We start from the raw sequence: 57671 nt of genomic DNA, 5'->3' as shown, positions 1-57671 counted from the left end.
GCATCATCGTCTTCGGCTCGTTGATGGGCGTCATCTTCGTCGGGCAGCAGTTTCTGCAGAACGTCCTCGGTTACTCGACGTTGGCGGCGGGCGCGTCGACGCTTCCTGCGGCACTGGCGATGGTGGTGGTGGCACCGCAGTCGGCGAAGCTCGTCGAATCGAGGGGTTCGAGGTTCACGTTGCTGCTGGGCTACAGCTTCATCGTCGTCGGACTGGTCCTGGCGTGGCTGACGTGGACGGAGGGTGTGGCGTACTGGGTCGTCGCACTCAGCTACATCTTCCTGGGCGTCGGAGTGGGGTTCGCCGGTACTCCGGCATCGAGGTCGTTGACCGGTTCGGTGCCCGTCGACAGAGCTGGAATGGCTTCAGGGACGGCCGATCTGCAGCGTGACCTCGGTGGAGCGATCATGCAGTCGACTCTCGGCGCACTGTTGACGGCGGGGTACTCGGCATCGTTGACAGCGCAGATCGCGAGTTCTCCCGATGCGGCCGACATCAGCGAGGAAACTCAGTCGGTGTTGACCAAGTCGTTCTCGTCGGCGGCGGATTTGGCCGAGAGGTACCCGCAGTACTCGGATCAGATCGTCTCTGCCGCGAAGCAAGCGTTCGAGGACGGTGACCAGAAGTCCTATGTCGCAGCGATTCTCGTGGTGCTGGTCGGTGCGGTTCTGGTGTTCTTCGCGTTCCCCAAGCACGAGCGAGAGAAGAGCCTTCTAGCGCACTATCATTCACGCGATGCACAGCGAGCCGAGGCGGCCGGCGGTCGATCCGGTTAGCCTCCGGCCGATCCGGGCAACCTGCACACCACGGGTCGCCGATCGACGGCCCACAACGAGAGGAGTCCGAACGCAATGCCCACACGTACATCGCGCACTGCATGGAACGGCACGCTGGAAGACGGCTCCGGCCAGGTGGAACTCACGAGCTCGGGAGCAGCGACATTCGACGTGTCGTTCCCCAAGCGCGCCGCCGAGAACGCCGACGGCACGACAAGCCCCGAAGAATTGATCGCGGCAGCACACTCGTCCTGCTATGCGATGCAGCTGTCGGCGTTGATCGCCGAAGCAGGCGGGACGCCTCAGAGCCTCGAGGTGACCGCGGACGTCTCGCTCGGCCCGGACCAGCCGGGGTTCAAGCTCACCGGCATCAAGCTGACGGTTCGCGGTGAGGTCGACGGCCTCGATGCCGAGGGCTTCGCGAAGGCTGCACAGTCGGCGAAGGAGACATGTCCGGTCAGCAAAGCACTGACCGGTGTCGAGATCACGTTGGACGCATCGCTCGAATCCTGACCCCGGGAACACCCGGGTCGGCGTCGAGGTTGCGTCCGTTGTGACTTCAACTGAACTCGAAGCTCTTCAGGTAGAGATCTGGTCCGACATCGCCTGCCCGTGGTGCTTCATCGGCAAGGCGCGGTTCGCGGTGGCACTCGAACAATTCGACCGCCGCGACCGCGTCGAGGTGATCTGGCGTTCGTATCAGCTGTCCCCGGAGACGCCCGTCGGCGCCCGGGAACGCGAGCTGGACGCGCTCGTGCGTCTGAAGGGCATGTCACCGGACCAGGTCACGGGCATGTTCGAGCACGTCGCAGGCATCGCGGCCGCGGACGGTCTGAAGATCGACTTCGATACCGCCGTCGCCGCCAACACATTCGACGCCCATCGCCTCGTCCACGTCGCTCGGGAGCAGGGGCTCGCCGACGAGATGCTGGCCGCGCTGTTCGTCGCCCATTTCACCGAGGGCCGCGTCGTCGACGATCCCACTGTTCTGGCCGAGCTGGCCGACGCCGTAGGAATGGTCGGTGCTGCGGAAGCACTGGCGGGCGATACCGGCGCTGCAGAGGTACGCGCCGATCTCGCTGCCGCCCGAGAACTGCAGGTCACCGGTGTTCCATTCTTCGTGGCAGGCAGGCGCATCGCGGTCTCCGGCGCACAGCCCGTCGACGTCTTTCTTCAGCTCCTCGACCAAGGGTTCGCCGACGCCGAGTAGGCGGGAAGCAAGGCTTTCGCAGTACCCGAGCGTTACATCCATACACTGGTCTGTAATCCTTGAAAAACAAACCAGTCCGCTACGGTTTCGGATACGAATACCGATGGAACGACGGGTTTCGACGTTCGGCGGTGAAGACGACGGTTGGGGGACCAGGAAGGAACCACCAGAGACAATGGCCTGGTCGAGGTTCATGCTTGCGGGGCTTGCATGTGTGGCCGGGTATTCGTTGTTGCCTGACGGCGTCGGACGCGTCGTACTGTATGGGCTGGTCGCGATCGGGTCGGTCGCGGTGTTTCTCCTGCGTGGACGGGTACGACGACGCCACGACGGGGTCATGTGGGTATTCCTCGCCGTCGGGCTCATGGCCAATTGCGTCGGGGATGCCGTCGTCGAATTAGGTCATCACGGCGGCCGGAGCGCATCCGGCGTGAGCGTCGCCGACGCGTTGTACGTGGTCGGTCATGTGGCGTTCGTCGCGGCCGTCCTGACTGTGCGAGATCATCGCGGACGAGTGGTGAAGATCGAGGATGTCCTCGAAGGTCTCATCGTCGCCACCGGAGTCGGACTGGTGTCCTGGGTCTTCCTGGTAGGACACGACTCGGTCGGCAACCCCGGTCCCGACAGCGTCGCGACGCACTGGCCTGCAGTCCTGTACCCGACCACCGACGGATTCCTCGTCGCCACGGCACTGATCCTGCTGGTGTCCAAGCGGGCTCGGACCGGCCCGTTCGTGATCGTGACCCTTGCGATGTCGGTCTTCGCGGTGTCGAACTGGGTTGCCTACGGGGGATTCGACGGATCGGGTCAGGTGATGTCCGGCCTTCCCGTCTCGAACGTCGCCGCGACGCTGTCGCTTGTCGCTTATGTTCTGCTCGCGGCGTACTCGGCGAATCCGACGCCCCACGGGTCGCCGTCGACCGGCACCGAAAAGCGCCTGTTCGCCGATCGGACGCGGTTGCTCGGGCTCAGCGCGGCGAGTCTGATGGCTCCCGTCGTCATGGGAATCCAGCTCGCGGGGGGAGTCCCGGTGTCCAAGTGGGGCTGGGTCGTAGCCGGGTGTTCGATGCTCGTCGTCGCGCTCGTGGGTGCCAGGATGGCGTGTTTTCTGACAGTCATGAGACGTCAGGCTGCCGAGTTGACCGAGACGGCGATGTCGGATTCCGTCACCGGCCTACCCAACCGGCGACGCATCGGCGAGATGCTCGATCGAGCCGTCGACGAGGCAGGCGAGCAGGGAATCATCGTGCTCATCGTCGACATCGACAGGTTCGCACAGATCAACGAGACATTCGGATATCCCGTAGGCGACAGCGTCCTTCGGGAGATCGGCGAGAGGCTCGTCGGCGCGGCGGTCACCGATGCCGTCGTCGGGCGCCTCGGTGGAGATCAGTTCGTCGTCGCGATCCCTGCGCAGCGGATGCCGGTGACGGCCGCGGAATGTGCCGAGCATTTCCAGCGTGCGGTGAGCCGCACCATGTTCGTGCACGACATCAACGTCGCGCTGGAAGCGACGGTCGGGGTCGTGCATTCGGCGAAGGATCCCGGCGTCGGGGCCGAGACATTGCTGCAGCACGCACACGTCGCGCTGACTGCGGCGAAGGCGGGGCATATGCGTGTCTCGATCTACATGCCGACGATGGACTGCGATCGACGTCAGCAGATGAGGCTGCTCGGTGAGCTCGAAACCGCGCTTCTGCACCGGCAACTCAGGGTCTACTTCCAGCCGTGCCTCGATCTCGACACCAGGCGCGTGACCAGAATCGAAGCGTTGCTGCGGTGGCAGCATCCGCGTGAGGGCCTGATCGCACCGTCGTCGTTCCTGCCCGACGCGGAGCGCACGGGCATGCTTCCGGCAATCTCCGCCTATGTCCTCGAGGATTCCCTGGCGTGCTGTAGTGCGTTGAGACGCAAAGGCTTCCGCATCGGTATCGCTGTCAATCTCTCGGTGCGCAATCTCGTCGACCCGACGCTCGGCGATCAGGTCGCTGCCGCACTCGAACGACACGACGTGCCCGCATCGGCGGTGGAATTCGAGGTGACGGAGACTTCGGCCATGACCGATCCGAGGCGGTCTGTCGACGCGCTGGTGTCCCTGCGCGATCTGGGAGCCTCCATCGCGATCGACGACTACGGCACCGGCTACAGCTCACTGGCCTACCTCCGCTCGCTTCCGGTGCAGACCTTGAAGATCGACAGATCGTTCGTGACGGCGATGAACAGTCAACCGACCAATGCATCCATCGTGCGTTCGACGATCGAGCTGGGTCGAAGCCTCGGTATGACCGTCGTCGCGGAGGGTGTGGAGGACAAGAGCACACTCGACCGGCTCCACGTTCTGGGATGCGACGGTGCGCAGGGGTACCACATCGGGCGCGCCGTCCCCGCCGACGAACTGCAAGACCTCATCGAGCGAATCGAGGGTATCGAGGGTCGGTCGTCGTTGGCCCACGACGAGCTCCCCGCTGTTGCACTGGGATCGGTCGCCCAACGGAATTAGCACGCGACGCCGTACGGGCGGTGGAACAGTAGAGCGCACCACGAAGCATCGGGGGATTCGAGTGCTGTGGTCAGTGGGAGTGCAGGACAGTGGATCCGTATGTCGAGGAGTGGGTGGCCGAATTCGCCGCCACGGCCGACAGATCCCCCGACGCGATGTGTCTGCGGGGATCGGACGGCCATGTGGCGTACCTGAATTCGGCTGCCGTCGACCTCGTGGGTGCGACGATGGACGAGGCGGCACGCGCAGCGGATTGGATCTTCGGTTCGGTCCATCAGCGAACCGGCCCGGTGGCGCGTGCCCTCGCAGGCGGTGTGTGGACGGGAGACGTCGAGCTCACGCATTGTCGAACCCATGATGCGATTCCGGTGTGGGTATCGGCCTATGTCGTGACGGGCAGGCATGCAGCGATCGCGATGGTCGCGCTGGCGTACCGGGATCTGCGTGGCCGTTTCGACCACGAACGCCGGCTGGTCGAGGTCGCCGTCGCGGCGGATGCACACGCGCGCGAGCAGCGAGCAGTTGCCGACCTGAGCCGTATCGCGTTGACCGCCAGTCCTGCCGAGGTCATGAGGAGGGCGACGGCCGCCGCGTTGTCGTTGATGGGCATGAAGTGTGCTGTGATCCTCGAACCCGGATTCCCCGACCGTACCGAGCTGAGAGCGGTGGCCTATTCGGGTCCGGACAGCGCACCGGGGCCGATTCCGTTGTCGCGCAGCTCTCATGCGGCCGCGGCCCTCTTGTCCGGTGAGGCTGTGGTCTGCGCGGACAGAGACAGCGAGTTGCGGTTCCCGACCGATTTCATGCGCGATCGCGGAGTGCACAGTGGAGCCGCCGTCGTGATCGACGGGATGGGCGAACCGTGGGGTGTTCTCGCCGTGTACAGCACCGATCCCACGGACTTCGACGACGGTGAACTCGCATTCCTGCAGACCGTCGCGGGCGTCGTCTCCGCGGCTGTTCGGCGGCACGATCTGGAGAACGAGCTACGGCGCCGGACGCTGCACGATCCGCTGACGGGTTTGCCCAACCGAGTGCTCGTGCGCCAACGCATCCGTGACATCGCCGAGAACGGAAACCCGTATGCCATAGCGCTTCTCGTGATAGATCTCGACAACTTCAAGACGATCAACGACACCCTCGGACATGCCGTCGGAGACGCGACGCTGAGGCTCGTGGCCGAATTGCTCGCCGACGCAGCAGGTCCCGACGACACGGTGTCGAGATTCGGCGGCGACGAGTTCGTCGTGCTTCATCGCGGGCCCGACGCGGTGGCGGTGGCCAGGCGGATACTCGCCGATCTCGCCTTTCCGTTCGAGATCGACGGGTACGTCGTCACCGTCTCGGCGAGTATCGGAATCGCCGTGGACGAACGCTACGAGGCCGACGCGGACGACCTGCTGCGCAAAGCGGACTCGGCGATGTATGCCGCGAAGAACGCTGGTACGTCCGGCTTTTCGGTGTTCGACGCGCGCGCCGACCACGACTTTGCTCGGTAGGGGTCGTCAGCGACTCGCGGCGACGTCGAGCACGACCTCGAACTCGAGTAGCGAAGCACCGCTCGACACCGGCTTGGCGCGCTCGCCTGCGTGTGCGGCCTTGGCGGGTCCCGACGCCCATTCCTGAAACGCCTCTTCGGTTTCCCATTGCGTCACCACGAAGTAGCGATTCTCACCCTTGACCGGGCGCAGGAGCTGGAATCCGAGAAATCCGGGCGAGTTCTCGACGGCCCCGGCACGAGCGGCGAAGCGCTTCTCCAGTTCGGCGCCTGCGCCTTCGGGTACCTCGATTGCATTGATCTTCACGACAGCCATGGACGAAGGGTAGCCGTTAAAGTCGGCAAGGTGCTGTACGACGAAGGTGGAACGGGCAGGTCGATCCTTCTGCTGCACGGACTGATGGGCAGTGCCCGCACGTGGCGTCGCCAGGTTCCGTGGTTGCGGGAGTTCGGGCACGTCCACACCTACGATGCGCCGGGTCACCGCAGGCCACCGCCGTCGGAGCCGACCACCGAAGCGTTCGTGTCTGATCTGATCGGTCATGCCGAGCAGCTCGGGCCCTCGGTGGTGATCGGTCACTCGATGGGATCACTGCACGGAGTGTGTCTGGCGGCGGCGCGGCCGGATCTGGTGTCGGGTGTGGTCGTCGAGGACATCACGCCGGATTTCCGTGGCCGCACCGCCGACGCGTGGGCCGCGATGATTCGGCAGTGGCCGCAACCGTTCGAGAGCGACGACGCCGTCAGGGAATTCTTCGGAGATGTTGCGGGACAGTACTTTCTGGACTCGTTCGAGCGGCGTGACGACGGCTTGTATCTGCACGGCGACGTGTCGACGTTCGAGGCTATCTCGCAGGAATGGGGCACCCGTCATTTCTGGGACGAATGGGACGCCGTTCGTGCACCGAGCCTGCTGATCGAGGGTGAGTTCGGGATCACACCGGCAGGTCAGATGGCGGAGATGCATCGCCGAAACCCCATGTCGACCTACGTCCGTGTGGCCGGTGCGGCGCATCTGGTCCACGACGAACAGCCGGAGGCTTACCGGGGCGCGGTGGAGGAGTTTCTCGGCCGACTACAGTGACGCGAATGTCGCTGGCGAGGCTGAACGGTATCGATATCAACTACGACGTCACAGGCAGTGGCCCGCTCGTCGTGCTGGTCATGGGATCCGGCAGCCCAGGTCGTGTGTGGAAGACGCATCAGGTTCCTGCTCTGGTGAAGGCCGGGTACACCGTCGTCACGTTCGACAATCGTGGCATCGCGCCCTCGTCGGAATGCGGTGAGGGCTTCGCGCTCGACGACCTCGTCGCCGACACCGCCGCATTGATCGAACACCTCGGCGGCATGCGGGCACGCGTCGTCGGGACCTCGATGGGCGCGCGCGTGACGCAGGAACTCGCGCTCGCGCGTCCGGACCTCGTGTCGCACGCCGTCATGATGGCCACGTACGGGCGCGCGTCGACGATGCAGAAGGCGCTGTCGCAGGGCGAGCGAGATCTGTACGACGCCGGAATCACGCTGCCGGCGACATACCGTGCCGCGATCACCGCGATGAACAACTTCTCGCCCGCGACGCTGCGCGACGAGGCCGCGATCGGCGACTGGCTCGCCGTCATGGAGTACTCGGGTGGTTCGCGGACGGCGGGAACGCGAGCGCAGATCGGTCTCGACATGCGTTCGGGGTCGGAGCGTTTGACCGCCTACCGCAGGATCACCGCGAAGACGATGGTCGTCGGATTCGCCGACGACCGGCTCATTCCGGTCCACCTCAGTCGTGAAGTAGCGCAATCCATTCCGGGTGCTCGGTACGAAGAGGTCACGGACACAGGGCATTTCGGGTACCTGGAGCGTCCCGGCGTCGTCAACGCGCTGCTGGTCGACTTTCTCCGCTGAGCTGTGCTTCACCCGCCAGCGCGAACAGACCGGACTCCGTCTGCTCGATCAATCCGTCCACGAGCAGCGAGTCCAGAGCCCGGTCCCGCTGACCCGGATCGGTGAGCCACACGACGTCGAGTTCGGCGCGCTCGACGGGACCGTCGCTCTCGCGCAGCACCGACATCAGTTTGCCGCGCACCTGACGGTCCGTGCCTGCGAATTTCTGCACCTTCTTCGGTGGTCCGGAATATGCAGGTCTGCCCGCCTCGATCCACGAGCACTTCGGAAGCGGGCACAGCAGGCACGCGGGATTCTTCGCCGTGCATATCAGCGCACCGAGTTCCATCAACGCCGCCGAATACCGCGCTGCCTTCTCGCGCCCTCGCGGGAGGATCGCTTCGACGTCGGCGAGATCCCGCGTCGTCGACGGGTTGCCCGGCTCGGCGGCACCATGGACAGCACGCGCGACGACGCGTCGAACATTGGTGTCGACGACGGGAACTCGCCTGCCGTAGGCGAAACACGCCACGGCCCGTGCGGTGTAGGCGCCGATTCCGGGAAGGTCGAGCAGCGTGTCGACGTCGTCGGGGACGACGTCACCGTGCTCTGACGCGAGCACCCCGGCGCACTCGTGCAACCGCAGCGCGCGACGGGGATAGCCGAGCTTGCCCCAGGCCCGCAGCACCTCGGCCTGGCTCGACGCCGCCATCTTCGACGGCACCGGCCAGCGCTCGACCCACTGTTGCCAGATCGGCGCGACGCGTGACACCGGCGTCTGCTGCAACATGATCTCGCTCATGAGGATCTGCCAGGCCGTGACGCCCGGGCGGCGCCACGGAAGGTCGCGTTCCTCGGTGTCGAACCATCCGAGCAGCGAGACCGTATCGATCGGCACATCTCTCCTAGAAGTCTCGGTGAACCCGACTCGCCAGTAGTACGGCGTCGGTGCACAATGAAAGACGTGCCTACGAATCCCGTATCAGCGTGGAAGTCTCTCAAAGAGGGTAACCAGAGGTTCGTCGCAGGCGAATCACAGCACCCCAGCCAGGGAATCGAGGATCGCGCTCGGCTCGCCGACGGTCAGCATCCCAGTGCAGTGCTGTTCGGTTGTGCCGACTCGCGCGTCGCCGCCGAGATCATCTTCGATCAGGGCCTCGGTGACATGTTCGTCGTCCGTACCGCGGGCCACGTCATCGACTCGTCCGTCCTCGGATCGATCGAATACGGCGTCGGAGTCCTCGGCGTTCCGCTCATCGCCATCCTCGGCCACGACAGCTGTGGCGCCGTCAAGGCGACGGTCGACGCACTCGAGTCGGGCGATCTCCCCGGTGGTTACATCCGTGATCTCGTCGAGCGTGTGACGCCGTCGGTGCTGTCCGCCCGACGCGACGGCTACACCGGCATCGACGATATCGAGGCTCGCCACGTCGAGGAGACCGGCCAGCAGCTGATGCAGCGGTCGCGCGTCGTCGCCGAGAAGGTCGAGGCCGGAGAGCTCGCGATCGTCGGACTGACGTACCACCTGTCCGACGGCAGTGCCATCCTGCGCGAGGTCATCGGCGACATCGGCGAGCAGCCGTAACCACGGTCGTCATCGGGCGCACGACACGCCGCGTGCGCTTCTTCGATACGTAGCTGCTGGCCATTACGGTTGGTCTGTGTTGGAACCAACCGGGCCCTTGCCTCCCGAAATCTATTGGCGTCGCCGTGCTCTCGCCATCGGCGCAGCGGTCGTCGTGCTCGGTTTGATCGTGTGGTTCATTTCGTCGCTCGGTGGCGGAAACGACGACCCTCCGCAAGCAGAGCCGGCCGGAGTCGTCGCGACGACACCGGCGCCCACGACACCGAGTGCATCGGCGACGCCGTCTCAGTCGGCCTCGTCGGGAGGCGGACCCGGGGGAGGTTCGGCAGGCGGATCCGGCGGTAGCGGATCGAGCGGTGGAACTTCGGCCGCGTCGAGTACGTCGTCGGCCGCTCCCGCGGGAGACGCGCCTGCTCCGGCGAACCAGTGCGCGGACCAGAGCCTCGCGATCAAGGCGACACCGGACAAGCCGTCGTACCGCGTGGGTGAGGAGCCGGGCTTCACGGTCGTCATCACCAACATCAGTTCCGCGGAATGCCAGCGCGACGTCGGGGCAGGCCTGCAGCAGGCACTCGTCTACACGCTCGACGATCAGCGCATCTGGTCCAACACCGATTGCTTCCCCGACGCACAGTCCGATCTGCGAACGTTCAAGCCGGGCGAGCAGGCAGGCTTCACGGTCAAGTGGTCGGGCACCAATTCGGTTCCCGGCTGCGGCGAAGAGCGCATTCCAGTGGGCGCCGGTTCGTACAAGGTGATCGCTCAGCTCGGCGAGCTCCGCAGCTCGCCGGAGCCGTTCAACATGACCTAGCCGTTCAACATGACCTTGTAGGTCTAGTCGTACGGACCCGCGATCGATGCCTCCGCGAGGCGCGACAGACCCTCGCGGATGTGCCGGGCCCAGAGACCGCCGATGCCGTCGACCGATTGCAGGTCGGCGGCAGTCGCGGCGAGCAGTCCCTGCAGGGTTCCGAACGATCCGACGAGTCGGTGGATCTGGCTGAACTGCAACCGCGGCACACGAGTGAGCACGCGATACCCGCGCGGGTTCATCGGGGTGTCGAGTGCCTCGATGGTTGCGGGGTAGCCGAAGGCGCGTGCCAGTGTCGTCAGATCCAGCAGGTCGACGTCGGTCAACTTATCGAGCGCGGCGAGTGCCTTCTCGACGGCCACCGTTTCCGACGGTTCCGTTCCGGCGAGGTAGTCGCGGACGATGAGCTGACGGTCGGCGTCGTTGTCGCCGAGCAGCTCTTCGAGCTGAAGAGCCAATTGCCTTCCGTCCGTGCCGAGTTCGAGGACGTTCTGCTCGATCTCGACGGATACGCGACGCACCATCTCGAGCCTCTGCGCGACGGTCAACGCGTCGCGCAATGTCACGAAGTCCTCGATCTCGACGACCGAGAGCTGACGGGTGTTCTCGTCGAGACGCGCCTTGTAGCGTTCGAGCGTCGCGACGGCCTGATTGGCGCGCGAGAGGATGGTCGCCGATCCCTCGACGACGTGACGCACCCCGGCGACGTAGACGCTCACGATGCTCATCGACTGACTCACCGATACGACGGGGTAGCCGGTCTGCATCGCGGTCCGCTCGGCGGCGCGATGCCGGGTGCCGGATTCGACGGTGGCGATCTTGTGATCGGGAACAAGTTGCACATTGGATCGGACGATTCGCTTTCCGTCCGTGGAGAGCACGACGGCTCCGTCCATCTTGGACAGCTCGCGCAGGCGCGTCGGCGAGAACTCGACGTCCAACTCGAATCCGCCGTCGCAGATCTCCTCGACTTCCTCGTCGTAACCGAGGACGATCAAGCCGCCCGTGCGGCCCCGCAGGATCCGCTCGAGGCCGTCTCGGAGTGCCGTTCCGGGTGCGAGACGCGCGATGGTGTCCCGAAGTGCCGGAGATGAAGAGGTTTCGCGCGCGGATACGTCCATGTTCATCCCCTCGTTATGTGTCACAGTCTCGCAGGTAGAGGGTACGCCGCCAGCGTCATACGGCCTGCATTCTTACGGACTTCGGTGCTTGTCGACGTGCTTCAGAGCTTCTCCGACATTGACGACAGTGGAGACCTTCATCCCCGCCGGCACCGTGTCGTCGTGTTCGGGGACGACGGCGCGTGTGAAGCCGAGGCGTGCGGCTTCGGCCAGGCGACGGCCGAGGCCGGACACGCGACGGACTTCGCCCGCGAGCCCGACTTCGCCGAGAAACACCACACCGTTCGGCAAAGGCCGGTCGTGTACCGCGCTCGCGACCGCCGCAGCGAGAGCCAGGTCGGCCGCGGGTTCGCTCGTCCGCATTCCACCGACGGTCGCGGCGTAGACCTCCTTCGTCGACACCTTGATGCCTGCCCTACGTTCGAGGACAGCGAGGATCATGGCGACACGCGCCGAGTCGAGGCCGCTGACCGCTCGTCGCGGCGACGCCATGTGTGTGTCGACGACGAGCGCCTGCAGTTCGGCCAGCAACGGACGTTTGCCGTCCATCGTGACCGTGACGGCGGTGCCGGGGACCGCCTCGGTGCGGTGGTGCAGAAACAGCCCGGACGGATCCGAGATGCCCTCGATACCGGTTTCGCGTAGCTCGAAGCAGCCGACCTCGTCGGATGCGCCGAAGCGGTTCTTGATGCCTCGGATCATGCGCAGACTGGAGTGCTTGTCGCCTTCGAAGTGGAGCACGACGTCGACGAGATGTTCGAGCGCACGAGGGCCTGCGACGGCGCCGTCCTTGGTGACGTGTCCGATCAGCAGGACCGCGACGCCCGTTGTCTTCGCGAGCGAGGTGAGCGCGCTGGTGATGGCCTTGACCTGGGTGACACCGCCGATGACGCCGTCGACGTCGGCAGCGAGCATCGTCTGGACGGAGTCGACGATCAGCAGACTGGGCTTGACCTGTTCGACGTGACCGAACACGGTCGCGAGGTCGGACTCGGCGGCGAGGAAGACGCGTTCGTGGACCGCGCCGGTGCGGTCGGCGCGCAGGCGAACCTGCCCGGCGGATTCCTCACCCGTGACGTAGAGAGCTCGGCGGTCTTCGCCGGTACGCGCCCAGCGATGCACGACCTCGAGAAGGAGGGTGGACTTCCCGACGCCCGGCTCACCTGCGAGCAGAACGACCGATCCGGGAACCAGGCCGCCGCCCAGAACACGATCGAACTCGTCGATTCCGGTGGAGTTGGCCTGGGAGGTGGAACTGCTGACCTGCGTGAGCGCGGTCGCGGGGAGAGTGGGCACCATCGCAGCCGTCGCGGATCTGGTGTTTCCTGCGCCGAGCCCCGACGCCCCGGGCCGGCTGGCGACCGGCGCGAGAATCGGGGCTTCGTCCATCGACCCCCAGGCTCCGCACTCGGGGCATCGACCGACCCACTTGGCAACGATGTGCTGGCAGGCCGAACAGCGGTAATTCGTCTTGAGCTTGGCCACGGGTGAGAAGGCTAGCCGCGGCTACCGACAGAAAGTCAGTTGTTGCCGTCAGCGCCTTCTTCGACCTCGGTCTCGACGACGCTCTGCTCGGCACTGTGTGCCTCGCCGTGAGCCTCGGCTTCGACAGGCGATTTGTCGGACACGTCGCGCTGGAGAACGGGGCCTGCGTCGACGGGCACGAGAACCTGGACGTCGCCTGCTTCTTCGAACGTGAAGGTGACGGGGACCGTCAGGCCGGGGCGCACGTCTTCACCGATGCCGTTGAGTTCGACGACGATGAGCTGCAGCGGGATCAGCGGGTCGTCGAGCTGCGTGTCGGCGGGAGCGCCCGCGCCGAGTGCGGTCAGCGGCGCGATCTCGGTTCCGCCGGGCTCTTCGCCGAGGGTGATCGACGACGCGGCCGTCGTCGAGATGCGGGTGAGAGTGTCCGGGTTCGCGGGGCTGTTGTTGACCGCGATGAATCCGAGTTCGACCTTGCCGCCGGGCTCGATCGAGTACTCCTCGGTCTGCGGGTAGACGACGTGGACGTTGCGCAACGAGATGTTTCCGACGTCCGCGAAGTTGCCGTTGACGGCAGCGACCTGATCGGCGGTCTGGGAAATCTGTCCCGCGCCGCAGGCGGTCAGCGTCAGTGCAGCACCGGCCGCAACAGCGACCGTCGTCACCAGTCGGTGGGTCTTTCGGCGCGCAGTCGCAGCTTCGATCGCAGTCACGGGTCGTCCTCCAGTTGTGCCGGTCCGGGCCAGCCGGTACGTCAGGTCCACTAGGCAGAGTAGTAGTCACCGTCCGGAGGTTCTTCCTCGGGCCTTCGAACGTGGGACCCGATCGGGCGCGGACCGGCGTGTTCACCGGCGTTTCGCCTCGGTGTCCTTGCACGGACACCATGCATTTCCGAATCGTCTGCGGGGGTGTCGGATACACGTTCCGGCGGTCCTGTCAACCCCTGCGGAAGTCGCGCTGTGCCCCTGACCTGCGCCGTTGATCGGGGCGCGTGGTAAACTGGGAAAATCGAAAGGGGCACGGGACACATGATTTTCAAGGTCGGAGACACCGTCGTTTACCCCCATCACGGAGCGGCGCTGATCGAAGCGATAGAAACCCGCACCATCAAGGGTGAACCGAAAGAGTACCTAGTTCTCAAGGTCGCCCAGGGCGATCTCACCGTTCGAGTTCCTGCAGACAACGCCGAATACGTAGGCGTACGCGATGTCGTCGGGCAGGAGGGCTTGGACAAGGTGTTCCAGGTGCTGCGTGCTCCGCACACGGAGGAGCCGACCAACTGGTCGCGCCGGTACAAGGCAAATCTCGAGAAGCTCGCGTCCGGTGACGTGAACAAGGTCGCCGAGGTCGTTCGTGACCTGTGGCGCCGTGAACAGGATCGCGGCTTGTCCGCAGGTGAGAAGCGCATGCTCGCCAAGGCGCGTCAGATTCTGGTCGGAGAGCTCGCGCTCGCCGAGGGAACGGACGAGGCCAAGGCCGACACCATCCTCGACGAGGTTCTCGCTGCAGCGTCCTGAGTGACGGCTGCTCAGGTGGCAAGTTTCATCCAAGGTCCCGTCGTCGCGTTCGTTCCGGCGGCGGGGCCGAGGTCTGCGGCTCGGACTCGGTGAGCCGAAAGTCTTCGTGACCGCGGGAGGGAAGACCCGTCTTTAGCGGTCGAACTCGGACACGGCTCGGTCACGACGCTGCCCGCGCCGCGCTTCTGTCGTCGTCGCTTTCGGTCGTCGTTGTTTTCTCGCGTCGGTCGACATCACGACGCCACACGATCTGCTGCTGGCCGAAGCGCTGGTCCGTCAGGAGAATTCATGAGAGTCGGTATCGGAACCGACGTCCATCCCATCGCGCCGGGCAGGCCCTGTTGGCTTGCGGGCCTTCTCTTCGAGGACGGCGACGGACTCGAAGGGCATTCCGACGGTGATGTCGCGTCGCACGCACTGTGCGACGCATTGTTGTCCGCGGCAGGCCTCGGTGACCTCGGTTCGGTCTTCGGCACCGGGCGACCGGAGTGGGACGGCGTCAGCGGCGCGGCCATGCTCACCGAGGTGCGACGCCTGCTGACCGACAACGGATTCACGATCGGCAACGCCGCCGTGCAGATCATCGGCAATCGTCCGAAGATCGGTCCACGCCGTGTGGAGGCACAGGAGACTTTGTCGGCGGTGCTCGGAGCGCCTGTGTCGGTGTCCGCGACGACGACCGACGGATTGGGATTGACCGGTCGCGGCGAAGGAATAGCCGCCGTGGCGACCGCACTTGTCATGACGGAGTAAAAGCACCGGTAGCATTGCTGGTCGTGACCCTTCACCTATACGACACCGAGACGAGGGCCCTGCGGGAATTCACCCCCTTGGTCCCTGGCCATGCATCGGTGTATCTGTGTGGGGCAACGGTGCAGGGTGAACCGCACATCGGGCACGTGCGCAGCGGAGTTGCGTTCGACGTGTTGCGGCGGTGGCTGCTCGCGCACGAGTACGACGTCGCGTTCATCCGCAACGTCACCGACATCGACGACAAGATCTTGAACAAGGCTCGCGACGCAGGCCGCCCGTGGTGGGAGTGGGCCGCGACGTACGAGCGGTCGTTCACGTGGGCCTACGACAAGCTCGGTGTGTTGCCGCCGTCGGCAGAGCCACGCGCGACCGGACACATCACGCAGATGGTCGAGCTGATCGAGCGTCTCATCGCGTCCGGGCACGCCTACGCGGCAGAAGGCGACGTCTACTTCGACGTCGTGAGTTTCCCCGATTACGGCGCCTTGTCCGGCCACAAGCTCGACGACGTCCACCAGGGTGAGAGTGCGGGTGCGGGCAAACGCGATCCGCGAGACTTCACGTTGTGGAAGGCTGCGAAGCCCGGTGAGCCGTCGTGGCCGACGCCGTGGGGCCGCGGTCGGCCCGGTTGGCATCTCGAGTGCTCGGCGATGTGCGAGGCATACCTCGGTCCCGATTTCGACATCCATTGCGGTGGTTTGGATCTGGTGTTTCCGCACCATGAGAACGAGCGCGCGCAGAGCAAGGCCGCAGGCGACGGATTCAGTCGGTACTGGCTGCACAACGGCTGGGTCACGATGGGCGGCGAGAAGATGTCGAAGTCGCTCGGCAATGTCCTGTCGGTGCCCAATGTTTTGAAAAACGTTCGGCCGCAGGAACTTCGGTACTACCTCGGCAGCGCGCACTACCGGTCCATGTTGGAGTACTCGGACAACGCACTGCAGACGGCTGCCGTCACCTATCGCGGCATCGAAGGGTTCGTGAAGCGTACCGTCGAACGTGCAGGAGAGGTTCCCCTCGGAACCTGGACAAACGATTTCGCCGACGCGCTGAACGACGACCTGGGTGTGCCGAAGGCCCTCGCTGCAGTCCACGCGACGGTGAAGTCAGGAAACAGCGCGCTCGAGAGCGGCGATCTCGGCGGTGCCGTCGAACATGCGTCGAAAGTCAGGGCAATGCTCTCGATCCTCGGCGTCGACCCGCTCGACCCGCACTGGGCCACCGGTGGCGGCGACAACGATGCCGTCGAGGGCGCGCTCGGAGTGCTCGTCGACGCACAACTTCAAGCTCGCGCACAGGCGAAGATCGACAAGGATTGGGCCACAGCGGACGCGATCAGAGATCGTCTCGCGAAGGCCGGAATCGACGTGACAGACACTCCCAACGGGCCCGAATGGTCCGTCGGGGCAACCAGTAGTACCGACGAAGCAGGGCAGTGATGGCAGGCAATTCCAGTAGGCGCGGCGCAGTTCGCAAGACGGGCACCAAGAAGGGGCAGGTCGCCGGTTCCGGCGGCAACCGTCGCCGCGGTCTCGAAGGACGCGGTGCGACGCCTCCCGCCGAGGCACGCACCAAGCATCCCGCGGCGCGTCGGGCCAAGCTCGCCGAGAAGTCGGCACAGTCTCAGGGCCGGCAGGGTGGCGGACGCGTCGCAAGCCGGAAGAACGACGACGGCCCCGAGGTCGTCCTCGGACGTAACCCGGTCGTCGAGTGCCTGCGTGCGGGTGTGCCCGCGACGGCTCTGTGGGTCGCCACCGGTACCGACAGCGACGACCGACTGAAGGAGAGCGTGCAGCGCGCGGCCGACGCCGGCATCTCCATTCTCGAGGTCCCGCGTTCCGATCTCGACCGGCTCAGCGCCAACGGCCTGCATCAGGGTCTCGCCCTGCAGGTGCCGCCGTACCGCTACGCGCATCCGGACGATCTGATCGGCGCGGCTCGGTCGCATCAGGAACCAGCTCTGCTCGTCGCGCTCGACAACATCACCGATCCCCGCAACCTGGGTGCCGTCGTGCGTTCGGTGGCGGCGTTCGGTGGACACGGAGTCGTCATTCCACAGCGGCGCAGCGCAAGCGTTTCCGCGGTCGCATGGCGAACCAGTGCCGGTGCAGCGGCACGACTTCCCGTCGCTCGCGCGACCAATCTGACTCGTACGCTGAAGGATTGGCAGACCAAGGGTGTCACCATCGTCGGCCTCGACGCGGGTGGCGACACCACGCTCGACGACTTCGACGGTAGCGGTCCCATCGCGATCGTCGTCGGTTCCGAGGGTAAGGGCCTCTCGCGTCTCGTGCGTGAGAACTGCGATCACATCCTGTCGATCCCGATGGCAGGGCCGGTCGAGTCCCTCAACGCATCGGTGGCCGCGGGCGTCGTGCTCGCCGACATCGCGCGTCAGCGGCGTCTCTGAGCGGCTTCGTCGGTCGTGATTCGGGTCCACGCGGCCGATAGCCGGAGCTGGTGATTTTCGGCACAGGCTCCGGATTTGATCATGGCTCAGTACATCGACGTCAGCCATGACGCCTACGACCGACTGAGCGAGATCGCACCGACCGTGACGACGTCACCCGATCATCCCGATTTCGGCATGCTGGATCTCGACGTCCTCGTGTGGAATACCGGCAGCAGCGAAGGTGCGAGCGACCGGATCCGAGTGATCCCCACGTACCAGGCTTTGAACGTGGCGAAGGATGGGCGCGATGTGTTCGTCGACGACCCCATCGTGTCCGGAGCGATGACCTGGGGAACGGTACTGAGCCTTCCGTTCGCGATAGACGCTCTGGTGCCTCGGCTGTCGGTGGCGGCGTCCAGGTAGCGGCCTTGTCGCCCGTGTAGTCGATCTCTGTACTGCTTTCCCGCATGGGTGGTAGTGCAGGTCATTCGGAATACGTTCCAGACATCGTATTCGAACGTATATTCGACAAATTGTAGTTCGTGGGCTAAGCTTGGCGCATGCTTTCGGGGGATAGCGTGCCAGGGGTGGACCCGTCGGTCGACGGTGAAGATGCGGCGAATGCTGCTCCGCTGCAGGATGAATCGGCAACGCTGAGTTCGGTGTTGCCGATCGAGGCTGGGTATCCGAAGCATGTAGTGGAGGTCATCGAGGAGCATGTGGAGGTGCTCGGTCGGATTCAGACGGTGGCGCTGCCGAATTCCGACCGTAGGGCTTTGCTGACGCGGATGGAAATGGTGTCGCGGGCGTTGTTCGGCATGTCGCACACCTGGATCGCGGATCTGATGGACCAGCACGGGTTGGACGATATCTATGGTTCGGTGCCCGACGCGTTGGCGGTGTTGATGCGGTTCTCGCGGGCGCGGGCGGGACAGCGTGTGCGCTTCGCGGAGCAGTTCGGGGAGCGGACGGCGATGTCGGGGGAACGGCTGGAACCGGTGCTGGCGGCGACGGCGATGGCTGCGGAGGACGGTGTTCTCGACGAGGAACATCAGAACACCGTGCGGCTGTTCTTCAAGCGGTTGGGTTCGAAGGTCGATCCGGAGACTCGGGAGTCGGCGGAGCGGCAGCTGTCGCAGTTGGCGAAGGAACTGCTGCCGGACGAGTTCAAGGCTGCAGCACGGCGGTTGTACGACTCGTTGGATCCCGATGGGGACCTGCCGCCGGATCAGGTGGCGGATCGTGCGTACGTGCGGTTCGGGGTGCAGGGTGAGGACGGGTTGTCGAAGGTGACCGGCGTGGTCGACGCCGAGTTCCGGTCCTATGCGGAAGCGATGTTCGCGAAGTGGGCCAAGCCCGGGATGTGCAACCCGTCCGACGAGAAACCGGTCGTCGACGAACCCGATCAGGACAACGACGAACCCGATCAGGACAACACAGACGGCGATACGAACGTCAGTAGTAGCAGCACCGGGCAGGGCGGGCCGACCTTGTTCGACAGACCCGACGGCACCGAGAGCGACGTCCGACACCCTGGTGACTGGGACGACCATGGATCTGGGAGCGAGTCGGGCGTACGTGACACACCTGATTGCGGCGGCGAGGGCTCCGAGCCGAAGTCCCAGGCAGAGGTGGAGGCCGAGCGCAGGGCTGCTCGCGATCACCGCGGTCAGGGGCGGCGCCAGCATGACGCGATGAAGGTGGTGCTGCGGCAGATGTTGGCGTCGGGGAAGCTAGGCCAGCATCGAGGACTACCGGTGACAGCGATCGTGTCGATGAACCTGAAAGATCTGGAAGCCGCGTCGGGGCATGCGGTGACCGCCACCGGGTCGCTGGTGAAGATGCGCGACGCGATTCGGATGGCATCGCACGCGCATCACTACCTGGTGATCTTCGACAATGATGGACGGCCGTTGCACCTGGGTCGGTCGAAGCGGCTTGCATCGGCAGATCAGCGGATCGTGTTGATGGCCTCCGACCGTGGGTGTACGCATCCGGGCTGCACAAGGCCTGCAGTGTGGAGCCAGGTGCACCATATCGACGAGTGGGCCAAGGGCGGCGGCACCAATATCGATTCGCTGACGCTGGGTTGCGATCAGCATCACCAGCTGATCGGGCCGTCGGACTCCGAGTGGGCGACAACGAAAGCCGGACCCGACCACCGGTACCCAGGCCGCACCCTGTGGCATACGCCCGCCATAGTCGACCCGAGCAGGCGCGGGCGGGTCAATCACTACCATCATCCGAACGAATACATCTATCCCAATCCGGACGTCCCGCGGCCCGATATCCCACGGCCCGATATCCCACGGCCCGATATCCCACAGCCGGATGTCCCGCCGCCTGACGCGGACGGCCGGGCGAGGGAGACTCCGGACTCAGCGGCCTGACCGGGCCGCTGATCCCGGCCAACCTCTCATATCCGCTGTATGCGGCACAGAGCACCACATGTGCCGCCTACAGTCATGCCCGGACGTGAAAACGCACGGAGTCACCAGGCCTGAGTTGCCCGAGCTCCGGCAGATCCTCGCTGACCACGACGCCGACCACCGGGTAACCCCCGGTCACCGGGTGATCGGCGAGAAACAACACAGGCTTTCCGTCCGGCGGTACCTGCAGGGCGCCGGACACCATTCCCTCGCTGGGCAATTCGTCGGTCCCGGATCTCTCCAGCGCAGTCTCGCCGTCGAGTCGGAGTCCGACACGGTTGGAATCGGCGGTCACCGACCAGTCCTGAGAGAACAGCACTTCAGGATCGGCGAACCAATCGGCACGAGGACCTAGGATGACCGAGACGTCCAGCGTCCCTGTGATTCTGGAGGTGGGCGCGAGATCGGTTGCCGGCCAATCGGATAATTCGTTGCCGACGGCGAGTGTGTCTCCTGCGGTCACTGGCCTCGGGCCGAGCCCCGACATCGTGTCGGTCGACCGACTGCCAAGAACAGGGTCGACATCGATCCCGCCCCTTACCGCGATGTATGTTCGCAACCCCGAAGTCGGTGTGCCGATGCTCAATTCGTCACCGTCGTGCAGGTCGAGTGTGCAATACATCCCGTCCGGAATGCCGTTCACCGTGATGCCACCGTCAGCGCCGGTTACCGCCGTCACGACACTTCCGTGTGCACGGATACGCAGGCCACCCATGGTCACTTCGAGAGTTGCAGCGTCACAGGCATTGCCCACCAGCCGATTTGCGGTGTCATGTGATCGAAGGTCCGCTGCGCCGGACCGTCCCACGCCGATCGACGAGTACCCTGGGCGCCCGCGATCCTGCACCGTGCACAGAGGCCCGGGTGCGACGATTTCGATCGACGTCATCGCGCCTCGAATCTGACGGTGACTCCGGGTCGCAGCAGGGCAGGGGGATCGCGGTGCGGGTCCCAGAGAACCGCGTCGGTGGTGCCGATCAGCTGCCAACCGCCGGGAGAGCTGCGCGGGTACACGCCGGAGAACGCACCGGCCAACCCGACAGACCCGGCGGGAACCGTCGTACGTGGGGTTGCTTTGCGTGGGACGTGCAGTCGGTCGTCGGTGCCGACGAGATACCCGAAGCCCGGTGCGAAACCCCCGAACGCGACCGTCCACACCTGATCGGTGTGTGCCGAGATGACTTCTGCGACAGACAATCCGGTGGATCGAGAGACGTCCTCCAGGTCGTCGCCGGTGTAGGAGACGGGGACGACGATCTGCTCGGCGTCGGAAATGTCGAGGTTCCGGTCCGGTTCGGTCTCGCGAATCCACTTCAGAACCCGATCGCGGTTTCCGCTGTGCCGAACGAGCACCGTGCGTGCGGCGGGAACGAGGTCGGTGACGTCGTCGATGACGGTGGCTTCGAGCGCTCGGTGCCATGACATCGTCTCCGCCAAGTCGTCGTATTCGACGAGTAGCGCTCGATCACCGCAATCGTGGACGATCATCAGACGAAGGCAGAGATGTCGATGTCGTTGTCGGACAACAGTGTCTGGATCGCGAGTGCCATGTCGACGGCGCCGGGTGAATCGCCGTGTACGCAGATCGATTCCGCGTCGACGGAGACCGTCGATCCGTCGATCGCCTCGACGACACCGTCTCGAACGAGGCGCAGTACCCGCTGCGCTACCTCGGACGGATCCGACAGCACGGCACCCTCGGTACGGCGGGACACGAGCTCACCCGTCGGTGTGTAGGCACGGTCGGCGAAAGCTTCTGCCACTGTGCGCAATCCGGCGCTGCGTGCCTCGTCGAGAAACACGGAGCCCGGCAACCCGAGTACGGGCAGCGTCGGATCGTAGCTTCGTACCGCCTCCACGACGGCTCGCGCCTGCTCGCGGTGCGTCACGATCGCGTTGTACAACGCGCCGTGCGGTTTGACGTATGCGATCGCAGAACCGGAGGCCTGTGCGAGGCCGTCGAGGGCGCCCATCTGATACAGGACGTCGGCCGTCAGATCGGCAGGTTCGATGTCGATGAACCGTCGACCGAAACCGGCCAGATCGCGGTAGCCGACTTGCGCGCCGATACGTACGGCGTTCTCGGTGGCCGCGCGGCACGTGTCGAGGATGGTGCGAGGGTCACCGGCGTGGAACCCGCAGGCGACGTTGGCGCTCGTGACGATGGACAGCATCGCGTCGTCGTCGCCGAGTGTCCAGGTGCCGAAGCTCTCGCCGAGGTCGGAGTTCAAATCGATGGAAGGCATCGTGACCAGTCTAGGCCCGTGATCATCGGCGAGGCAGATCTACCGGCGCACGCAATCGCGAGTGCGGTGACCGAACGTCACATCTCAGGCCGGCAGAACCCTGCCCGAGTTCGCTTTACGCCGGGACCCGACGGCCCGGCAGATCAGGTAGATGACGAACGAGATGGTGGTGACGAAGGTCGACACTGGAACGCCGGGAGCAAGGGACAGCAGGATCCCTCCGACCGCGGCGGTTTCGGCGAACAGGATCGACAGCAACGTTGCCTTCAGCGGGCTGGCGGTGACACGGGCGGCGGCTGCGGCCGGCGTGATCAGCAGCGACAGCACCAGCAACGCCCCGACGATCTGCACGCCGAGTGCGCACGCGACGCCGACCAACACAGCGAACACGACGGCCAATCCTCGCACCGGGACGCCGCGGGCGAGTGCGACCTCTGGATCGGTGCTGGCGAACAACAACGGTCGATAGACGACGGCGAGCACGATCAGCACGACGACGGCGCAGATCAACAGCAACTGCAGTCCGCTCTGCCCGACGCCGACGATCTGGCCGATCAGCAGCGAGAAGCTCGTCCCCGTACGTCCGGGATACAGCCAGATGAACAGTACGGACAGGCCCAGACCGAACGACATGATGACGCCGATGACCGAATCACGATCGCGCGCTTTGGAACCCAGCAACGCGAACATGATCGCCGCAACCACCGAACCGACGATCGCGCCGAGTCCGACGGTGATCCCGACGAGCAGAGCAGCGGATGCACCCGTCAGCGACAACTCGGACGACCCGTGCACGGCGAACGCCCACTGCCTGCTGACGATCAACGGCCCGAGCGCGCCCGCGAGCAAGCCGAGAATGGCTGCGGCGATGAGCGCGCTCTGGACGAAGTCGTAGCTCAGCAGATTCGCGGTGGTGCTGAAGTCGAACATCTTGGAGAAGGCGTCGATCACCTTGTCGTTCATGCCGGATCCTCGGTGGGGGGATGATGTGCGCCTGCGGTTCCGAGCGCGTCGATCGAGTCTCCGGTGCCGACGACGACGAGCCGTCCGCGCACGTGCAGGACCTCGACCTCGGTGCCGTACAACTCCGACAGCACTTCGGTCGTCATGACCTCGGTGGGTGCGCCGATGCGGAATTTGCCGTCGACGATGTACACGACCCGATCCACCAACGGCAGAATCGGATTGATCTCGTGGGTGACGAACAGGACGGCGGTGTCGTGCTCCCGGCGTCGGCGATCGATCAATCCCGACACGAGCCGCTGGTTCGCGAGGTCGAGGCTGAGCAGGGGCTCGTCGCACAGCAGAACGGACGGATCGCCGACGAGTGCCTGCGCGATGCGCAGTCGCTGCTGCTCGCCACCGGACATGGTGCCGACGGGAGCGCCGGCGAACGCGCCCGCGTCGACCTGGTCGATCGCACTCTGCACGATGCGTTTGCGCTCACGCATGCCACGCAGGCCGAGTCCCCACCGGTGACCGTCCCAGCCGAGCCCGACGAGGTCCCGCCCGCGGAGGGGGAGACCGTCGTCGATGCTTCGTTGTTGCGGGACGTATCCGACCCCGGACTGCCCGTGACGGACGGGCTGACCGGCGATCGTCGCCGTGCCGTGCGTCAGATGATTCTGGCCGAGCAGGACCTTGAGAAGCGACGTCTTTCCCGACCCGTTGGGGCCGAGGACCGCGATGAACTCACCGCTCTCGACCGTCAGGTCCAGGTTCTGCCACAACGTGCGTTCACCGAATGCCAGGGCGGCGTCACGCAGTTCTACAGCAGACATGATCTACAGCTTTCCAGTACCGCCGAAGCGGCGACCACTCAGGATGCAGACAGTTATCGAGATGCAGACAGGGCAGTCTGGAGATCCTGGGCTGCCTTGGTCTGCCATTCGATGTACGTCATGCCCTCGGGGAGCGTTTCGGTGACCTCGACGACGGGGACACCCGCTGCTTCGGCCGTCGCGCGGATGTCCTCGGTGACGGAATCGACGGTCTGCACGTTGTAGACGAGTGCCTGGACCGAGTTCGACGCGAACAGGTCACGCGTCTGCGCGATCGACGCGGGCGACGGGTCGTTTCCTTCCTCGATGGCGTTCTTGAAGTCGTCCGGTGTGACGTCGGTGAGTCCCGACTCCTCGATCAGGTAGTGCGCGATCGGCTCGGTCTGCGCGACGGGTGCGCCCGGGTGGTCGGCGGCGATCTTCGCGGTCACGTCGGTGATGTCGTGGGCCTGATCGTGGAAGGTCTCGGCGTTGGCGGTGTACTGCGCGGCGTTGTCCGGGTCCAGCTGCCCGAGCTTCTCGGCGATGGATTCGGCTGTCGCAGCGGCGACTTCGGCGTCGTACCAGACGTGCTCGTTGTTCTCGCCGTGGCTGTGGCCGTGATCGTCGGCGGGTGCCTCGGTGGTCTCTTCGGCGTGTGCTGCGTCGTCGTGAGTGTCTTCACCGTGCGCATGATCGGCGTCGAGCAGGTCGTACGCGTTGACCGACGGCACGTCCTTGCCCTCGGTGCCGAGGATGTCCTCGATGAACTCGTCGTAGCCGCCGCCGTTGTAGACGACGAGGGACGCCTCGGCGACCTTCGCCGCGTCACCGGCGCTGGCTTCGTAGGAGTGCGGGTCGGCGGACGGGTCGGCGATGATCGAGTCGACGGTCGCGAGGTCGCCCGCGACAGCTTCGGCGACGCTGCCCCAGACGTTGGTCGACGCGACGATGGTGATCGGTCCGTCGACGGGTGACGCGGGAGCAGAGCCGGCAGTGTCGGTGTCGGAGCTGCACGCGCTGAGCGTCAGAGCTGCGGCGCAGGTCAAGCCGAGCGCGGCAACGGTGTTACGAGAAAGGGATCGCACGGGTGCTCCTTGGGACTGTTCGTATAAATGCAATTGGAAACCGTTTCCGTTGTACTCTAGCGGCCGATCGGCCGACGATCGAATCGGTCAACTTTCACAACCAGTGCCTTTGCGGCTAACGTCCCCATATGTCCAGGTCGAGGGAGCCGCGTCGTCCCGCCACGTTGGCGTCCATCGCCGCCGAGTTGAAGGTGTCGCGCACAACTGTGTCCAACGCCTACAACAGGCCCGACCAGTTGTCGCCTGAGCTGCGCGAACGCGTGCTGATGGCAGCCAAGAGGCGCGGGTATGCCGGGCCGGATCCCGTCGCCCGATCGCTGCGCACACGCAAGGCAGGCGCGGTCGGTCTGTTGTTGACGGAAGCGCTGAGCTACTCGTTCCGCGACCCGGCCGCGATGGCGTTCCTCGCAGGCCTCGCCGAATCGTGCGAGGCGGCAGGGCAGGGTCTGCTGCTCATCCCGGCCGGACCCGAGCGCGACGACACCGCTGCTGCCGCTGTCGTGCAGCAGGCAGGTGTCGACGGATTCGTCGTCTACTCCGTCGCCGACGACGACCCCTACCTGATGGCGGTACGCGAACGTCACCTTCCGATCGTCATCTGCGATCAGCCGCGCGGCGTTCCGGAGGCTGCGCTCGTCGCGATCGACGACCGCGCTGCGATGAAGGAGATCGCAGAACAGGTGATCGCTCTGGGGCACAAGCACATTGCGGTGTTGTGCATGCGTCTCGGACGCGACCGCCGCGATGGCGTCGTACCGCCGAAGCGCTTGGAGGGCAGTCACTTTCACGTGCAGCGTGAGCGGATCGCCGGTGTGCACGAAGCAATGGAGGAAGCCGGACTCGACCCGAGTACGCTGACCGTCGTCGAGCGGTTCGAGCACACCAAGAGATCCGGGCATTCCGCTGCGGCGCAAGCACTTCAAGCCAATCGCGACACGACGGCACTGCTGTGCACCACCGACGTACTGGCGCTCGGAGCGTTGAACTTCGCCAAGGTGTCGGGCATCGACGTGCCGCGCCAGTTGACGGTCACCGGATTCGACGGCGTCGAGGCAGCGATCCGCGACAACGTCACCACCGTGCGTCAGGACGCCGAAGAGAAGGGTCGACGCGCGGGCACGCTGCTGCTGTCGACGTCGCACTCCGGTGTCATGGCGACCGAGATCCTGCCGACCGAGCTGGTCAAGGGGCGGACGGCCGCGGCGCCGCCGGTGTGACCCGTTTTTTTATCGCTTGAATGCGCCATTCATACGATCTGAACGTATGAATGGCGCATTCAAGCGATGGGAAAACTCAGCTCAGCAACGCCGCACACCTGAGCAACCCGAGGTGGCTGTACGCCTGCGGATGATTGCCGAGCGACCGTTCGGCGACGGGGTCGTACTCCTCACTGAGCAGACCCGTCGGCCCGGCTGCACTGACGAGTTGGGCGAACAACGCCTCCGCCTCGGACCGCTGCCCGACGAGCAGGTACGCCTCCACCAGCCACGCGGCACACAGGTGGAAGCCACCTTCGCCGCCGGGAAGACCGTCGTCATGGTGGTAGCGGTACACCGTCGAGCCGCTGCGCAGTTCGGCCTCGGTGGCGGTGACCGTAGACGCGAAACGCGGGTCGGACGGGTCGATCAGACCGGACAACCCGATGTGCAGCGTCGCCGCGTCCAGATCGATGCCGTCGTAGGCGGCGGTGAACGACTGGACCTCGTCGTTCCAGCCCTGCTCGAGGACCTCGGTACGAATGTGGTCGCGCAGCGTCGTCCAGGTCGGTTCGGTCTCCCGGTCGAAAGTCTCCGCGAGCGTCAGTGCCCGGTCGATGGTCATCCACCCCATCACCTTCGAGTACACGTGGTGACGCGGGTTGCCGCGGATCTCCCAGATGCCGTGATCGGGCTCGGACCACCGACGTTCGACGGCTTCCACCATCGCGCGGACGAGTGACCAATCGTCCTCGGAGAGAGCCTCTTTGCCGTCCAAGCCCTGAGCCTGACGCGCATGCGACAGCGTTGAGATGAGGTCGACGATCGGCCCGAAGACGTCGAGCTGCACCTGCTGGTTCGCTGCGTTCCCGACGCGTACCGGGCGCGAGCCCGCGTAGCCGGGTAGCTCGTCGATGACGGCCTCCGGCGGAAGGCCGAGTCCCCAGATGGTGTAGAGCGGGTGCAGTCGCTCCGGGCCCGGAACCGATTGCAGCACACCGTGAATCCATGCCAGGTAGTTCTCGGCCTCACTCAGGGAGCCGACGCTGACGAGGGCGGATGCGGTGAGGGCCGCGTCGCGCAGCCAGCAGTAGCGGTAATCCCAGTTGCGGACACCGCCGATCTCCTCGGGCAGCGACGTGGTCGCGGCGGCCATGATCGAGCCGGAGTCGGAATGCACCAACCCGCGCAGCGTCAGCGCGGACCGCTTCATCAGATCGCGCTTGAGTGGGGGCAACGACAGGCCGTCGACCCAGCTGCTCCAGTAGGCCTCGGACTGCGCACGACGTTCCACCTCGGGCACTCGCGACGGCCCGAGATCTTCTGTGCCGAGCCGCAATTCGAGCACGACGGGTCCCTCGGTGGGATCGATCTGCGCGTGGGCAGTCTGCTGGGCACCGTCGGACACGATGTTCCACTTGACGCCGGGGCTACGCAGCACCATCGCGTCGGCGGTGCCGTAGATCCGCAGGCCGTCGGCCTCCGGTTCGAGCCGGACCCAGACCTTGCCGAACTCGGGACGAGGCGCGAACGTGACCACGGCGGTCGCCTTGCCGGTGACGACGCGAGTCAACGCGGTTTGGCCGGTGGGGACGTCGTGCGGCAGGTAGTCGGTGACCTGCAGGCTGGACCACTTGGTCTGCACCGTCATGGTTCCGTCGACGTACTGCTGACTCAGCGGCAGCGCCGCCCTCGTCGGGCCGATGCTGAAGTGGCCTGCGCCGTCGCCGCCGAGAAGGTGCGCGAAGATCGCTGCGGAATCGGGCTCGGGGTGGCACAGCCACGTCATCGTCGCTTCGGGCGTCAGGAGCGCGACCGCGTTGGGGCTGGCGAGCATCGTCAGACGCTCGATGCGTGGGGCGTCGGCACCTGACAGCCACTGCCGACGCTGATCGAGCAGGAATGCGAGGGCGAGCGACACCTGTTCGGTGCTGTCGATGCGGAACTCCGCGGCGGTGTCCCCTGGCCCGACCTTGACGCCGATGTCCGGGCCGTGGAGACGCGCGAACGCCTTCTCGTCGGTGACGTCGTCGCCGAAGAAGACTGCGGCCGTTGCCGCTTCCTGATGACGCAGGATGTCGAGCGCGGCTCCCTTGTCGGTGACGATGACGGCCAATTCGATGACCGACTTGCCCTCGGTCACCTGCACGCCCTCGCGCGTGGCGACGCCTTCGCGTACCGCGTTCAAAGCTCGTTCGGCGTCGTTCGATTCGGCGTTGCGCACGTGCAGCGCCGCGCTCGCCGGCTTCGTCTCGACGCTCACACCGGGAAAGCGGGAGGCGATCGATTTCATCTCGTCCGAGATGGTCGCGAGAAGGTTCTTGGCCTTGTCGTCGATGGCATGAATGAAGCCGACGTCGAATTCGCTTCCGTGACTGCCGACGAGCTGAACCTCGGCCGGAAGTCGGGACAGCGTCGCGAGATCACGCAGAGCGCGACCGGAAATGACAGCCGCGGTGGTTCCGGCGAGAGTTGCGAGGCCGCGCATCGCATTGACCGACTCGGCATGCGGGAACGCCTTGTCCGGATCGGACACGATGGGCGCCATCGTCCCGTCGTAATCCGAGGTGACGAGCAGTCGTGGCGTTCTGGCCACCCCGATCAGGGCGCGGCGAAGTTCCAGCGGCAGATCCTGTGCAGTCACACTTCGAATCTATGCGATAGCGGTCGGTCCGGCTCACTCGGACGCTACCTCAGTCGAGCGGCTTGCCGTTCCCGAGCAGAAGGTCGACGGTCAGTTCGAGCCGCGCTGCGACGTCCGTCGCCGACGATCGACGCGTCAGCCACGCGACGAGATTCGACAGCCACACGTCGCTGATGACGCGAGCGATACTGAGCTGCAAGTCCGTTGGCTCACCGTCGCTCATCGCCTTGGCGAACAAACGGTCCATCAGGCGACCCACCTGATCCACCTCGGCGGCCGCGGACGCGTCGGCGAACATGAAGGCGCGTGTCATCGCTTCGGTGAGAAGCGGATCACGCTGCATCGCTCGTGTGATCTGTCCGAGGATGAGGTGCATGCGCTCCTGCGGGGTCTGGCCCGGCGGGAGTTTGCGACGGGAATCGATCTTCTCGAATTCACGCGCGAGCGCGGACACCAGTAGGTGCACCTTGGACGGGAAGTACCGGTACAGCGTTCCGACGGCGACGTCGGCGCGTTCTGCGACGGCACGCATCTGCACGGCCTCGTATCCGCCCTTCGAGGCGAGGGCGAGGGTGGCGTCGAGAATGCGTTTGCGGCGTTCGCGCTGCGCGTTGGAACTCAGGTCGTCGTCGCTGAGCACGCCGACCGAACGCAGCGGCGTCGGTGTCGACGGCGTGGCTCCGTCCTTGTCGGCGGGTTCTGACACACCCGGCCGAGATGAAGAGGTCATCGTTGGTTTTCCTTCTTACCTCGAGCTTGACCAGCTAGCGTATTAGAACACGTTCTAGATGTAAAAGTCATCTCGAGAGCTGGGGTTTCACTGTGACCATTGCCACGACAGAGGATCAGCGCGACGTCCAGAATTCGATCCGTTCCTGGGTGTCCTCCGCGCAACCGACAGTAACTTTACGCGCTCACGACCTGGAGGTGTGGCGCACGTCCTGGCCCGGACTCGTCGGCCTCGGCGTGTTCTCGGTGGCCGTGCCGGAGGACGCAGGCGGGGCGGGCGGGACCGTCCCCGATCTCGCCGCGATGATCGAGGAAGTCGGCGCGGGTCTCGTCGGCGGGCCGGTGATCTCGACGGCCGTCGCCGCCATGATCGACAGCGATGAGGCCATGATCGACAGCGATCGACCGTGTGCGCTGGTGGTGCCGCCAGGTTCCGTGCGCGGTCGTGTCGACGGGGCCGTTCTGGTTCTCGATGGGGAGGTCGACGTCGTACTCGGCCTCGCGGACGGTGTCGACGTGCTGGTGCCGGTCGACGCAGGTGAAGAACTGTGGTGTCGGGTTCCGGCCGACGCCCCCGGCGTGAAGATCGAGGCGCTGACCGGCCTCGACCACAGCATGCCGTCGGCGAGGCTGTCTCTGACCGGAGTCGAGGCGCAGCACATCGTCCGCGGCGTCGGGTTCGCACGCGTGCGCGACCTCGCGGTGACACTGTCCGCCGCCGAGGCAGCGGGCGTCGCGGGCTGGTGTCTGCGCACGGCCGTCGACTACGCGAAGATCCGCGAGCAGTTCGGCGCCCCGATCGGCAGCTTCCAGGCGATCAAGCATCTGTGCGCCGACATGCTGTGTCGCGTCGAAAAGGCAAGGGCTGCAGCGTGGGATGCGGCAGTGGCGGCCGACGGACGCGAGTTTCCGCTGGCTGCGGCCGTCGCCGCGTCGATCGCGTTCGACGCAGCCGTCGAGACCGCCGAGGACTGTATCCAGGTGCTCGGCGGCATCGGGTTCACCTGGGAGCACGACGCGCACCTGTATCTACGACGCGCTCTGTCGCTGCGGCAGGCGTTCGGCGGCACGTCGCGGTGGCGTCGGCGGGTGACGGAACTGTCGCGAGCAGGGGCGCGTCGACACCTCGAGATCGAGCTGGGGGATGCGGGACTGCGCGAGAACATCCGATCCGACGCCGCAGCCATCGCGCGCGCCGAGGATCCGCGCGTCGCATTGGCAGAGTCCGGGCTTGCAGCTCCCCATTGGCCGCGTCCGTACGGCCGAGATGCAGGGCATGCGGAGCAGTTGATCGTCGCCGAGGAGCTCGCGGCGGCAGGCGTCGAACCGCCTGACCTGGTGATCGGCTGGTGGGCGATGCCGACGATCCTCGAACACGGAACGGCCGAGCAGATCGACCGATTCGCAGGCCCGACGTTGCGCGGTGACATCACCTGGTGCCAGCTGTTCAGTGAACCCGAGGCGGGCTCGGACTTGGCGTCGCTCCGGACGACGGCTACCCAGGTCGACGGCGGCTGGCGGCTGCGTGGCCACAAGATCTGGACGTCGCTGGCACGCGAGGCCGATTGGGCGATCTGCCTCGCCCGGACCGACCGCGATGCCCCGAAGCACAAGGGAATCAGCTACTTCCTCGTCGACATGCGCACGCCGGGGATTCGCGTCGAACCGCTGCGTGAGATCACCGGTGATGCGGTCTTCAACGAGGTCTACCTCGACGACGTCGTTGTTCCGTCCGACTGTCTCGTCGGTCGACCGGGGGACGGGTGGAAGTTCGCACGGACGACTCTGTCGAACGAGCGTGTCGCGATGAGCCGCGGGTCTGCACTCGGATCGGCACTCGAAGACGTACTGAAGGCGACGGCAGATTCTTTCGACGCGGCTCTCGACGACCGTCTCGGTGGGCTGCTCGCAGACGGGCAGGTCGGCGCGGTCCTCGACGTCCGTGCGATGCTCCGACGCCTCGACGGGCAGGACCCAGGCCCCGAATCGAGCGTCCGCAAGCTCGTCGGTGTTCGGCACCGGCAAGACGTCGCCGAATTCGCGCTGGAGGCGTCGGGACTCGCAGGCGTCGTGGACGGCCCGCTCGCGAAGGAGATGTTGCTGACGCGGTGCCTGTCGATCGCAGGCGGCACGTCGCAGATTCTGAAGACCGTCGCTGCCGAGCGGATTCTGGGGCTGCCGCGGTAGTGCCGCTGCGCGGCCCGTGCGTGCGTAGTTGGTCAGGAGACCAACTCTCCGCGCACGGGTGGCGTAGTCACACCCGAGGATGCTAAAAATAGAACACGTTCTACCGGCTCGGACGGAGGTACGCGTGGACTTCACCGGAAACGAGACCCAGACGACGGTGGCCGACATGGTCGCGTCACTCCTGGCTCGCGATCTTCCTGCATCGAGAACGGCCGACCTTCATGCGGCGATGACGGAGGCAGGTCTGTTCACGATGCTGCTTCCCGAAGCCCTCGGGGGCGACGGATCCGGGCTGCTCGACGCGGCCGCCGTGCTCACCGAGCTCGCCAAGGCGGCGGCGGTAGGGCCTTCACTGGCGACCATGGGGTTCGGAATCGTTCCGCTCGTGACGCTCGCCGACCAAGAGCTCGTCGAGCGAACCGTCACGCCGGGGTGCATCCTGACCGCCGCGTTGATGGAACCCGGCCGCCCCTTCCCGACGCATCCGCAGACGGTCGCGAATCTCGACGGCGACACTCTCAGAGTCACGGGTACCAAGATCGCCGTCGCTTATGCGGAACAAGCGCGGAGCATCCTGGTGCCGACGTCGGCGGGCGTCGTTCTGGTCGATCCCACCGCCGACGGAGTGCGTCTCACTCGGACGCCTGCATCGAGCGACGACCCCGAGTATGCGATCGAATTCGACGGTGCACCAGCCGAATTCGTGACGTCGGACATCGACGCGCTGTATCGGATCGCGACGGCAGCGATCGGCGCCGTCGCCGACGGTCTTGCTGCGGGCGCCGTCGAACTGACTGCTCGCCACCTTGCCGACCGTCGCCAATTCGGCAAGCCCCTCGCGACGTTCCAGGCCGTCGCGGGTGAGATCGCCGACGTGTACATCGTCTCTCGCACACTGCATGTCGCGGCGACGTCCGCCGTATGGCAGGTGCAGTCCGACAGTCCAGCCGATGACGGTGACATCCTCGCGTACTGGATAGCGTCGGAACTGCCCGCGGCGATGCAGATGTGTCACCATCTGCATGGTGGTATCGGTGTCGACATCAGCTATCCGATGCACAAGTTCTACTCTGCCGCAGCGGATCTCGCGCGGCTCGTCGGAGGATCATCGTACCGGCTCGACCTCGTGGGGGCAGCGTGTTCGTCGAACTGACCGAAGAGCAGTCCAAGCTTCAAGCCGAACTACGGCACTACTTCGCCGATCTCGTCAGCGAGGACGACGCGGACACGATGATGACGGAGCGGCACGGCCCGACCTACCGCCGCATCATCGAGAGGATGGGTTCGGACGGGTGGCTCGGCGTCGGCTGGCCGAAGGAGTTCGGCGGCCGGGGATTCGGTGACGTCGAACAGTCCATCTTCGTGAACGAGGCTGCACGAGCGGATGTTCCGCTACCCGCGGTGACGCTGCAGACCGTCGGGCCGACGTTGCAGAGATACGGCACCGACGCCCAGAAGGACAGGTTTCTGACATCCATTCTGGCAGGGAAGGTTCACTTCGCGATCGGGTACACCGAACCGGAAGCGGGCACGGACTTGGCATCGCTGCGGACCACGGCGGTGCGCCACGGTGACGAGTACATCGTGAACGGACAGAAGATCTTCACGACCGGTGCGCACGACGCCGACTTCATCTGGCTCGCAGTGCGCACGGGAACGCCTGATTCACGGCACCGCGGTATCTCCATGCTGATCGTCGACACCACCGATCCGGGGTACTCGTGGACGCCCATCATCACGTGCGACGGCGCCCATCACGTCAATGCCACCTACTACTCCGATGTCCGTGTGCCCGTGGACATGCGGGTCGGAGACGAGAACGCCGGCTGGCGTCTCATCACCACACAGCTGAACCACGAACGCGTCATGCTCGGACCGGCCGGCCGCATCGCAGGTCTGTACGTGCGACTGCGAGACTGGGCCGACAGTCACGGTCTCCTCGACCAACCGGACATGCGTCGTGCACTCGGTGAGATTCACGCGACGTTCCGCATCAACGAGCTTCTGAACTGGCAGGTCGCCTCGAGCGCAGCCGATTCCGTGGATATCGCCGACGCGTCGGCGACGAAGGTGTTCGCCACCGAGCGTGTCCAACGGGTGGGCAGACTCGCGGCCGAGATGGTCGGGCGGTACGGAACTCCGACGGACGCCGACACCGCACAACTCATGACCTGGTTGGACAAGCAGATCAAACGGAATCTCGTCATCACGTTCGGCGGCGGCGTCAACGAGGTGATGCGCGAACTGATCGCGACGGCCGGACTCGGACTACCGCGGGTGATCCGATGAGCGAATCCATCACAGAGGCCGCGCAACGTATTGCCGCACAGGGAGAGTCATCGCCACGCTTCGGCCGCGACCCGATCAACCAGCCGATGATCAACAACTGGGTCGAAGCGATCGGCGACACCAATCCCATCTACGTCGACGACGAGTCCGCTCGGGCTGCCGGTCACGACGGTATCGTCGCGCCTCCCGCGATGGCGCAGGTCTGGACGATGGGTGGGCTCCACCGGCCGCGATCGGGTGACGATCCACTCGGACAGATCATGGACATCCTCGACGACGCCGGGTTCACCTCCATCGTCGCGACCAACTGCGAACAGACCTACCATCGTTATCTCGTTCTGGGCGAGAAGGTTTCGCTTCGCGCTCGCCTCGACACTGTCGTCGGGCCGAAGAAGACCGGACTCGGCCACGGCTGGTTCGTGACGGTGCTCAACACGTGGTACGTCGGCGACGAGCCGGTGGCGGAGATGCTGTTCCGAGTGCTGAAGTTCGCACCCGAGAGCAAGCCTGATTCGAGCCGGCAGATCCGACCCGTCGCATCGCAGGAAACCGAGTTCTTCTGGGAAGGAACTCGGCAGGGAGAGCTGAGAATCCAACGTGTGCAGGATGGTTCGATCCGGCATCCGCCGATTCCGGCGATCTGGCAGGACAAGAGCAAGCCCATCGACTACGTCGTCGCGAGTGGTAGGGGAGTGGTGTTCAGCTACGTCGTCCACCACGCTCCCGCAGTGCCGGGCCACACGGTGCCGTTCGTGGTGGCGCTCGTCGAACTGGAGGAAGGGGTACGGATGCTCGGAGAACTGCGGGGAGTCGAACCGTCGGACGTCGTAGTCGGCTTACCCGTGCAGGCCGAGTTCATCCGAATCGACGACGACCTCACGTTGCCTGCCTGGAAGGTAGCCCGGTGATCGCGACCGTCGGCGACGTGCTGCCGGAGCTGCAGGTCACCGCCGATCCGACGTTCATCGTGTCGACTGCGTTGGCCACCAGGGACTTTCAGGACGTACACCACGATCGTGACAAGGCCGTCGAACGGGGTTCGAAGGACATCTTCGTCAACATTCTCACCGACACCGGCCTGGTTCAGCGTTTCGTCACGGACTGGGCCGGACCGACTGCCGTAGTGCGCTCCATCGCACTGAAACTCGGTGTCCCCTGGTATGCGTACGACACGTTGACACTGACCGGAAGCGTGGCGGAGGTTCTCGGCGGTGAGGTGACCGTCGACGTCGTCGGCAGGGATTCGCTCGGGGACCACATCACGGCGACGGTGAGGTTGGCATGAACGCGCTGTCCGGCAAGGCGGCGATCGTCGGAATCGGAGCGACGGACTTCTCCAAGAACTCCGGGCGCAGCGAACTACGTCTCGCCGCCGAGGCGGTGACGGCCGCGCTGGACGACGCGGGTCTGAGCCCCGACGACGTCGACGGTCTGACGACGTTCACCATGGACACCAACACCGAGACCGCCGTCGCACGGGCCGTCGGCATCCCGAACCTGAAGTTCTTCAGTCGAATTCACTACGGCGGCGGCGCGGCGTGCGCGACGATTCAGCAGGCTGCGATGGCCGTGGCGACCGGGGTCGCCGACGTCGTCGTCGCGTATCGGGCATTCAACGAACGCTCGGGTGCCCGATTCGGGCAGGTCGCGTCGCATCTCGCGCAGGCGCCGACGTCGTCGGGCATCGATGCAGGATGGTCGTATCCGCACGGGCTCGGCACACCCGCATCGTTCGTCGCGATGGTCGCGCGTCGCTACATGCACGTCTACGGCGTGACCAGCGAGGACTTCGGGCGCATCGCCGTCGCCGATCGTAAGCACGCGGCGAACAACCCGGCGGCGTTCTTCCACGGAAAACCGATCACGCTGGAGGATCACCAGAATTCGCGGTGGATCGCCGAACCACTGCACCTACTCGATTGCTGTCAGGAATCCGACGGCGGTATCGCGCTCGTCGTGACGTCGGTGGACCGTGCGCGGGACCTGGCGAAGCCTGCCGCCGTCGTCACCGCGGCAGCGCAGGGAAGCGGCGCGGACCAGTACATCATGACCAGTTACTACCGGGATGCGATGACGGGACTGCCGGAGATGGGCCTTGTCGGCGATCAGTTGTGGGCGCAGTCGGGGCTGACTCCGTCGGACATCCAGACTGCGGTTCTGTACGACCACTTCACTCCGTACGTGCTGATGCAGTTGGAGGAGTTGGGATTCTGTGAACGCGGTGAGGCAAAGGATTTCATCGGTGACGGGGCGATCGAACTCGGCGGCCGACTGCCCCTCAACACACACGGCGGGCAGTTGGGTGAGGCATACATCCACGGGATGAACGGAATCGCCGAGGCCGTTCGTCAGATTCGGGGCACGTCGGTCAATCAGGTGCAGGACGTCGAGAACGTCCTCGTGACGGCCGGGACCGGGGTTCCTACGTCCGGTCTCGTTCTGTCTGCTCCTCGGCAAGCATCGCGTCCGCGGACTCGGTGACGATCTCGAGCATCGCCTGTTCCGCGGCTGCGGCATCCCCGGCCTGGATCGACGATGCGACGATGCCGTGCAGGCGGATCGCTTCGGGTTCGGCGCGGTGCGGCATCAGATCGTGGCGAGTGCGGCCCGCGAGGACCTCGACGACGATGTCGGACATCGACCGCAGCATCGGATTGCCCGACGCGGCCAGAAGCGTGCGGTGGAAGTCGGAATCGTGCGTCAGGTAGGCGTCGGAATCGGCGGCTCGTGACGTCGCCGACATGCCGATCACCGCGGCCGTCAGCTGTCCGCACTGCTCGGGGGTGGCTCGTCGCGCCGCGAGCTTGGCAGCCAAAGGCTCTATACCGGAACGCATTTCGCTGAGAATCGACAGCTGCCGGGCGCGGTTGGGTCCGGCGAGCTGCCAGCGGATGACGAGCGGGTCGAGCGAGTTCCACAGATCGGAACCCTGCACGGTGATGCCGACGCGTCGTCGGACTGTCAACAGTCCGAGGGATTCGAGGACGCGCACGACCTCGCGGACGACGGTTCGTGAGACCTCGAAGCGCGCTGCGACGTCGTCGGCCGAGATTCGGGTACCGGTAGGCACCGTGCCGCTCACGATGTCCAGCCCCAGTTTCTCCAGGACGGAGTCGTGCAACTGCAGGAACTCGGCGCTCGCTTCGGTTGCCACCGCTCGATTATGCGGCCACGCCACCCGTGTGGGGAAAGTAGGCGCGGACGCTCCGGTCTATTCGTAGTACGAATCAGTCAGCACCTTGCAATTCACCACATTATTGGGGATAGTGAGGCCGGTCACCCGCACTACCACGGCGTGACTACCTCACCGAGACGGACCGAAACATGCTCACAACACTCGCCCAGGCTGCGGACGACGCAACCGCGTCCGACCTGCAGCTGATAGCGGCCGCGGTGGTCGGCGTCGCCGTCATCATCGCGCTCATCACCTGGCTGAAACTGCACCCGTTCATCTCGCTCACCGTCGGCGCTGTCGGCGTCGGCATCGCAGCCGGGCTCGGCGCGGCCGATTCGGTGGCCGCCTTCGTCAAGGGCTTCGGCGAGACGATGGGCAGCGTCGGCATCCTCATCGGCTTCGGTGCGATGTTCGGCAAGCTGCTCGCCGACTCGGGCGGAGCGGATCGTGTGGTCGACACACTCGTCGGCCGATCGAGTCCGCGAATGCTGCCGTGGACGATGGCGCTCGTCGGCGCAGTGATCGGCCTGCCGATGTTCTTCGAGATCGGGCTCGTGCTGATGATGCCGGTCATCATCCTCGTCGCGCGCAGGTCGGGGCAGTCGCTCATTCGCATCGCGATCCCGACTCTCGCGGGTCTGTCGGCCATGCACGGACTCGTGCCGCCGCATCCGGGTCCGCTCGTGGCGGTGTCCGCCTTGAACGCGAACCTCGGCCTGACGCTCGGACTCGGTGTGCTCGTGGCGATTCCGACGGTCGTCGTCGCAGGCCCGTTGTTCGGCAGACTCGCGGCGAAGTGGGTCGACGTGCCGGTGCCCGCGCTGTTCGAGACCGGGGACGACGAGAACGACAACGAGAACGGTCGACGACGGCCGACCTTCGCCGCGACTCTCGTAGCCATCCTTCTGCCCGTCGTACTGATGCTGGGCAAGGCTCTCGCGGATGTCGTTGCAGCGGAATCGGATTCTCCGCTGAAGGGGCTCCTCGATTTCCTCGGCACCCCGATCGTCGCGTTGGGTCTCGCGGTGCTCGTCGGTATCGGTCTTCTCGGCAAAGGCGGCGGAATGGACCGTGCGGCCATCGCGACATCGCTCGAAAGCTCGCTGCCGCCGATCGCAGGAATTCTCCTGATCGTCGGCGCGGGCGGTGGATTCAAGCAGGTGCTGATCGACACGGGAATCGCCGACGTCATCGCCGACGCGATCAGCTCGAGCAGTCTGCCGGTTCTGTTCCTTGCGTGGCTGGTCGCGGTGCTCATTCGCGTCGCGACGGGGTCGGCGACGGTAGCGACGGTGACCGCGTCGGGCATTCTCGCGCCTGTTGCTGCGGAACTGCCGTCGACGCACGTGTCGCTGATGGTGTTGGCGATCGGAGCGGGTTCGTTGTTCCTCTCGCATGTGAACGACGCAGGTTTTTGGTTGGTGAAGGAATATCTGGGTACATCGGTGGTGCAGAACTTGAAGACATGGAGCGTGATGGAATGCGTGATCTCGGTGGCGGGCCTGACGGGCGTGCTGGCGTTGAGTGTGGTGATCTGACGTGAGCACCACACATCCAGTCCTGGTTCTGATGGGAGTGTCGGGTTCGGGAAAGTCCACTGTGGCAGGCATTCTCGCCGGTGCGCTCAAGTGGGATCTCGAAGAGGGCGACGATCTACATCCGGCGTCGAACGTCGCGAAGATGGCGTCGGGTACGCCGCTGACCGACGAGGATCGATGGCCGTGGCTCGAGACGATCGCGGATTGGATTCGGGCACATACGGAGTCGGGCAAACCCGGAATCGTCACGTGTTCGGCGCTCAAACGCAGCTATCGCGACGTGTTGAGAAAAGGCTCGGACGGCACTGTCGTATTCGTCCATCTCGCCGGAACTCGGGATCGAATCAGTGGGCGGCTCAATGCGCGCATGGATCACTTCATGCCGAGCACCCTTCTCGACACGCAATTGTCGACGCTCGAGCCGATCGAACCGGACGAGGACGCGATCGTTGTCGATGTCGGTCCTCCGCCTGCCGAAGTCGCGGCTCGGATCATCGCCGAATTGGAGAAGAGATTTCAGTGAATGAAGCAGCGACGCTGGTTTTTACGTATTACAAATGAATGATTGTCTTGCCAAAAGTGTGGCAAATAATAGATAGTGTGCTGGTTCACTGAAGGAGGTAACAGTCGATGGTGAGAGGTGCGCCTTCCCGTCCGGTGGAATTGCCGGTGCCGTGCGCCGACGTCTGGGACTGGCAGCTCCACGGCCTGTGTCGCGGTTACGACTCCTCGGTGTTCTTCCATCCCGAAGGTGAGCGCGGGCGGGCTCGGGCAACGCGAGAAGAAAAGGCGAAGAACGTCTGCGGACGGTGCCCCGTTCTGTCCCAGTGCCGGTCGCACGCACTGTCGGCGAACGAGCCGTACGGAGTGTGGGGCGGCATGTCGGCCCACGACAGGGCGGACTACTACCGCAGTGAATCCACGCCGGCCTGAAATCTGCCTTTCTTGTCGGTGGGGCCGTGCATGATGTCGACCCATGAACAAGGTCCTTCGCGCCACGCTCGTCAGTGCGGTCGTCATCACCACCGTCATCGGCATCGCGTCGTTCGTGTTGAGTTTCGCCGCACTGTGGGACCTGGCCACGATGGCGGGTGTTCCGCGGGTTCTGTCCTGGTTGTGGCCGGTCATCGTGGACGGCACCATCCTGCAGGCCACCATCTCGGTCATCACTCTGGCGCAATTCGACGATCAACGCAGTGGGCGACGCTTCTTCTGGTGGGTCCTCGTCATCGCGGCTCTCGTCAGTATCGGGGCGAATGCGATGCATGCCTTCATCTCCCACGCAGGGGTGCTCCATCCGGCCTTGTCGGCGGTCATCGCAACGGTCGCCCCGGTGAGCCTTCTCGCGGCGACGCACGGCCTCGGAATTCTGGTGCGGATCCCGTCCGAGACACCGGAACCCGCGCCGATCGTCGAACAAGCGTCTGCCGTGAGCGTGCATACCGAGCGCCCGGCAGCCGACACCGCCGTATCGGTGCCTCCCTCACCGGAAGTGCTGTCCTGGAACGATATAGAGACGGTTTCATCGAAAGAGTCTGCGCCGCAGCCGCTGTCCCGACCGGTCTCGCGGCCCGTAGTCTCGCCGGCTGCTGACGCCGAGTCGGTTGTCGAACCGCTCGAAGACGTCGACCGGTGGATTCTCGACGAGGAGCGTGCCGACGACCTCTACCCGGTCGAGGCTCCGTGAGTCCCGCCGAACTTCTCGTGATGGATCGCGTCGGCCAGGGGGCGGCCGTGTCTCCACCCGAACCGCTCGAGATCCGGAGTTCGTTGGAACTCTGTGACGGGTCCGACGCACAGCCACGCGATCGGCCTGACCGGTGCGGGAATGTCGAGCAGTTCGGTCAGGAACACCTCGTCGTAGAACGACACCCACCCGACGCCGATCGACTCTGCCACCGCGGCGAGCCACAGGTTCTCGATCGCGAGCACCGCCGAGAACAAGCCGGTGTCGTCCACCGTGGCCCGCCCGAGTATGTGTGATCCTCCGCGGGTGGGGTCGTACGTGACGACCACGCCGGTGCGGCTGGTCTCGATGCCTTCGATCCGGATCGGATCGAACGTGGTCCTGCGTTCCGGAGGGAGAGATTCGGCGAACGCGCCCCGCTGCTCTCCGACGTGCCGGGCGAACGTCGACAGCGTTTCCGGTGAGCGCACCACCACGAAGTCCCACGGTTGTGTGTTCCCGACGCTGGGAGCCTGGTGGGCAGCGGACAGAATGCGGTGCAGCGCAGCGTCGTCGATGCAGGTGCCATCGAACTCGGCTCGTACGTCGCGGCGCGACGCGATCGCCGTATAGAGCGACATGGCGGAGGGTGGGGTGGCTGAGTGTGGGGTGGCTGAGGGTGGGGTGGCGGAGTGTGGGGTGGCGGAGTGTGTGCTCATGGGTGTGGGGCGACTTCCTTCAGTTCCACGTGCAGAGCCGCCACGGCGGCGGGGATGTCGTCGCCGGGGACGGGATGCCCGAGGTGGTAGCCCTGCGCAGTGGTGCACTGGAGTTCGCGCAGTTCGAGCAACGTCTCTCGGGTCTCGACGCCCTCTGCCGTCACGGTGAATCCGAGGGTCCGGGCTAGGTCGATCGTCGATTTCACGATGACGTGATGTGCCAGAATCGAATTCATGTCGCGGACGAAGATCTTGTCGATCTTCAGCTGTTGGACCGGCAGGCGCTGCAGGTAGGCGAGGGAGCTGTAGCCGGTCCCGTAGTCGTCGATCGCGAGACCGACACCGAGTCGACGGAGGCCGAGCATCGATTCGATCGCGACGGACGGGTCCGTCATGGCGACGGTCTCGGTGATCTCGATCGTGAGGTCCCGGCCCTGGCTGCCGGTTGCCGACAGTGCACGCCCGACCCGGTCGACCAGTTCCGTGTCGAGAAGGTTCCGCGTCGACAGGTTGATCGACACCGTCAGGTCGAGACCTGCTCGGCTCCACCGGTGCCGCTGCGAGAGTGCTTCTGTCAGAACGAATTCGGCAATCGGACGGATCAGTCCGGTGCGCTCGGCCATGGGAAGGAACAGATCGGGTTCCATCACTCCTCGCACCGGATCGTTCCATCGGAGGAGCGCCTCGACGCCCGTGGTCTCCATCGTCGCGAGGTCGACTTGAGGTTGGTAGTACACCTCGAGATGGCCGGCGTCGATCGCTGCGGTGAGGTCGCTCAGCAGCAGCAACTGCGTGCTGTTGTCGCGGTCCATGGAGGAGTCGTAGCGCGTGATGCGCGGCTGGACCGTCTTCGCCGAATGCACCGCGAGACCTGCCCGCTGAATGAGTCCGTCGGTCCCTGTGTCGCCGTCGTCCGCGATGGCGACGCCCACGCTCGCCTCGACGAGGAGCGTTGTCTGTCGCACCGCGACGGACTCCTTCAGCGATCGGTGCATCGCGCGAGCGATCGCCATGACGTCGCGCTCGTCGGCGTGGAGGGCGACAGCGAACTCGTCGGCACCCACTCGACCGACGGCCCCTCGCGAGCCGACCGCTCCCTCGAGACGCTGAGCGATGACGCACAGGACCTCGTCGCCGATCTCGGGGCCGAAGGTGTCGTTGATCTCCTGGAAGCGATCGACGTCGAGAAGAAGCAATGCGAGGGGATCCGCTTCGTTGGGGCGTGCGTCGATCCACTCCTGCAGGCCGCGGCGGTTACGCAGGCCGGTCAGGGTGTCGGTCTCGGCCACCGATCGCAGCGACTGCGTCTGCTGATGAAGCAACCGCAACAGGTCGACGACACGAAGGAACACCAGGCACACGAGCAGGACCGCGCACAGCACGACTCCCCAACCCCACTGGGCGACGGGAGTGCCACGGGTCAGCATGATCGCCATGGCAGTCGGTGGGACCAGCGCGGCAAGCGTCAGTATCGCAATGGCCGGGGTGTTGAAGGACGCGACAACCCGTGTGTGCGCACCGCCGTCGGCCCGAGGTGGTGGCAGTGTCCGCATCGAGGGATGCAGCGCAGCGGTACCGGCGAGCACGTAGAACGCCAGATATCCGACGTCGGACAGTTCGGAGGCGTTGCCCGAGCCCGCCAGCGACGAGAAGTTCGACGCGGTATCGGCGAACACGACAGCGAGAATCGCTGCGGTCAGCACTCGGAACGACGTCGTCTGCCATTGGACACCGCCGACGAAATGAACGAGCAGTCCGAGAAGGAACACGCCCATCGCCGGGTAGGCGACACCGATGACACCTCCGGCTGTCGAGACGTCGACAGCGCGATAGTCGATGACGAACACCCACATGAGCAGGCCGAACGCCACCATGACGATGCTGCTGTTGGCGACGTGGCTGAGCTCGCCGCGTCGCCACCCACGATGAATGAGGGAGAACAGGCCGGCGGCCAGGGCCGGGTAGCCCAGGAGATAGACGACGTCCGCGACCGACGGTTGGGGCACCGATCCGGTGACCTCGGAGATCCAGAGCCACGCGGCGTCGCCCAGAACCCAGAATGCGGAGCCGGCCGCGATCAGGTACCACGCTCGCATCGACTTCGAGCGATTCACTCGAACCCCGACGAGCATCGCGACCACCGACGACAGTCCGATCGCGATGTAGATCGAATCCGCCACGATCCCGGGTGAGCAGAGAAAGTATCCGATGCACGCGAAAGTCCCCAGCGCCGGGTACCACCACCATTTCACCCAGTGCATCCTTCCGTATCGCGCCGTGCGCGGTTGCCCTGGTACAACTTCCCACACCAGGGCGCCCGGTCGCTTTCTTTCCGGCATCGTCGTCGCACTGCAGCGGTCCAGCGGCTGCCGGGGCACGTCGATGCCTGCGGATCTACGGAACGACGAGCATCAGCGTGCAATCCTGGGCCTGGGCGGAGTCGACGATCTGCTGAGCTGCGGCCCCGTCGCCGGTCGACAACGAACGGTTGGCATCGTCGGCGAACGACTGACAGCGGTCGGCCGGGCCGGTGGTGATGTAGACGGCGTTGCCGCCCTGCATCTGTGCTGCGTTTATCTGTGCCGCGGACGCGATGCCTGACCCGAGCGCGAGCGAGCCTGCGACGAGTGCGACGGCGGCGAGTGTGGAGCGCATGGGAAACAGTCCTTCGTGGTGACTCGAGTGGTGCGCTTCCCAGTCTTCACGTGCGGGGAGCTCGGCGAAAGGCCACCCAGGGCTTGGAATCGCGCACCCCCAGCCCGCCCCGGCACCCGCTACGGCAGCAGCCGGTCGATGAAGGTGTTGCTGTAGATCCGATTGGGGTCGAGGGCGTCGAACGTCGCTCGCGCGGTGTCCCAGTTCTCCGACGTCGGGACTCCCTCGCGGTAGGTGTTCGGCAGCGTCGAGTCGATGACGACGGGATCCTGGTACGGCAACTCGGCGCTGAACGCCCAGCCCTTCGACCATTCGGGGCGGAAGGTCGCCCACGAGCCGGTGTAGTGCGAGCGCATCCACTGCTCCATCTCGCGGTAGAACGCGAACATCCCCGGCGTGCCCGGGACGCCGAGCACGTTCAGCCACACGGCTGTGTCCCACTCCGGGTGATCGGGACGCGGGCGCATCGCCGAGATCGTCGGTGGACCCGCGGACTCGACGACGACGTCGGCCGGATCGTCCATCCCGCAGCATCGGATCTCGACGGGACCGTTGATCGGGTACTGGCCGATGGACTGGTAGTAGGCGACGCGACCGGCGAACCATTCGGTGAACTCGTGGATCACCTGGGCGACGTTGGCCCGGTTCGTGATGACAGCACCGCCGCCCTCGGTGAGCAACAGTGTGCTCGGCTTGATGTAGAACTGCAGGTCCTTAGCCCAGCCCCAGATGTCCGACGACCCGGTGGCGGCCAGTCCGGCTACCGTCGTCCCGTAGTAGACCTGCCCGAAAGCCGGTGCGATGAAGGTGTTTCCGGCCGTCAACTGCCCGATCAGATCGGACGCGACCTCGGGCAGATTGTCGGAGAACGGATAGTTGTACGGCCCTGTGACCTCGCGCGACTCCGGCGGCTTGACAGGGCTGACAGACCACACCTTCAGCCACGGATTCTCCGTGAACGGGTACCAGATCGCCTCGACGCGACCGGTTCTGGCCAGGTAGCTCTCGAAGGTTCGGCCCGAAGCGCCTGCCGCGCCGAACATCTCACGCCACCCGATGTCCGTGTAACTCTGGCAGCGCATCCGAGTGTTCGCGCCTGCCTGCATCGTCACCGACGTCAGGAAGGCCCGTCCGAGATGCGTCAACAGCGGGGTTATCTCGGGATCCGACCGCTCGAACGTGCGCAATGCGTAGGCGTTTCCGTCCCACACCACTGCAGTCAGCGAGGTGACGAGGTTGCTCAACGATCCGTATGTGGTTCCGAAGACCGGTGTTTCGCCGTCTGCCGGGATCGCGGCTCCATGCGCGTCGACGGCGAGCGAGCCCGCGACCGTCAGCACGCCGGGCGCGGGGACGCTGACCCATCCGAGGCCGTTGTTCTCCAACTGCTGCAGGATCGCCTCGATCGTCGCGCCCGCACCCGCGGTGACCGTGGATGTCGACGGGTCGACGGTGATGCCGTTCAGATGAACCGTCGTGTCCACGAGCATGAATCGCTCGATGTTCTCGCCGTTGACGATCGTCAACGGAGTCCACCCGTGCATCGCCCCACGTGGGCGGAGTCGGTACGAGTTCGCGTGAGCCCAGTTCGCCAGCGTGACAACGTCGTCCGGCGTCGTCGGCGAGCACGTCCAGACGGCGTCGCGGATGATCTCCTTCGACCAGTTCTGGTACCGCTGCTGATACAACGGAATTCCCGGCGGAAAGGCGGGCGGCGCGGGCAAGGTGGCGTCGACGCTGCCGAATGGAGCGGCGGACACCGGAACGGCGCGCATCACCGACGCGGCAGCGAGGGCTCCGGCGCCTGCGGCGATGAACTGGCGACGGTTGAATTCGGGCATGGGATACGAGTCCGTTCGGTCAGTGATCACTGGGTAAGCAGGACGACGTCGGTCAGTGCTGGTGCATGGTCCCGGTCGCGGACGGTGACCGCGGCGAGGTATCTGCCGTCGTCGTCCCAGATGCGGCACGTCAACGTCTCACCGGGGTAGACGACACCGGCGAACTTGGCCGCGAAACTGTGCACAGCTGCGGCGTCACCGGCAAGAACGGAATCCACGACGGCCTTGCACACCATCCCGTATGTGCACAGCCCGTGCAGTATCGGTGCGGGAAAGCCTGCGGCCAAGGCGAAGTGCGGATCCGAATGCAGGGGATTGCGGTCTCCACACATGCGGTACAGCAAGGCCTGCTGAGGCATCGTCGGAACATCGACCACGACATCCGGGTCGCGGCTCGGAAGAACGACCGAGGTCGACGGCCCACGTTCGCCGCCGAATCCGCCTTCGCCCCGCGCGAAGATCGACGACGTGGCACGCCACAGGTCGGTCCCGTCGGGTGCCGTCGCAGTTGTTTCCTGCAGGATCACCGCGGCTTTGCCCTTGTCCCATACATCGGCGATGCGCGTCGTCGAACGCGCTTGTCCTGCATCAGGTATCGGTCCGAGGACCGTGACCTCCTGCGTCCCGTGCACCACCTTGGCCAGATCGATGTCGATGCCGGGAAAGTGCACCCGCGGCGCTTCGGTGGCATGGAACGTCGGGGCGACGGTGGCGAACGTCGGGAGCACCTGCGGGTCCGCGTCGTCGAGATAGCGGAGTTCGTCGGCGCTCAGATGCCGCCGGCCGGCACCGAGCGCGAGGTGGTAGGTCTGCACATCGCTTGTCGTCCAACCGAAGTGTTGCTGCGGTAGTTCGGCGCCGAGCGCAACGGACGGATCGATCACCGGTGGTCCCTGCCTGCCATGTCCAGAACTGCAAGGTAGGCGAATGTCATCGCGGGCCCGATCGTCGCACCGGGACCCGCGTAGGTATGGCCCATCACCGGAGCACTGGCGTTGCCGACGGCATACAGGCCGTCGATGACGCTGCCGTCGTCGCGCAGGACACGGGCATCGGCATCGGTGACGAGTCCGCCCTTGGTCCCCAGGTCTCCGGGCACCATCTGCACGGCGTAGAACGGCGGCTTGTCCAGTGCACCGAGCGTCGGGTTCGGCTTGTTGGTCGGATCGCCGTAGTACTTGTCGTACCCGCTGGTGCCGCGACCGAAATCCTCGTCGACGCCCGAGCGCGCGAAACCGTTGAACCGCTGGATCGTTTCGGTCAGCTCGGATGCGGGAAGGCCGGTCTTGGCCGCCAGCTCGGCGATGGTCGCGCCCTGGACGACGACGCCGGCCTCGATCCAGCGGGACGGGAACCGCTTCTTCGGTTGCAGTCCCGCGAAGATGTAGCGGTCACGGTAGCGCTGGTCGATGATCATCCACGTCGGAATGTTCTCACCCGGCCCGTCGCCGATTCCGTACTCGCCGCCGTACATTCGATGCACTGCCTCGACGTAGGGCGCCGCCTCGTTGAGAAACCGGCGCCCCGACGCGTTCACCATGATCCCGCCCGGCAGCGTGCGCTCTGCGATGCAGAACCACGGCCCGCCGGTCAGTGGGATCGACGGGCCCCACCACGCATCGTCCATCAGATCGACTGCGGCTCCGAGGTTCTGTGCCGCACGGATACCGTCGCCGGTGTTCGCCTTCGCGCCCACGGTCCACTCGGTGCCGATCGGTTCGCGCTGGTACTGCTTACGCATCGTCTCGTTGTGTTCGAACCCGCCCGACGCGAGCACGACGCCGAGTGCAGCCCGAAATATCCGATCTCCGCTGGTGACACCGCGGACACGACCGTCCTCGAGAAGCAACTCGTCCATCGGGGTGTCGAGCAGGACTGGCACGCCTGCGTCGAGAAGCCCTGCGCGCAATGCCGCGGCAAGAGCCTGGCCACGACCGAGCAAGTGCTGGCCCGTGAGTTTGGCTCTGAGCCAGCGCATTCCGACACGCGCGATGCGAGCGATGCCGTTGGGGTGGCGTCGTACGAGGTTGATCTTTCGGTAATCGGCCTGGGTGAGAACGACATTGAGAGGTGCTTTGCCGTAGTCCGGCTCGAGGTTCTCGATCTCGCTGCCGAGGCGTGACGCGTCGAACGGCGTGGGTTCCACCGATCGGCCGCCGACTCGACCACCCGGCGCCTCGGGGTAGTAGTCCGAATACCCGGGCACCCATTGCATCTTCAACGGCGAAGTGCGCAGGACGAAACCGAGCATCTCCGGGCCTCGCTCGAGATAGGTGTCGATGCGTTCCTTCGAGACGACGTCGCCGATGATCGCGTGGAGGTACTCGCGCGCGGCCTCGGGGGTGTCGTCGACGCCGTCGGCCTCGAGTGCCTCGTTTCCTGGAATCCAGACGCCGCCGCCCGAGCGTGCCGTCGAACCACCGAAGTGCGACGCCTTCTCGATGACGACGACGCGCAGTCCTCGGTGTGCCGCCGTGAGGGCGGCGGTCATGCCGCCTGCCCCGCTGCCGACGACGACGATGTCGTAATCCTCCGTGATCATGTAGAACACGTTATAGAATTGTATGGGCGTCAGTCCATGCTTTCTGCCAGGAAGAATCAGCCTGGTGTGGGATCAGAACGAAAACACGTTACAGTTACTCCTCGGGAGGCGAGTCAGTGACCTGGAATCTGCAGACCGACGTCGTTGTGGTCGGGTACGGAGCCGCGGGAGTGGCCGCCGCTCTGGAAGCCGTCGAGGCGGGTGCCGACGTCGTCGCGATCGACCGCTACAGCGGCGGCGGCGCGAGCGCTCTCTCGGGCGGGATCGTGTACGCGGGCGGCGGGACGTCGGTGCAGCGTGGGGCGAACGTTGAGGACACCGTCGACGACATGTACGCCTACCTCGCCGAAGAAGTCGGCGACGCGGTGGAACCGGACACGCTGCGACGGTTCTGTGAGGGGAGCGCCGAGACGATCGAGTGGTTGTCGGCGCGGGGCGTCCCCTTCTCGTCGACGCTGTGCCCGTACAAGACGTCGTATCCCAGCAACCGCCACTACCTGTACTACTCGGGCAGCGAAGCATCGGGCAAGTTTCGTGCCGTGGCAAGGCCCGCGCCTCGGGGACATCGCGCGAAGGGGCGAGGGACGTCGGGCAAGATGTTGTTCGGGCCCCTGGCTCGTACGGCAGAAAGAGCTGGGGTGCAGCTGATTTCACAGACACGGGCGTGCGACCTCGTGGTCGAGGACGGCCGAGTGCGCGGGATCGTGTGCCGCACCGTCGCGAACGCGCCGGAGCACATTCGACGCGCGCATCGAGTGCTGGGATCGCTGTCGGCCAAACCCGGAATCTATGCGCCACAATTTCGGTACATGCTCGAGCGGCGTCTCGCGCACATCGAGAAGAAATACTGCGAGGTCGTCAGAATCGAGGCGCGACGCGGGGTCGTACTCAGTGCAGGCGGTTTCGTCGCCGATCGCGCGATGATGAGAGAACATGCCCCGAAGTACACCGGCGGGATCGCGCTCGGCACCGCAGGCGACGACGGGAGCGGCATCGCGCTCGGGACCGACGTCGGCGCTGCGACAGCAAAATTGGGCAACGTATCGGCGTGGCGATTCATCGTTCCGCCGTCGCCCTTTCTCGGTTCGTTGCTCGTCGACGCACAGGGGAGGCGCATGGTCGACGAGTCCAGGTACGGCGCTGCGATCGGACACGCGATCGTGAATTCGGGCGGTGGGCGTGGATGGGTTCTCGTCGACGCGGATCTGAGTCGCGACGCGAGGAAACAGCTTCCGCGGCAATCGCTCTGGTTCCAGCGAGTGCAGAACGCAGGTTTGCGGAGTACTGCGGTGCGAGGAATGACCATCGAGGAGGTCGCACGCGCGGCGGGCGTCGACCCCCGCGGGCTACGCGAGACCGTGGAGCGACACAACGCGGCGATCTTGTCGGGACATCCGGACGACTTCGGAAAACACGACGACTTCCGGCGGCCTATCGCGCAGGGCCCCTTCACGCTGTACGACGCGGGCATCCCGGCCGGGACCGCGCTCGGCAAGATGATGAATCCGTGCGCGATGATCACGCTCGGCGGCCTCGTCGTCGACGAGGGCACCGGCGCTGTGAAAGACGAAGCAGGGAAATCGATCCCGGGACTCTTCGCGGCGGGGCGCACTGCCGTCGGGCTCTGTTCCAATTCCTACGTGAGCGGCCTGTCCCTGGCGGATTGCATCTTCTCCGGCCGGCGAGCCGGTGTCACTGCGGCGTTGGGAGAGCGGCATGCTGTCGACGCAGACTCGATCTGACCTCGCGGCCAGACTGGCCGCCGCGGAATCGAACCGGTCGCCCATCGGGCCCCTCGTGGTCGACGCGCCGGGCATCGACGTCGTCGACGCCTACGAGATCCAACTCATCAACATTCGACGACGCGTCTCCGACGGGGCAAGGGTGGTCGGCCACAAGGTCGGGTTGTCGTCCCTCGCGATGCAGCAGATGATGGGTGTCGACGAGCCGGACTACGGACATCTGCTCGCGGATATGGAAGTGTTCCAGACTGTTCCGGTCGATTCTTCGACGTTCTGTTATCCGCGGGTCGAGGTGGAGGTCGCGTTCGTCCTCGGCGCCGACCTACCCGGTGCGTCGTGCACGGTGGACGATGTCATGGAGGCCACGGAGTTCGTCGCCCCGTCGATCGAGCTGATCGACAGTCGAATACGAGACTGGAAGATAGGGCTACCCGACACCATCGCCGACAACGCGTCGTCGGCGGGGTTCGTGTTGGGTGAGCAGCGGGTGCCGCCCGCGGACATCGACCTGCTGGCTATCGATGCAGTGTTGTGGCGCAACGGCATCCGGATAGCAGAAGGACGCAGCGATGCGGTTCTGGGGAATCCGGTGACGGCGGTGTCGTGGTTGGCCCGCAAGGTGGATGGCTTCGGTGTCCGCCTGAAGAAGGGTGACATCGTGCTGCCCGGGTCGTGCACGCGGGCAATCGATGCACGTGCCGGTGATCGGTTCCGTGCAGAGTTCGCGGGGCTTGGCACCGTGAATCTCGAATTCTTCTGAAACGGAAAGGATCGCACCATGGCGAAAGCGACGGCTGCAATCGTCGGTTCGGGCAACATCAGCACCGATCTGCTGTACAAGCTACAGCGATCGGAGCTCGTCGAGCCACGCTGGATGATCGGAATCGATCCTGCCAGTGAAGGATTGAAGCGTGCCGCGAGGCTGGGGCTCGAGACCAGCGCAGACGGGATCGACTGGCTGCTCGCGCAGGACGACAAGCCGGATCTGGTGTTCGAGGCGACGTCCGCATATGTGCACCGCGAGGCCGCACCACGATACGCGGAGGCGGCAATTCGGGCGATCGACCTGACGCCTGCGGCCGTCGGACCTGCCGTCGTACCACTCGTCAATCTGCGCGCTCACCTCGACGCGCCGAACGTCAACATGATCACGTGCGGCGGGCAAGCGACCATCCCGATGGTGCACGCAGTGTCGCGGGTGGTCGACGTGCCGTACGCCGAGATCGTCGCGTCGGTGGCGTCGCTGTCCGCGGGACCGGGTACGCGGGCGAACATCGACGAGTTCACCAAGACCACGAGCCGAGGGATCGAACAGATCGGTGGCGCAGCGCGCGGTAAGGCGATCATCATCCTGAACCCGGCCGATCCGCCGATGATCATGCGAGACACCATTTTCTGCGCCATTCCCGACGACGCCGACACCGACGCAATCGCCGCCTCGATCCATCGGATGGCCGACGACATCGCCGACTACGTGCCCGGGTACCGGTTGCTCAACGAACCGCAGTTCGACACAGCGTCGGACATGTCGGGTGGATTCGCGAAGGTGACGATCTTCGTTGAAGTCGAAGGGGCAGGCGACTTCCTGCCCGCCTACGCGGGCAACCTCGACATCATGACGGCCGCGGCGACGCGCGTCGGCGAAGAAGTGGCGAAGAGTCTCGTGGAGGAGAAGATTTCATGATCAGAGTGACCGATACGTCGTTGCGTGACGGTTCCCATCACAAACGGCACATGTTCACTGCCGAGGACGTACGCAGCATCGTCGCAGCTCTCGACGGCGCGGGTGTGCCCGTCATCGAGGTGACGCACGGTGATGGTCTCGGTGGGTCGTCGTTCAATTACGGGTTCTCGAAAACGCCGGAGCAAGAGCTGATTTCGACCGCTGCGAGCACGGCGAAGAATGCCAAGATCGCGTTCCTCATGCTGCCCGGTCTCGGCGTCAAGGACGACATCGTGACGGCGCAGGGGAACGGCGCGTCGATCTGCCGGATCGCGACACATTGCACGGAGGCCGACGTGGCCGTGCAGCATTTCGGACTCGCACGAGATCGGGGACTCGAAACCGTCGGATTCCTGATGATGGCGCATTCGCAGCCGCCCGAGGCGCTGGCGAAGCAGGCACGAATCATGGCGGACGCCGGTTGTCAGTGTGTCTACGTCGTCGACTCGGCGGGAGCGTTGGTGCTCGAGCAGGTGACCGATAGGGTCGCCGCACTGGTGGCGGAACTGGGCGACGACGCGCAAGTGGGCTTCCACGGACACGAGAATCTCGATCTGGCAGTGGCCAATTCGATCTGTGCGGTGCGGGCAGGGGCTCGGCAGATCGATGGCAGCGCACGCAGATTCGGTGCGGGCGCGGGCAATACGCCGGTCGAAGCGTTGGTCGGGGTGTGCGACAAGCTCGGCATCGAGACGGGCATCGATTTCTTCGCGATCTGCGATGCGGCGGAGGACGTGGTTCGTCCCGTCATGCCTGCGGAGTGTCTGCTCGACCGGCAGGCGCTGATGATGGGATACGCCGGGGTGTACTCGAGCTTCCTCCGGCACGCCGAGCGTCAAGCCGAGAGGTACGGGGTGTCCTCGGCCGAACTGCTCGTCCGTGCCGGGGCGCGAAAGTTGGTCGGTGGGCAGGAGGATCAGCTGATCGACATCGCTCTGGAGTTGAAGGCGGCTTCGCCGCACGTGCATGGAAATACATAGCCCGCTATGTATTTCCATGCACATGGACTAGTCCCTCCAATACCGCATGATCGATCGAATCCTGCATCCGCGGGCACGAGTCGCGCGTCGCCGAGTCGCCTGCGTCGCGGAACACCGGGCACGTCTCGGACGGCGGGGACGTCCACTGGACCGACGTCTGCTTGAAGCTGTTCTTGCGCACCAGAACACACGTCCCGCACGCGCGACATTCCACGGGTGAGAGGCCCGCGTCGAGGTAGCGCTCCCTGTCGCGGACCGTCTGGGCGCGTATCTCCTGCACCCGAGCCGGATCGTTCACGAAATCAGGAGCTTTGGCCCACGTGTTCATGCATCTGCTTTCTCCGCCGCCTGGCGCGCGAGGTTCTCCTCCACCTCGTGCTGCCAGGCCTCGTTGGCCTTCGTCGTGTCGACCTCGAACTCGAACCGCCCGGTCATCGTGTCGGTGACGTCGGCGACGTCGACGTAGAACTGGTCGTACCAGCGCCGCAGCTGGTACACCGGTCCGTCCTCCTCACACAGCAGCGGGTTGTCGATCTTGGTCTTGTTCTTCCAGATCTCGACGTCCTGCAGAAATCCGACGCTGATTCCCTCGGTGAACTTCTCCGCAAGCTTGGTCGCCGTGGCGTCGTCGATTCCTTCGGGTTTCTTGACGGTGATTCCCCATTGCAGCACGAACGAGTTCTGATCGATCGGGTAGTGGCAGTTGATCAGAACGCTGTTCACCTCGTACCCGCCGTAGATGTTGATCAGCGGATTGATCATGTACGACGGCCCGAAGTACGACGCCTCGGATTTCAGAAGCGTGTCGCCCCCGTACTGCGACGCCATGCCGATATCGGGGCGACCCTTGGTGTTGAGGTACTGCGACGCGATATGCCCCTCGAAGACGTTCTTGAAGTACGTCGGGAACGCGTAGTGAATGTAGAAGAAATGGGCCATGTCGACGACGTTGTCGATGATCTCGCGGCAGTTCGCGCCCTCGATGACCATCGAGTTCCACGTCCACTCGGTCCAGTCGTCGCTGTACGCCCCGTCGATGCGGGGGATCGTCACATCCTCGGGCGGCGGATTTCCCTCGGCGTCGTTCCAGACGAACAACTGCCCGTTCTGCTCGAGCGTCGTCCACGTGCGAGTCCTGGCAAGCGGAGGTACCCGTCGGGCATAGGGAATGTCGGTGCACTTGCCGTCGGCGCCCCAACGCCAGTCGTGGAACGGGCAGGCGATGGCGTCGCCTTTGACGGTTCCCTGGGTGAGGTCGCCGCCCATGTGGCGGCAATATCCGTCGAGAACCACGATCTTGCCCGACGCGTCGGCGAACACCACGAGCTTGGTTCCGAACGCGTGTACCGCGTGTGGTTCACCGTCGGAGAAGGTCGTGGTCAGTCCGAGGCAGTGCCAGCCGCGGGCGTACCGGGTCGGTGTCTCGCCGACGTCGATTTCACGGATCTTGGCCATGTGCACCCCTTCGTTCTGATCGTCGCACCCAGTAGAACACGTTATAGAATTGGGTAGGAATGCGCTAGTAAGAGCGGTGGAACGGGTTCTCGACAGTGAGCGGTAACGTGTTCTAGTCTTTACGGGAATCCACGGAAGGCGGCACAGGTGACTCACGAGGTTATGACTCACGAGGTTTTGGGCGCGCTCGATGCCCTACTCCCGGTCTTGCGCGAGCGCGCACAGGAGACCGAGGATCTCAGGCGGCTCCCCGACGAGACGGTCAAGTCGCTCCAGGAGCTCGGCTTCTTCCGGTTGCTGCAGCCTGCGCAGTGGGGTGGGTACGAGGAGGATCCGGTCCTGTTCTATTCGGCGGTCAAGAAGATCGCGAGCGCATGCGGTTCGACGGGATGGGTCGGCTCGATCATCGGTGTGCACAACTGGCACCTCGCGCTGTTCTCGCAACAGGCGCAGGAGGATGTCTGGGGGCAGGACACGGACGTCAGGATCTCGTCGTCGTACGCGCCGATGGGTGCGGGCACCGTCGGCGACGGCGGATACCGCCTGTCGGGCGCGTGGCAGTGGTCCTCCGGTTGTGATCACGCGACGTGGGCGATGCTCGGTGGTCCGGTCATCAAGGACGGCCGCCCGGTCGATTTCGTGACGTTCCTCGTGCCGCGCGAGGATTACAGGATCGACGACGTCTGGAATGTCGTCGGCCTGCGCGGTACCGGCAGTAATACCGTCGTCGTCGAGGACAGGTTCGTGCCTGCGCACCGGGTTCTGAGCTTCAAGAAGATGAACGAGGGCACCGCCGAGGGGCTCGAACGAAATACGGCACCGGTGTACCGAATGCCCTGGGGCACAATCCATCCGACGACCATCTCGGCGCCGATCGTCGGGATGGCCGAGGGTGCGTACGCTGCGCACGTCGAGCATCAAGGCAAGCGGGTGCGCAAGGCGTTCGTCGGCGAGACCGGAAAGGACGACCCGTTCGCCAAAGTGCGTATCGCCGAGGCGAGCAGCGATATCGACGCCGCATGGCGTCAGCTCTCGGGCAACGTCGCCGACGAATATGCGCTGCTGAAAGCAGGCAAGGAAGTACCGATCGAACTGCGACTGCGTGCCCGACGCGATCAAGTCCGTGCGACGGGACGGTCCGTCGCGTCGATCGATCTACTGTTCGAGAGCGCAGGGGCGACGGCGTTGCAGAACTCCGCTCCGCTGCAACGCTTCTGGCGCGACGCGCATGCCGGACGCGTGCACGCGGCGAACGATCCCGAGCGGGCATATCAGATGTTCGGGGGCGGAGAATTCGGCCTCCCGTTGAAGGACACGATGGTATGACCGCTGTGGCGCAGGAGATCACGTACGACTCGACGTCGAAATTCGCTCGGGTGCGCGACGACCTCACGATGCACTATCACGAAGCGGGAATCGGGAACGACACGACGATTGTGCTGCTGCACGGTGGCGGGCCGGGCGCGTCGGGATGGTCCAATTTCGCGGCGAACATTCCGGTTCTGGCGCAGCGGTTTCACGTGTTGTGTGTCGACCAACCGGGTTTCGGCAAGTCCGACAAGCCGACCGAACATCCCCAGTACTTCGTGCACAGCAGCTCCGCGCTGAAGGATCTGCTGGACCACCTGGGGATCGATCGTGTTCACCTGCTGGGTAATTCGCTGGGCGGCGGCACTGCCGTTCGGTTCGCGCTCGACTATCCGAAGAGGGCGGGCAGGTTGGTGCTCATGGGTCCCGGAGGGTTGAGCATCAACCTGTTCGCGCCCGATCCGACGGAGGGAGTGAAGAATCTCGGGAACTTCGCTGCGCCACCGGGCCCGTCGAAGGACAAGCTCGCTGCGTTCCTGAAGGTCATGGTGTTCGACCAGTCTCTGATCACGGACGAACTCCTGGAGCAACGGTACGAGCAGGCGTCGACGCCGGAGTCGATCGCGGCCATGCGGGCGATGGGAAAGTCGTTCGCCGGGGCGGATTACGAGAAGGGCATGCTGTGGCGTGAGGCGTACAAGCTTCGTCAGCGGGTGTTGCTGATCTGGGGCCGTGAGGACCGGGTCAATCCGATCGACGGCGCGTTGGTGGCGCTCAAGACCATCCCGCGGGCGCAGCTGCACGTGTTCGGCCAGTGCGGCCACTGGGCTCAGGTGGAGAAGGCAGACGAGTTCAACTCTCTGACAACCGCTTTCCTGACCGAGGGGAGCTGACATGGGAATCCGTTCGCTTGCGTACATGCGCGTCGAAGCCACTGACATGGAGGCGTGGCGGGAGTACGGGCTGAAGGTGCTCGGCATGGTGGAGGGCAAGGGCGTCACGCCAGGAGCGCTGTACCTCCGTATGGACGACTTTCCGGCTCGGCTCGTCATCGTGCCGGGGGACGAGGACCGACTGCTCGTGTCGGGGTGGGAGACTGCGAACGCGGCTGAGCTGCAGCAGATTCGAGATGCGTTGGACGGTGCGGGTGTCCCGTACAAGGAAGGTACCGCCGAGCAGGTGCAGGACCGCCGCGTCGACGAGCTGATCGTGTTCGAGGATCCGTCGGGCAACACGCTCGAGGCTTTTCACGGTGCGGCACTGGAACATCGACGTGTCGTCAGCCCGTACGGCCACCGGTTCGTCACCGGGGAGCAGGGTCTCGGTCACGTCGTGTTGTCGACCGACGACGACGAGGCGTCGCTGCGTTTCTACCGCGACGTTCTGGGATTCAAGCTGCGTGATTCGATGCGGCTGCCGCCGCAGATGATGGGTAGACCGGCCGACGGTCCGCCCGCGTGGCTGCGGTTCTTCGGGTGCAATCCGCGTCATCACAGCTTGGCGTTCCTGCCGATGCCGACGCCGAGTGGGATCGTGCATCTGATGATCGAGGTCGAGAATTCCGACGACGTCGGCCTCGCGCTGGATCGTGCGCTGCGCCGCAAGGTGCCGATGTCGGCGACGCTGGGCAGGCACGTCAACGATTTGATGCTGTCGTTCTACATGAAGACTCCCGGTGGATTCGACGTCGAATTCGGTTGTGAGGGTAGACAGGTCGAGGACGAGAAATGGGTTGCGCGGGAGAGTACCGCGGTCAGCCTGTGGGGCCACGATTTCACGGTGGGATCGAAGCAGTGACCCTCGATCCCCGTGTCTTCAGAACTGTTCTCGGACAGTTCTGTACGGGGATCACGGTCGTGACGACCACTGTGGACGGTGGACCTGTGGGGTTCGCGTGTCAGTCGTTCGCGGCGCTGTCGCTCGATCCGCCGCTCGTACTGTTCTGTCCAGCAAAGGGATCCAGGTCGTGGGCGGCGATCGAGAAGACGGGATTCTTTGCCGTCAACGTGTTGGGCGAGGAGCAGCAGAGGGCGTGTGCTCGGTTCGGTTCGCGTGAGGCCGACAAGTTCGCCGGAATCGACTGGCGACCATCGGATCTGGGCTCCCCGGTTCTGGCGGGCGCTCTTGCGCACGTCGACTGCACCGTAGAGAAGGTCCACGACGGCGGTGACCACGTCGTCGTCATCGGGAGGGTCCATTCGCTCGGTGAGATCACCGGCGAGCGTCCGCTCCTGTT

The 57671-nt window shown here is 65.1% G+C and carries 56 protein-coding genes (2 of these 56 running past the window's edge); 34 read left to right on the top strand and 22 right to left on the bottom strand.

The features are described 5' to 3' along the window. The 5 genes from CHB96_RS09360 to CHB96_RS09340 all read left to right on the top strand — a co-directional run. Positions 1-776: the final stretch of an MFS transporter gene (locus CHB96_RS09360; RefSeq protein ID WP_089245325.1), read on the top strand. The gene continues 823 nt to the left of window position 1, outside the view; the window shows 776 of its 1599 coding nt (coding positions 824-1599); its start codon lies off the left edge, out of view; the stop codon is at positions 774-776. A gap of 75 nt (positions 777-851) precedes the next feature. Next, positions 852-1289: an OsmC family protein gene (locus CHB96_RS09355; protein WP_089245323.1), complete on the top strand. Its 438-nt coding sequence runs from the start codon at positions 852-854 to the stop codon at positions 1287-1289. 40 nt (positions 1290-1329) lie between these two features. Next, positions 1330-1986, top strand: coding sequence for a DsbA family oxidoreductase (locus tag CHB96_RS09350; RefSeq protein WP_089245321.1), 657 nt, complete (start codon positions 1330-1332; stop codon positions 1984-1986). A gap of 175 nt (positions 1987-2161) precedes the next feature. Next, on the top strand, positions 2162-4486 hold the full coding sequence (locus CHB96_RS09345) for a putative bifunctional diguanylate cyclase/phosphodiesterase (RefSeq protein ID WP_245865384.1): 2325 nt from the start codon (positions 2162-2164) through the stop codon (positions 4484-4486). Between the two features lie 89 nt (positions 4487-4575). Beyond that, positions 4576-5985 (top strand): diguanylate cyclase domain-containing protein, encoded by a 1410-nt coding sequence (locus CHB96_RS09340; RefSeq protein WP_245865382.1) that lies wholly within the window; start codon positions 4576-4578, stop codon positions 5983-5985. A 6-nt stretch (positions 5986-5991) separates the two neighbouring features. Here CHB96_RS09340 and mhuD read toward each other — a convergent pair whose 3' ends face one another. Continuing rightward, positions 5992-6300 carry a mycobilin-forming heme oxygenase MhuD gene (gene mhuD, locus CHB96_RS09335; RefSeq protein ID WP_089245317.1) on the bottom strand — a complete coding sequence of 103 codons (309 nt, stop codon included), beginning with the start codon at positions 6298-6300 and terminating at the stop codon, positions 5992-5994. Between the two features lie 30 nt (positions 6301-6330). Here mhuD and CHB96_RS09330 point away from each other — a divergent pair, with 30 nt between their 5' ends. Next, on the top strand, positions 6331-7068 hold the full coding sequence (locus tag CHB96_RS09330) for an alpha/beta fold hydrolase (protein ID WP_089245315.1): 738 nt from the start codon (positions 6331-6333) through the stop codon (positions 7066-7068). A 5-nt stretch (positions 7069-7073) separates the two neighbouring features. Continuing rightward, on the top strand, positions 7074-7880 hold the full coding sequence (locus CHB96_RS09325; RefSeq protein ID WP_089245313.1) for an alpha/beta fold hydrolase: 807 nt from the start codon (positions 7074-7076) through the stop codon (positions 7878-7880). Here the strand turns inward: CHB96_RS09325 and CHB96_RS09320 are convergent. Continuing rightward, a complete protein-coding gene (locus CHB96_RS09320; protein WP_089245311.1) occupies positions 7849-8757 on the bottom strand; it encodes an HhH-GPD family protein in 909 nt (302 codons plus the stop codon). The two genes, CHB96_RS09325 and CHB96_RS09320, sit on opposite strands and share 32 nt — an antisense overlap. Positions 8758-8823: 66 nt before the next feature. Here CHB96_RS09320 and CHB96_RS09315 point away from each other — a divergent pair, with 66 nt between their 5' ends. Together CHB96_RS09315 and CHB96_RS09310 are read left to right on the top strand one after the other, a co-directional pair. Then, positions 8824-9444: a carbonic anhydrase gene (locus tag CHB96_RS09315; RefSeq protein WP_089245509.1), complete on the top strand. Its 621-nt coding sequence runs from the start codon at positions 8824-8826 to the stop codon at positions 9442-9444. Positions 9445-9520: 76 nt separating this feature from the next. Further along, complete coding sequence (locus CHB96_RS09310) at positions 9521-10255, top strand: hypothetical protein (RefSeq protein WP_089245309.1); 735 nt, start codon at positions 9521-9523, stop codon at positions 10253-10255. A gap of 23 nt (positions 10256-10278) precedes the next feature. Here the strand turns inward: CHB96_RS09310 and disA are convergent, their stop codons facing one another. The 3 genes from disA to CHB96_RS09295 all read right to left on the bottom strand — a co-directional run bounded on the left by disA (position 10279) and on the right by CHB96_RS09295 (position 13574). Next, positions 10279-11376 carry a DNA integrity scanning diadenylate cyclase DisA gene (gene disA, locus CHB96_RS09305; RefSeq protein ID WP_089245507.1) on the bottom strand — a complete coding sequence of 366 codons (1098 nt, stop codon included), beginning with the start codon at positions 11374-11376 and terminating at the stop codon, positions 10279-10281. 72 nt (positions 11377-11448) lie between these two features. Then, positions 11449-12861 carry a DNA repair protein RadA gene (radA, locus tag CHB96_RS09300; RefSeq protein WP_089245307.1) on the bottom strand — a complete coding sequence of 471 codons (1413 nt, stop codon included), beginning with the start codon at positions 12859-12861 and terminating at the stop codon, positions 11449-11451. Between the two features lie 35 nt (positions 12862-12896). Then, positions 12897-13574 carry a copper chaperone PCu(A)C domain-containing protein gene (locus tag CHB96_RS09295; protein WP_089245305.1) on the bottom strand — a complete coding sequence of 226 codons (678 nt, stop codon included), beginning with the start codon at positions 13572-13574 and terminating at the stop codon, positions 12897-12899. A gap of 315 nt (positions 13575-13889) precedes the next feature. Between CHB96_RS09295 and carD the strand changes: the two genes are divergently transcribed. The 6 genes from carD (at position 13890) to CHB96_RS09265 (ending at position 19913) form a co-directional block, all read left to right on the top strand. After that, positions 13890-14378 (top strand): RNA polymerase-binding transcription factor CarD, encoded by a 489-nt coding sequence (gene carD / locus CHB96_RS09290; RefSeq protein WP_068423143.1) that lies wholly within the window; start codon positions 13890-13892, stop codon positions 14376-14378. Between the two features lie 288 nt (positions 14379-14666). After that, positions 14667-15131, top strand: coding sequence for a 2-C-methyl-D-erythritol 2,4-cyclodiphosphate synthase (gene ispF / locus CHB96_RS09285; protein WP_089245303.1), 465 nt, complete (start codon positions 14667-14669; stop codon positions 15129-15131). A 23-nt stretch (positions 15132-15154) separates the two neighbouring features. Further along, complete coding sequence (gene cysS / locus CHB96_RS09280; protein WP_089245505.1) at positions 15155-16570, top strand: cysteine--tRNA ligase; 1416 nt, start codon at positions 15155-15157, stop codon at positions 16568-16570. Further along, positions 16570-17541: a 23S rRNA (guanosine(2251)-2'-O)-methyltransferase RlmB gene (gene rlmB, locus CHB96_RS09275; protein ID WP_089245301.1), complete on the top strand. Its 972-nt coding sequence runs from the start codon at positions 16570-16572 to the stop codon at positions 17539-17541. The genes cysS and rlmB overlap by 1 nt, the downstream gene beginning before the upstream one ends. A gap of 81 nt (positions 17542-17622) precedes the next feature. Then, on the top strand, positions 17623-17946 hold the full coding sequence (locus CHB96_RS09270; RefSeq protein ID WP_245865380.1) for a hypothetical protein: 324 nt from the start codon (positions 17623-17625) through the stop codon (positions 17944-17946). Positions 17947-18110: 164 nt separating this feature from the next. Then, positions 18111-19913, top strand: a complete 1803-nt coding sequence (locus tag CHB96_RS09265) for an HNH endonuclease signature motif containing protein (RefSeq protein WP_217899937.1) — start codon at positions 18111-18113, stop codon at positions 19911-19913. Between the two features lie 73 nt (positions 19914-19986). Here the strand turns inward: CHB96_RS09265 and CHB96_RS09260 are convergent, their stop codons facing one another. The 6 genes from CHB96_RS09260 to CHB96_RS09235 all read right to left on the bottom strand — a co-directional run bounded on the left by CHB96_RS09260 (position 19987) and on the right by CHB96_RS09235 (position 25046). Beyond that, a complete protein-coding gene (locus CHB96_RS09260; protein WP_089245297.1) occupies positions 19987-20841 on the bottom strand; it encodes a 5-oxoprolinase subunit C family protein in 855 nt (284 codons plus the stop codon). Beyond that, positions 20838-21440 carry a 5-oxoprolinase subunit PxpB gene (gene pxpB, locus CHB96_RS09255; protein ID WP_089245295.1) on the bottom strand — a complete coding sequence of 201 codons (603 nt, stop codon included), beginning with the start codon at positions 21438-21440 and terminating at the stop codon, positions 20838-20840. Before pxpB ends, CHB96_RS09260 begins: the two co-directional genes overlap by 4 nt. Then, positions 21440-22198, bottom strand: a complete 759-nt coding sequence (locus CHB96_RS09250) for a LamB/YcsF family protein (RefSeq protein WP_089245293.1) — start codon at positions 22196-22198, stop codon at positions 21440-21442. Before CHB96_RS09250 ends, pxpB begins: the two co-directional genes overlap by 1 nt. Before the next feature lie 84 nt (positions 22199-22282). Further along, positions 22283-23161 carry a metal ABC transporter permease gene (locus CHB96_RS09245; protein WP_089245291.1) on the bottom strand — a complete coding sequence of 293 codons (879 nt, stop codon included), beginning with the start codon at positions 23159-23161 and terminating at the stop codon, positions 22283-22285. Beyond that, the gene (locus tag CHB96_RS09240) at positions 23158-23979 is read right to left on the bottom strand and encodes a metal ABC transporter ATP-binding protein (RefSeq protein WP_089245289.1); all 822 of its coding nucleotides are present in this window, start codon (positions 23977-23979) and stop codon (positions 23158-23160) included. The genes CHB96_RS09245 and CHB96_RS09240 overlap by 4 nt, the downstream gene beginning before the upstream one ends. A gap of 53 nt (positions 23980-24032) precedes the next feature. Beyond that, positions 24033-25046 carry a metal ABC transporter solute-binding protein, Zn/Mn family gene (locus CHB96_RS09235; protein WP_089245287.1) on the bottom strand — a complete coding sequence of 338 codons (1014 nt, stop codon included), beginning with the start codon at positions 25044-25046 and terminating at the stop codon, positions 24033-24035. Positions 25047-25174: 128 nt separating this feature from the next. Here CHB96_RS09235 and CHB96_RS09230 point away from each other — a divergent pair, with 128 nt between their 5' ends. Continuing rightward, a complete protein-coding gene (locus CHB96_RS09230; RefSeq protein ID WP_176444219.1) occupies positions 25175-26263 on the top strand; it encodes a LacI family DNA-binding transcriptional regulator in 1089 nt (362 codons plus the stop codon). A gap of 76 nt (positions 26264-26339) precedes the next feature. Here the strand turns inward: CHB96_RS09230 and otsB are convergent, their stop codons facing one another. Together otsB and kstR are read right to left on the bottom strand one after the other, a co-directional pair. Next, complete coding sequence (otsB, locus tag CHB96_RS09225; RefSeq protein WP_089245283.1) at positions 26340-28886, bottom strand: trehalose-phosphatase; 2547 nt, start codon at positions 28884-28886, stop codon at positions 26340-26342. A gap of 49 nt (positions 28887-28935) precedes the next feature. Next, the gene (kstR, locus tag CHB96_RS09220) at positions 28936-29616 is read right to left on the bottom strand and encodes a cholesterol catabolism transcriptional regulator KstR (RefSeq protein ID WP_245865379.1); all 681 of its coding nucleotides are present in this window, start codon (positions 29614-29616) and stop codon (positions 28936-28938) included. Between the two features lie 92 nt (positions 29617-29708). Between kstR and CHB96_RS09215 the strand changes: the two genes are divergently transcribed. The 6 genes from CHB96_RS09215 to CHB96_RS09190 all read left to right on the top strand — a co-directional run bounded on the left by CHB96_RS09215 (position 29709) and on the right by CHB96_RS09190 (position 36572). Beyond that, the gene (locus CHB96_RS09215; protein ID WP_089245281.1) at positions 29709-31802 is read left to right on the top strand and encodes an acyl-CoA dehydrogenase family protein; all 2094 of its coding nucleotides are present in this window, start codon (positions 29709-29711) and stop codon (positions 31800-31802) included. Positions 31803-31926: 124 nt separating this feature from the next. Next, entirely contained in the window at positions 31927-32955 is a 1029-nt protein-coding gene (locus tag CHB96_RS09210) for an acyl-CoA dehydrogenase family protein (protein ID WP_089245279.1), read from the top strand. Then, positions 32940-34091 carry an acyl-CoA dehydrogenase family protein gene (locus CHB96_RS09205; protein WP_089245277.1) on the top strand — a complete coding sequence of 384 codons (1152 nt, stop codon included), beginning with the start codon at positions 32940-32942 and terminating at the stop codon, positions 34089-34091. The genes CHB96_RS09210 and CHB96_RS09205 overlap by 16 nt, the downstream gene beginning before the upstream one ends. Further along, entirely contained in the window at positions 34088-34999 is a 912-nt protein-coding gene (locus CHB96_RS09200) for a bifunctional MaoC family dehydratase N-terminal/OB-fold nucleic acid binding domain-containing protein (protein WP_089245275.1), read from the top strand. The genes CHB96_RS09205 and CHB96_RS09200 overlap by 4 nt, the downstream gene beginning before the upstream one ends. Then, a complete protein-coding gene (locus tag CHB96_RS09195; protein WP_089245501.1) occupies positions 34999-35376 on the top strand; it encodes a MaoC family dehydratase in 378 nt (125 codons plus the stop codon). The genes CHB96_RS09200 and CHB96_RS09195 overlap by 1 nt, the downstream gene beginning before the upstream one ends. Beyond that, entirely contained in the window at positions 35373-36572 is a 1200-nt protein-coding gene (locus CHB96_RS09190; RefSeq protein ID WP_089245273.1) for a lipid-transfer protein, read from the top strand. The genes CHB96_RS09195 and CHB96_RS09190 overlap by 4 nt, the downstream gene beginning before the upstream one ends. Here the strand turns inward: CHB96_RS09190 and CHB96_RS09185 are convergent. Further along, positions 36514-37245, bottom strand: coding sequence for a FadR/GntR family transcriptional regulator (locus tag CHB96_RS09185; RefSeq protein ID WP_089245271.1), 732 nt, complete (start codon positions 37243-37245; stop codon positions 36514-36516). The two genes, CHB96_RS09190 and CHB96_RS09185, sit on opposite strands and share 59 nt — an antisense overlap. Positions 37246-37415: 170 nt before the next feature. Here CHB96_RS09185 and CHB96_RS09180 point away from each other — a divergent pair, with 170 nt between their 5' ends. The 4 genes from CHB96_RS09180 to CHB96_RS09165 all read left to right on the top strand — a co-directional run bounded on the left by CHB96_RS09180 (position 37416) and on the right by CHB96_RS09165 (position 40491). Beyond that, entirely contained in the window at positions 37416-38804 is a 1389-nt protein-coding gene (locus tag CHB96_RS09180) for a GntP family permease (protein WP_089245269.1), read from the top strand. Between the two features lie 31 nt (positions 38805-38835). Beyond that, on the top strand, positions 38836-39327 hold the full coding sequence (locus CHB96_RS09175) for a gluconokinase (protein ID WP_089245499.1): 492 nt from the start codon (positions 38836-38838) through the stop codon (positions 39325-39327). 107 nt (positions 39328-39434) lie between these two features. Then, positions 39435-39737: a WhiB family transcriptional regulator gene (locus CHB96_RS09170; RefSeq protein WP_089245267.1), complete on the top strand. Its 303-nt coding sequence runs from the start codon at positions 39435-39437 to the stop codon at positions 39735-39737. Between the two features lie 43 nt (positions 39738-39780). Further along, positions 39781-40491, top strand: a complete 711-nt coding sequence (locus tag CHB96_RS09165) for a DUF2637 domain-containing protein (protein ID WP_089245265.1) — start codon at positions 39781-39783, stop codon at positions 40489-40491. Here the strand turns inward: CHB96_RS09165 and bluB are convergent. The 6 genes from bluB to kstD form a co-directional block, all read right to left on the bottom strand. After that, the gene (gene bluB, locus CHB96_RS09160; RefSeq protein ID WP_089245263.1) at positions 40470-41111 is read right to left on the bottom strand and encodes a 5,6-dimethylbenzimidazole synthase; all 642 of its coding nucleotides are present in this window, start codon (positions 41109-41111) and stop codon (positions 40470-40472) included. The two genes, CHB96_RS09165 and bluB, sit on opposite strands and share 22 nt — an antisense overlap. A 74-nt stretch (positions 41112-41185) precedes the next feature. After that, positions 41186-43441 (bottom strand): putative bifunctional diguanylate cyclase/phosphodiesterase, encoded by a 2256-nt coding sequence (locus CHB96_RS09155; RefSeq protein WP_089245497.1) that lies wholly within the window; start codon positions 43439-43441, stop codon positions 41186-41188. Between the two features lie 142 nt (positions 43442-43583). Then, positions 43584-43844, bottom strand: coding sequence for a hypothetical protein (locus tag CHB96_RS09150; protein WP_089245261.1), 261 nt, complete (start codon positions 43842-43844; stop codon positions 43584-43586). Positions 43845-43963: 119 nt separating this feature from the next. Next, positions 43964-45685: a cholesterol oxidase substrate-binding domain-containing protein gene (locus CHB96_RS09145; protein WP_089245495.1), complete on the bottom strand. Its 1722-nt coding sequence runs from the start codon at positions 45683-45685 to the stop codon at positions 43964-43966. 26 nt (positions 45686-45711) lie between these two features. Further along, positions 45712-46569, bottom strand: a complete 858-nt coding sequence (chsH3, locus tag CHB96_RS09140; RefSeq protein WP_089245259.1) for an enoyl-CoA hydratase ChsH3 — start codon at positions 46567-46569, stop codon at positions 45712-45714. Further along, entirely contained in the window at positions 46566-48227 is a 1662-nt protein-coding gene (kstD, locus tag CHB96_RS09135; protein ID WP_089245493.1) for a 3-oxosteroid 1-dehydrogenase, read from the bottom strand. The genes chsH3 and kstD overlap by 4 nt, the downstream gene beginning before the upstream one ends. Before the next feature lie 116 nt (positions 48228-48343). Between kstD and CHB96_RS09130 the strand changes: the two genes are divergently transcribed. The 4 genes from CHB96_RS09130 to dmpG are packed head-to-tail and all read left to right on the top strand — an operon-like array spanning position 48344 to position 52672. Then, positions 48344-49969: an FAD-binding protein gene (locus CHB96_RS09130; protein ID WP_089245257.1), complete on the top strand. Its 1626-nt coding sequence runs from the start codon at positions 48344-48346 to the stop codon at positions 49967-49969. Then, entirely contained in the window at positions 49944-50729 is a 786-nt protein-coding gene (locus tag CHB96_RS09125; protein ID WP_089245255.1) for a 2-keto-4-pentenoate hydratase, read from the top strand. The genes CHB96_RS09130 and CHB96_RS09125 overlap by 26 nt, the downstream gene beginning before the upstream one ends. Before the next feature lie 18 nt (positions 50730-50747). After that, positions 50748-51653 (top strand): acetaldehyde dehydrogenase (acetylating), encoded by a 906-nt coding sequence (locus CHB96_RS09120; protein ID WP_089245253.1) that lies wholly within the window; start codon positions 50748-50750, stop codon positions 51651-51653. Further along, positions 51650-52672 (top strand): 4-hydroxy-2-oxovalerate aldolase, encoded by a 1023-nt coding sequence (gene dmpG, locus CHB96_RS09115; RefSeq protein ID WP_089245251.1) that lies wholly within the window; start codon positions 51650-51652, stop codon positions 52670-52672. The genes CHB96_RS09120 and dmpG overlap by 4 nt, the downstream gene beginning before the upstream one ends. Positions 52673-52676: 4 nt before the next feature. Here the strand turns inward: dmpG and CHB96_RS09110 are convergent, their stop codons facing one another. Next, positions 52677-53000, bottom strand: coding sequence for a hypothetical protein (locus tag CHB96_RS09110; protein ID WP_089245249.1), 324 nt, complete (start codon positions 52998-53000; stop codon positions 52677-52679). Then, a complete protein-coding gene (locus CHB96_RS09105; RefSeq protein ID WP_089245247.1) occupies positions 52997-54127 on the bottom strand; it encodes a 3-ketosteroid-9-alpha-monooxygenase, oxygenase component in 1131 nt (376 codons plus the stop codon). The genes CHB96_RS09110 and CHB96_RS09105 overlap by 4 nt, the downstream gene beginning before the upstream one ends. A 162-nt stretch (positions 54128-54289) precedes the next feature. Here CHB96_RS09105 and hsaA point away from each other — a divergent pair, with 162 nt between their 5' ends. The 4 genes in view from hsaA to hsaB are tightly spaced (at most 1 nt apart) and all read left to right on the top strand, a layout consistent with a single transcriptional unit that may run on beyond the window. Next, positions 54290-55453, top strand: coding sequence for a 3-hydroxy-9,10-secoandrosta-1,3,5(10)-triene-9,17-dione monooxygenase oxygenase subunit (gene hsaA, locus CHB96_RS09100; protein WP_089245245.1), 1164 nt, complete (start codon positions 54290-54292; stop codon positions 55451-55453). Then, entirely contained in the window at positions 55450-56328 is an 879-nt protein-coding gene (gene hsaD / locus CHB96_RS09095; RefSeq protein WP_089245243.1) for a 4,5:9,10-diseco-3-hydroxy-5,9,17-trioxoandrosta-1(10),2-diene-4-oate hydrolase, read from the top strand. The genes hsaA and hsaD overlap by 4 nt, the downstream gene beginning before the upstream one ends. 1 nt (position 56329) lies before the next feature. Then, positions 56330-57232: an iron-dependent extradiol dioxygenase HsaC gene (hsaC, locus tag CHB96_RS09090; RefSeq protein WP_089245241.1), complete on the top strand. Its 903-nt coding sequence runs from the start codon at positions 56330-56332 to the stop codon at positions 57230-57232. After that, positions 57196-57671, top strand: partial view of a 3-hydroxy-9,10-secoandrosta-1,3,5(10)-triene-9,17-dione monooxygenase reductase subunit gene (gene hsaB, locus CHB96_RS09085; protein WP_371828996.1) — the 5' portion only. 109 nt of this gene lie beyond the right edge of the window; 476 of the gene's 585 nt are visible here — the first part of the coding sequence; the start codon lies at positions 57196-57198; its stop codon lies off the right edge, out of view. The genes hsaC and hsaB overlap by 37 nt, the downstream gene beginning before the upstream one ends.

It is taken from the genome of Rhodococcoides kyotonense, from assembly GCF_900188125.1.
GTDB classification, from domain to species: Bacteria; Actinomycetota; Actinomycetes; order Mycobacteriales; family Mycobacteriaceae; genus Rhodococcoides; species Rhodococcoides kyotonense.
The sequence above is the reverse complement of the archived record's forward strand: the minus strand, read 5'-3'. Positions and strand labels throughout refer to the sequence as shown.

Excerpts from the sequence above, each read along its gene's own strand:
- CHB96_RS09355 (WP_089245323.1), top strand. The coding sequence starts at position 852 with ATGCCCACACGTACATCGCGCACTGCATGGAACGGCACGCTGGAAGAC.
- CHB96_RS09345 (WP_245865384.1), top strand. The coding sequence starts at position 2,162 with ATGGCCTGGTCGAGGTTCATGCTTGCGGGGCTTGCATGTGTGGCCGGG.
- mhuD (WP_089245317.1), bottom strand. The coding sequence starts at position 6,300 with ATGGCTGTCGTGAAGATCAATGCAATCGAGGTACCCGAAGGCGCAGGC.
- CHB96_RS09325 (WP_089245313.1), top strand. The coding sequence starts at position 7,074 with ATGTCGCTGGCGAGGCTGAACGGTATCGATATCAACTACGACGTCACA.
- disA (WP_089245507.1), bottom strand. The coding sequence starts at position 11,376 with ATGGACGTATCCGCGCGCGAAACCTCTTCATCTCCGGCACTTCGGGAC.
- carD (WP_068423143.1), top strand. The coding sequence starts at position 13,890 with ATGATTTTCAAGGTCGGAGACACCGTCGTTTACCCCCATCACGGAGCG.
- ispF (WP_089245303.1), top strand. The coding sequence starts at position 14,667 with ATGAGAGTCGGTATCGGAACCGACGTCCATCCCATCGCGCCGGGCAGG.
- rlmB (WP_089245301.1), top strand. The coding sequence starts at position 16,570 with ATGGCAGGCAATTCCAGTAGGCGCGGCGCAGTTCGCAAGACGGGCACC.
- CHB96_RS09270 (WP_245865380.1), top strand. The coding sequence starts at position 17,623 with ATGGCTCAGTACATCGACGTCAGCCATGACGCCTACGACCGACTGAGC.
- CHB96_RS09260 (WP_089245297.1), bottom strand. The coding sequence starts at position 20,841 with ATGACGTCGATCGAAATCGTCGCACCCGGGCCTCTGTGCACGGTGCAG.
- pxpB (WP_089245295.1), bottom strand. The coding sequence starts at position 21,440 with ATGATCGTCCACGATTGCGGTGATCGAGCGCTACTCGTCGAATACGAC.
- CHB96_RS09250 (WP_089245293.1), bottom strand. The coding sequence starts at position 22,198 with ATGCCTTCCATCGATTTGAACTCCGACCTCGGCGAGAGCTTCGGCACC.
- CHB96_RS09245 (WP_089245291.1), bottom strand. The coding sequence starts at position 23,161 with ATGAACGACAAGGTGATCGACGCCTTCTCCAAGATGTTCGACTTCAGC.
- CHB96_RS09240 (WP_089245289.1), bottom strand. The coding sequence starts at position 23,979 with ATGTCTGCTGTAGAACTGCGTGACGCCGCCCTGGCATTCGGTGAACGC.
- CHB96_RS09230 (WP_176444219.1), top strand. The coding sequence starts at position 25,175 with ATGTCCAGGTCGAGGGAGCCGCGTCGTCCCGCCACGTTGGCGTCCATC.
- kstR (WP_245865379.1), bottom strand. The coding sequence starts at position 29,616 with ATGACCTCTTCATCTCGGCCGGGTGTGTCAGAACCCGCCGACAAGGAC.
- CHB96_RS09200 (WP_089245275.1), top strand. The coding sequence starts at position 34,088 with ATGAGCGAATCCATCACAGAGGCCGCGCAACGTATTGCCGCACAGGGA.
- CHB96_RS09190 (WP_089245273.1), top strand. The coding sequence starts at position 35,373 with ATGAACGCGCTGTCCGGCAAGGCGGCGATCGTCGGAATCGGAGCGACG.
- CHB96_RS09180 (WP_089245269.1), top strand. The coding sequence starts at position 37,416 with ATGCTCACAACACTCGCCCAGGCTGCGGACGACGCAACCGCGTCCGAC.
- CHB96_RS09175 (WP_089245499.1), top strand. The coding sequence starts at position 38,836 with ATGGGAGTGTCGGGTTCGGGAAAGTCCACTGTGGCAGGCATTCTCGCC.
- CHB96_RS09170 (WP_089245267.1), top strand. The coding sequence starts at position 39,435 with ATGGTGAGAGGTGCGCCTTCCCGTCCGGTGGAATTGCCGGTGCCGTGC.
- CHB96_RS09165 (WP_089245265.1), top strand. The coding sequence starts at position 39,781 with ATGAACAAGGTCCTTCGCGCCACGCTCGTCAGTGCGGTCGTCATCACC.
- bluB (WP_089245263.1), bottom strand. The coding sequence starts at position 41,111 with ATGTCGCTCTATACGGCGATCGCGTCGCGCCGCGACGTACGAGCCGAG.
- CHB96_RS09150 (WP_089245261.1), bottom strand. The coding sequence starts at position 43,844 with ATGCGCTCCACACTCGCCGCCGTCGCACTCGTCGCAGGCTCGCTCGCG.
- CHB96_RS09145 (WP_089245495.1), bottom strand. The coding sequence starts at position 45,685 with ATGCCCGAATTCAACCGTCGCCAGTTCATCGCCGCAGGCGCCGGAGCC.
- kstD (WP_089245493.1), bottom strand. The coding sequence starts at position 48,227 with ATGATCACGGAGGATTACGACATCGTCGTCGTCGGCAGCGGGGCAGGC.
- CHB96_RS09125 (WP_089245255.1), top strand. The coding sequence starts at position 49,944 with ATGCTGTCGACGCAGACTCGATCTGACCTCGCGGCCAGACTGGCCGCC.
- CHB96_RS09120 (WP_089245253.1), top strand. The coding sequence starts at position 50,748 with ATGGCGAAAGCGACGGCTGCAATCGTCGGTTCGGGCAACATCAGCACC.
- dmpG (WP_089245251.1), top strand. The coding sequence starts at position 51,650 with ATGATCAGAGTGACCGATACGTCGTTGCGTGACGGTTCCCATCACAAA.
- CHB96_RS09110 (WP_089245249.1), bottom strand. The coding sequence starts at position 53,000 with ATGAACACGTGGGCCAAAGCTCCTGATTTCGTGAACGATCCGGCTCGG.
- CHB96_RS09105 (WP_089245247.1), bottom strand. The coding sequence starts at position 54,127 with ATGGCCAAGATCCGTGAAATCGACGTCGGCGAGACACCGACCCGGTAC.
- hsaA (WP_089245245.1), top strand. The coding sequence starts at position 54,290 with ATGACTCACGAGGTTTTGGGCGCGCTCGATGCCCTACTCCCGGTCTTG.
- hsaD (WP_089245243.1), top strand. The coding sequence starts at position 55,450 with ATGACCGCTGTGGCGCAGGAGATCACGTACGACTCGACGTCGAAATTC.
- hsaC (WP_089245241.1), top strand. The coding sequence starts at position 56,330 with ATGGGAATCCGTTCGCTTGCGTACATGCGCGTCGAAGCCACTGACATG.